Raw genomic sequence first — 57,671 nt, forward strand, 5'->3', positions numbered from 1 at the left:
CCGGGGCATCGGGATCGGCCGAGGCCGCCTCGAGTCCGCTCTGGAGGTTGCGCTTGCCGATGTAGCACCACGGGCAGGCGATGTCGCTCCACACGTCGATCTTGATGGCGTCCGTCATGCCGGGTGCAACCGAGGGAAGTCGACGGTCATTCCCGCGGGCCGACGTCAGAGCGCGGGCGGCTCGGGGGTGTCCACCGCGCCGCCGAACCGACGATCGCGATCGAGGTACATGCCGATCGCGCGCCAGAGGTCCTCGCGGGAGAAATCCGGCCAGAGCGTATCGAGGAACACGAACTCCGCGTACGCGGACTCCCAGAGCAGGAAGTTCGAGGTGCGCTGCTCGCCGCTCGAGCGGATGAACAGATCCACGTCGGGCATGTCCGGCTGGTAGAGCCGCTTCTGGATCAGCTTCTCGGTCACCGCCGACGGCTTCAGCCGCCCCGAGGCGATGTCGTCCCCGATCGAACGCATCGCGTCCACGAGCTCGACCCGCCCGCCGTAGTTGACGCACATCGTGAGCGTCAACACGTCGTTGTCGGCGGTCAAGCGCTCGGCGAACTGCAGCTCTTTGATCACCGAACCCCAGAGCCGGGGCTTGCGCCCCGCCCACCGCACCCGTACGCCCCACTCGTTCAACTGATCCCGACGACGGTGCAGGACATCGCGATTGAAGCCCATCAGGAAGCGGACCTCGTCCGGCGAACGGCTCCAGTTCTCGGTGGAGAACGCGTACACGCTCAGATGTTTGACGCCCGCCTGGATGGCTCCCGCGACCACGTCAAGAAGCGCGGCCTCACCCGCCCGATGCCCCTCCACGCGGGTCTGACCGCGCCGGTTGGCCCACCGGCCGTTGCCGTCCATCACGATCGCGACATGCGACGGCACCGCGCCCCGGGGGAAAGCGGGCGGGTGGATGCCGGTCCAGTCCAGCGGCCGATAGGCGACGGCATCCCGGTGGGTGTACGGCTTCGGGCTCATGTGGCCGCCTCCACGTGCTGCAGAGAGCGGATGCCGCGCTCCAGGTGCCATTGCGCGTACGCGGCGATGAGGCCGGACGCCGACCCCCGGGTCGGGGCGCTTGCGGAGTCGGCGACGACCCAGTCGCCCTCCATGAGGGCGGTGAGGAACTCCGCGGTCGCGACGTCGACACGGGCGGCCCCCACCGGGGCGCAGTCGCGGCAGATCATCCCGCCGAGCTGCGCGACGAACGTGTCGTGGGGTCCGGGCGCGCCGCAGCGCGCGCACTCGGTCAGGCCGGGTGCCCAGCCGGAGAGCGCCATCGCCCGCAGCAGATACGAATCCAGGATGCTGCGCGGCACGTGCTCGCCGCGGGCGAGGGCGCGCAGTCCGCCGACGAGGAGCAGGTACTGCTGAGGGGTGGCCTCGGCCTCGTTCAGGCGGTCGGCGGCCTCCACCATCGCGTTGGCCGACGTGTACCGGTCGTAGTGGACGGCGATGTCGGCGCCGTACGAACCCAGCGACTCCGCCTGCTGGATGATGTCGAGCGACCGCCCCTGATACAGCAGCACGTCGGCGACCATGAACGGCTCGAGCCGCGAGCCGAAGCGCGAGGATGTGCGCCGCACCCCCTTCGCCACGGCACGGATCTTGCCGTGCCGACGGCTCAGCATCGTGACGATCCGGTCCGCTTCCCCCAGCTTGTGGGTGCGCAGGATCACGACCTCGTCGCGGTAGGTGGGCACCGTTCAATTATGGTCGCCGACGACCGTGCCGGGCGGGCGCCGAGCCGTGCGCGAGAATGGTCGCGTGGATGCGCCTCTCTTCACGATCCCGCTGTGGGCGGACCTCACCGCGGTGGGTCTCGGCGGTATCCAGGGAGCCCTGTTCGCCTCCGGCTTCCGCGGGCAGCGACGACTGGACCTCCTCGGCGTCGCGATCATCGGCATCGTGATGGGCATGGGCGGCGGCATCATCCGCGATCTGCTGCTCAACCAGCCGCTGAGCACGCTGCAGAGCAATTGGTACCTGCTCACCGCGACGCTCGCCGCCCTCGTGGGGATGCTGCTGGCGGGTCCGCTGCGGCGTCTGAACGGGTTGATCGTCGGGCTCGACGCGGTCGTGATCGGCCTGTTCGGCGCGTTCGGGACGAGCAAGGCGCTCGCGCTCGGACTGCCGCTCGTGCCCGCCGTGTTCGTCGGCGTGTGCTCGGCGGTGGGCGGCGGCATCCTGCGCGACGTCTTCATGGGTCTGCCGGTCGCGATCATGCACGTCGGCTCCCTGTACGCGGTCGCCGCGGGCGTGGGCTGCCTCGTCCTGGCGGTTTCGAACGCCGTGGGCGTGCCGCTCGTGATCGCGGCGATCGCCGGTGTGGTCGTCACCGCGATCATCCGCGTCCTCGCGGTGGTGTTCGACCTCTCGCTCCCCGAGCAGCGCATGCTGTATCGCCGCAAGGTCGCCGCCGAGACAGGCGCACTCCCGATCGTCAAGCGCTGACGGGGGCGGCGCGCGGCCTCAATGGGTGAATGACGTGACCAGGCCTTCGGTCGGCATCGGCGACTCCAGGGCGTCGAGGTAGGCGACGGCATCATGGATGTCGGCGACCAGACTCTCGGCGAGGTTCCGGCTCAGCCCGTTGCGCACCACGATCCGCTGGACGACGACGTCGGTGAGGTCGTCGGGCATCGGATAGGCCGGGATGAGCCAGCCCTTGAGTCTGAGCCGTTCGGAGAGGTGATAGAGGTTCCACTTGTCGGTGTAGCCCTTGCTCAGCTGCCACGCGAACACCGGGATGTCGGTGCCGTCGTTCCACAGCTCGAACGCGGGGATCTTCGCGATCTCGCCGGCGAGGTACACGGCGACGTCCTGCGAGGCCTTCTGGACCTTGTAATAGCCGTCCCACCCGAGTCGGAGGAACAGGTAGTACTGCAGGAGGACCTGGGCGCCGGGACGGGAGAAGTTCAGCGCGAAGCTCGGCATGTGGCCGCCGAGGTAGGTGACGTCGAACACGAGATCGGACGGCAGATCCTCGACCGTGCGCCACACCACCCACCCGAGACCGGGGTACACGAGTCCGTACTTGTGCGCGGAGGTGCTGATCGACGCGACGCGGGGAACCCGGAAGTCCCATTCCAGGTCGGGCTGGAGGAAGGGGGCGATCATCCCCCCGGAGGCGCCGTCGACGTGGATCGGGATGTCCAGGCCCGTCTCGGCCTGGATCCGATCGAGCGCCGCGGCGATCTCCGCGACCGGCTCGTACACCCCGGTGTAGGTCACGCCCATGATGGCGACGACGCCGATCGTGTTCTCGTCGACGTATTTCTCCAGCTCGAAGCCGTCGAGACACTTGTGCTCGTCGGTGATCGGCACGTAGCGGGGCTCGACGTCCCAGTAGTTGCAGAACTTCTCCCAGCAGACCTGCACCGCGCTGGAGAGGACGAGGTTGGGCTTCTCGGTCGAGCGGCCCGCGGCACGGCGGGCGTGCTGCCACCGTCGCTTGAGCGCGAGGCCGCCCAGCATGCAGGCCTCGGACGAGCCGATCGTCGACGTGCCGATCGCCTTCTCGGCATCCGGGGCGTTCCACAGTGTGGCGATCATCTTCCAGCAACGCGTCTCGATCGCCGCCGTCTGCGGATACTCGTCTTTGTCGACCATGTTCTTGTCGACCGTCTCGGAGTACAGCTTCGTCGCGTGCGGGTCCATCCAGGTGCCGACGAACGTCGCGAGATTCAGACGGGAATTGCCGTCGAGCATCGCCTCGTCGTGCACGACCTGGTAGGCCGTTTCGGGCAGGGACTCCCCCGCAGGCAGCGCGTCCAGCGGGAAGTCGGTCGCTTCGCCGGGGCGGGCGAACAGCGGGTTCAGCTGGTTCTGGTCCCCCAGCCCGATGAATCCGTGCGGATGGGCGGAGCCACGAGAGGTCGTCATGAGCCTCATGCTAGGGCGGCCCAGGGCCGCGGACGTCATGCTCGCGAGGTGAGGTCCGGCGCGCCTGCCGCCTCTATGCTCACCCCATGACGCCCGAACGCCGCGTGCGCCTGCGCCGTGAAGCATGGGGATTCGCCGTCGGATCGCTCCTGTTCGCGGTCGGCGCCGTGCCGCTCTATTCCGAGACGGTCGGCGCGGTCGCCACGAACGCGACGTTCTTCGCCGGAGCGTTCTTCTTCACGCTCGCCGCGCTGATCCAGCTGCTCCTCAGCGGGCGGCGCCCGCCGAAGACCGGGGCTTCGCGGCCCGACCGTGCGGACTGGTGGGCCGCGGCGATCCAATTCGCCGGCACGCTGTTGTTCAACCTCAGCACGACCGCCGCCCTGCTCACCGCCCTCAACCCGGACACGCGGATCGGCTCGGGATGGATCCCCGACGCGTGGGGGTCGGTGTGCTTCCTCGTCTCGAGCGCGTTCGCCGTCGTGGCGACGACGGAGCGCGACGGCCTGTGGGATCCGCGGGCGCGCACGTGGCGCTGCACATGGCTGAACATGGCCGGCTCGGTGTTCTTCGGGATCTCGGCGATCGGTGCCGCCGTGATTCCGGCCACCGGAGACCTCGTGAGCCTCCAGTGGGCGAATCTCGGCACGTTCCTGGGTGCGGTGTGCTTCCTCACGGCGGCGCTGCTGAGCAGGCGCGACATCCCGACGGATGCCGCGCCTGCCCGAACGGCAGTGTGATCAGACGCCGGCGAGCTCGGCGGTGCTCTGCCGGGTGCGGATCGCCCGGTTCACGCACGACACGATCGCCTTGAGGGATGCCGTGGAGATGTCCCCGTCGATCCCCACGCCCCACAGGCGCTCACCGTCGACCTGGAGCTCGACGTACGCCGCGGCTTGCGCGTCTCCGCCCGCGCTCAGCGTGTGCTCGACGTAGTCGTAGAGCGAGACGTCGAATCCGCGCTCGCGCATGATCGACAGGAATGCCGCGATCGGTCCGTTGCCGTGACCGGTGGCCTCGACCCGCTCGTCTCCGTCGCGCAGCGAAACCTCCAGCGACACGTCACCGGCCAGATCGCTCTGCGTGCGCGTCCCGTGCAGCTCGAAGCGGCCCCAGCGGTGCTCCTCGACGTTCGAGGGCAGGTACTCGTCCGTGAAGATACGCCAGATCTGCTCGCTGGTGACCTCGCCGCCCTCGGCGTCGGTCTTGGCCTGCACGACACCGGAGAATTCGATCTGCAATCGGCGGGGCAGGTCGAGTGCATGGTCGCTCTTGAGCAGGTAGGCCACGCCGCCCTTGCCGGACTGCGAATTCACGCGGATGACCGCTTCGTAGGAGCGACCCAGATCCTTCGGATCGATCGGCAGGTACGGCACCGCCCATTCGAGCTCGTCGACCGACACGCCCTCGGCGACGGCTCGCGCCTCCATCGCCTCGAACCCCTTCTTGATCGCGTCCTGGTGCGAACCGCTGAAGGCCGTGAAGACGAGGTCACCCGCCCACGGGCTGCGCTCGTGCACGGGGAGCTGATTGCAGTACTCCGCGGTGCGCTTGATCTGGTCCACGTCGCTGAAGTCGATCTGCGGATCGATCCCCTGCGTGAGGAGGTTGATGCCGAGCGCGACCAGATCGACGTTGCCCGTCCGCTCCCCGTTGCCGAACAGGCAGCCTTCGATGCGGTCGGCGCCGGCCATGTAGCCGAGCTCCGCCGCGGCGATCGCCGTGCCCCGGTCATTGTGCGGGTGCAGAGAGAGGATCACGTTCTCGCGGTGGGCCAGATGGCGACTCATCCACTCGATCGAGTCGGCGTAGACGTTCGGGGTCGCCATCTCTACGGTCGCCGGCAGATTGATGATGACCTTGCGGTCCGGGGTCGGCTCGAAGACCTCGATCACCTGATTGCAGACGTCCACCGCGAACTCGAGTTCGGTGCCCGTGTAGCTCTCCGGCGAATACTCGTAGAAGACCTTCGTCTCGGGGATCCGCTTCTCGAACTCGCGGCACAACCGCGCGCCCTCCAGAGCGATGTCGATGATGCCCTGCCGGTCGGTGCGGAAGACCACTTCGCGCTGCAGGACGCTCGTGGAGTTGTACAGGTGGACGATCGCCTGCTTCGCTCCAGCGATCGACTCGTACGTGCGCTCGATCAGGTGCTCGCGGGCCTGCGTCAGCACCTGGATCGTCACGTCGTCGGGGATGACGTCCTCTTCGATCAAGTGCCGGACGAAGTCGAAGTCCGTCTGGCTGGCGGACGGGAAGCCGACCTCGATCTCCTTGTAGCCCATGCTCACCAGCAGGTCGAACATGATGCGCTTGCGTTCGGGGCTCATCGGGTCGATGAGCGCCTGGTTGCCGTCGCGCAGATCGACAGCGCACCAGCGCGGTGCGGCGGTGATCCGCGCATCGGGCCAGGTGCGGTCCGGCAGCTCGACGGTCAGCTGCTGGTGATAGGGCCGATACTTGTGGATCGGCATGCCCGAAGGCTTCTGGGTGTTGTCCATGGTCTCGCGTGCTCTCTCGTCAGATGAAACGGGCCGACAACGAGCTCCGCGACGAGGTGGGCCCTAGATCGAGGACTCGTCGCGGCGACTAAGAAGGAGTCGGCGCAAGCGCATGGCGCCAGGCTACACCGCACACGGAGAGCGCGCGAATCCCCGGGCGGCGGCATCCGTGTATCACGGCGTGCACGACCGCACTCATCCTCTGCGAACCCACCACCCGATCAGGAGGTCCGCCGTGTCCGCTCCGTCTTCGCCCGTCTCCCGCCGCCGCATGCTCGGCGTCGCCTCGCTCACCGCCGGCGCACTCGCGCTCACCGGCTGCTTCGGCGGCCTCCTTCCTTCCGCCGGCCCCTCCGCCACGCCGGCGGTCGGCTTCGACGACCTCCAGACCGCCACGGTCTACATCAAGGGTCAGGGGACGTTCATCGAACCGGGAACGCTCGACCCGGCCGAGGGCGCGTGGATCGGTTCGGGATTCATCGTCACGCCCGAGGGGCTCGCCCTCACGAACAACCACGTCGTCACCGGCGCCGGAACGCTCGCCGTCTACGTCGGCGGCGATCAGTCCGCGCAAGTGCGCGGGACCGTGCTCGGCGCGTCGGAGTGCCTCGACCTCGCGGTCATCCAGCTCGACGGCGACGAGCTGCCGTACCTCGCGTGGCATGACGGCGAGATCAAGACCGGTCTGGACGTCTACTCCGCGGGCTATCCGGCCGGTGCCGCCGAGGAGTTCACCCTCACGCGCGGCATCGTCTCGAAGGACGACTTCCCGCTGGACACCCAGTGGGCGTCGCTGGACCACGTGATCGAGCACGATGCGCGCATCCGGGGTGGCAACTCCGGCGGACCGCTCGTCGACGAGGACGGGCGGCTCGTGGGCATCAACTACGCGGGTGACGACAGCCTCGACTACAACTTCGCGATCCACCGGGACGTGGCCCAGGATGCGATCGACCGCCTCGCGGCGGGCGAGAACGTGGACTCGATCGGCATCAACGCGCAGGGCTGGGTGAGCGAAGACGGCCAGATCGCGGGCGTCTGGGTCTCCTCCGTCGATGCGGGTGGTGCAGCGGATGACGCGGGCATCCAGCCCGGCGACCTCGTGTACAAGCTCGCCGGGGTGAGCGTCGGCACGGACGGCAGCCTCGCCGACTACTGCCAGGTCCTGCGCACTCAGGGCAGCGACGCAACGATCGATGTGCAGGTCTACCGGCCCGCCACCGACGAGCTCCTGGACGGTCAGATCAACGGCGACGAGCTCACGGTCACGGCCACCGGGGTCTTCGGCGGCGAAGCGACGGCCAACGGCGGATTCACCACCGTGACAGACGATGCCGGCGTCGTGAGTGTCGACGTTCCCGCGGACTGGGCGCAGACCGACGGCGCGGGGTTCACGGACGACGCGGGCAACACCTGGTACGCCGTCTCGGCGGCGCCGGATCTCGCCGCGTTCTGGGGCGGATTCGCCGCACCGGGCGTCCAGGTGATGGCGGCTTCCGCGGGGATGACCGCGGAGGCGGTCCTGCAGAATCTGTCGGGCACCTTCGACACGTCGTGCAGTGCGGTCGCGACCGGCGAGCCGTACGACGACGGCTACTACGCCGGCGTGTACTCCGAGTGGGACTGCGCCGGTACGGCAGCCGTCGTGATCTCCACGGTGGATGCGGGAGGCGGCAACGTGATCGTGCTCATGCAGGCGCAGTCGGACTACGAGAAGCAGGAAGCGCTGACGAGGGTGCTGGAGACCTTCCAGGCTTCGCTCTGACCGATCCTCCGCAGCTCGGCCGCCTCAGAATCCGAGGCGGCCGAGCTGCTTCGGATCGCGCTGCCACTCTTTCGCGACGCGGACGTGCAGGGACAGGTAGACCCTCGAGCCGATCAGCGGCTCGATGCCCGCGCGGGCGCGTCGGCCGACGTCCGCGAGGCGCGAGCCCTTGTGGCCGATGATGATCGCCTTCTGGCTGTCGCGCTCGACGACGATGTCGGCGTAGATATCGGTCAGATCGGAATCCTCGCGAGCCGCGATGTCCTGGACGACGACAGCGATCGAGTGCGGCAGCTCGTCGCGCACGCCTTCCAGGGCTGCTTCCCTGATGATCTCCGCGATCCGATCCTCGTCGGATTCGTCCGTCACGACTCCTTCCGGATACAGCGCCGGGCCCGGAGGCATGAGCGAGAGCACCTCACCGGTGAGCACGTCCAGCTGCTGGTCCGTGAGGGCGGAGAGCGGAATCACCGCGGCCCAGTCGTCGCGCAGCGCATCGACTTCGATCAGTCTCTCGGCGATCTGATCGCGCGTGGCGGCATCCGTCTTCGTCACGATCGCGACCTTCTTCGCCCGCCGGTAGCCGTCCAGGGATTCGGCGATGCGCCGATCGCCCGGACCCACCTTCTCGGTCGCGGGTACGCAGAACCCGATCACATCGACGTCGCCGAGCACCTGCTCGACGAGGTGGTTGAGCCGCTCACCCAAGAGCGTGCGAGGACGATGGATGCCGGGTGTGTCGACGATCACGAGCTGGCCGTCGACGCGGTTCAGGATGCCGCGGATCGCGCGTCGGGTCGTCTGGGGCTTGTCGCTCGTGATCGCGACCTTCTCTCCGACGAGCGCGTTCGTGAGCGTCGACTTGCCGACGTTCGGCCGCCCCACGAATGTCACGAATCCGGAGCGGAAGTCCGCTGCGCCGGAGCCGTCTGCTTCTGCGTTCATGACGGATTCCCTTCCTCTGTCGGCTCGGGCACAGCGCTGCGCTCGACGAAGACCGTCGCGAGCCCCCTGCCTCGGCCGCGGCTGGTGCCGCCGGTCATCACGAGTCCGTCGTAGTCGGCGGTGGCCCCGGGCTGGGGGATGCGGCCGAGCGCCTTGCCGAGGAGACCGCCCACCGAGTCGACGTCCTCGTCCTCGAGTTCGATCCCGAACAGCTCACCCACTTCGTCGAGCCCCAGGCGCGCACTCACGCGGTACCGACCGGGACCGAGCTCGACCACTTCGTCCGCACGCGGGTCGTACTCGTCGGCGATCTCTCCGACGAGCTCCTCGATCAGGTCCTCGAGGGTCACGAGCCCCGACACACCGCCGTACTCGTCGACGACCAGGCACACGTGCACGGCATCCCGCTTCATCTGCTGGAGCAGCGTCTCGGCCTTCATCGACTCGGGGACGAAGACGGCCGGGCGCACGATGCGATCCAGCGGCGCGTCCCTCCACCCCTGCTCGTCGCGGAATCCGAACTGGACGAGGTCCTTCAGGTAGAGCACGCCGACGACGTCATCGGCCTCGTCGTCGACGATCGGGATGCGCGAGACGCCCTTCTCGAGGAACAGGGTCATCGCCTCCCGCGTGGTGGCGGACGCGTCTACCGTGACCATGTCGGTGCGAGGAACCATCACCGCGCGGACGAAGGTGTCGGTGAAGTCGAACACCGAGTGGATGAGCTCTCGGTCGTCCTCCTCGATGAGCTCGTTCTCGGCCGCTTCGTCGATGATGCTGAGGAGCTGCTCCTCCGAGGCGAACGAGGAGCCGGGTTTCACGCCCGGTGTGACGCGGTTGCCGAGGGCGACGAGCCCGTGGGCGAGGGGGCCGAGGATCAGGCGGACGCCGCGGATGACGGGAGCCGCCGCGCGCAGAAGGCCCTTCGCGTGCTGGCGGCCCACGGAGCGCGGACTCGCGCCGACGACCACGAAGGAGATGCCCGTCATCAGGACCGCGGCGGCGAGCATGGCCCACCAGATGCTGTCGAAGAGGATCGTGAAGGCGACTGTGACGAGCACGGCGGCGGCGGTCTCGGCGAGGATGCGGATGAAGACGACGGCGTTCGCGTGCGCATCCGGGTCGATCGCGATCCGCTGCAGGGAGGTCGCGTTGCGTCCCTCCGAGCCGAGTTCGACGAGGTCGGCGCGGGAGGTCACCGACAGCGCGGCATCCAGGGCGGCCATGAGCCCCCCGAACGCGACGAGCAGGACGGCGGCGGTCAGCAGGAGCGCAGCGGTCATGCGCGAGGTCGTCGTCGCTCGGCGACGTGGAAGCTCATGATCAGGTCGTTCTGCAACCCGAACATCTCGCGCTTCTCCTCCGGCTCGGCGTGATCGAAGCCGAGCAGGTGCAGCAGGCCGTGGGTCGTGAGCAGGATTAGCTCGTCCATCGTGCTGTGCTTCGCGGCCGCTGCCTGCGTCTCGGCCACCTGCGGGCACAGGACGATGTCCCCGAGGAGCCCCGCCGGCGTCGGAGCGTCCTCCGTGCCGGGACGGAGTTCGTCCATCGGGAAGCTCAAGACGTCCGTCGGACCCGGCTCATCCATCCACTGGACGTGCAGCGCCTCCATCGCGCCCTCATCGACGAGGAGGATCGCGACGTCGGCGTCCGCGCTCACGTGCAGCTCGGCGAGGTTGTGCTCCATGAGCCGCAGAAGAACCGTCTCGTCGACGGTGAAGCCGGACTCGTTGCTGATCTCGATCGTCATGAGCGGCCTCGTTTGGGAAGGTGATCGCGGGGTCCTCCGGAGCGCGCTGCGCCGCTGCGTCGCTCGGCGCGGTTCGCGAACTCCGCGGCCTCGTCGCGTTCGCGACGACCCGCGAGCCGGCGCTCGTCGTATTCGGAGTACGCGTCGACGATACGACCCACCAGCGAGTGCCGGACGACGTCGTCGCTGGTCATGTACGCGAAGTGGATGTCATCGATCTGGCTCAGCACGCGCGTCACCAGGCGCAGCCCCGACGCGCCGACCGGAAGGTCGACCTGGGTGATGTCGCCGGTGACCACCATGCGGGTGCCGAACCCGAGGCGGGTGAGGAACATCTTCATCTGCTCGGGAGTCGTGTTCTGCGCTTCGTCGAGCACGACGAACGAGTCATTGAGCGTGCGTCCGCGCATGTACGCGAGCGGAGCGACTTCGATCGTGCCGCTCGCCATGAGCTTGGGGACGATCTCGGGGTCCATCATCTCGTTCAGCGCGTCGTAGAGCGGTCGCAGATACGGGTCGATCTTGTCGTTGAGCGTGCCGGGGAGGAATCCGAGGCGCTCGCCCGCTTCGACGGCGGGGCGGGTCAGGATGATGCGATTGACCTCTTTGCGCTGCAGCGCCTGGACGGCCTTCGCCATCGCGAGATAGGTCTTGCCGGTACCGGCCGGACCGATGCCGAAGACGATCGTGTTCTCCTCGATCGCGTCGACGTACGCCTTCTGGCCGAGCGTCTTCGGCCGGATGATCTTCCCGCGTGTGGAGAGGATCGCCTCGCCGAGCACCTCGGACGGGCGGGGGCCGCCCTCCGAGCGCAGGATCCGGTTGGAGGAGGCGACATCGGACGGTCCGAGTGCGTGTCCGGCCTTCGTCATGGTCAGAAGCTCATCGACCAATCCTCGAGCGGCCTCCACTGCGGCCGTGTCGCCGCTCAGGGTGATCTCGTTGCCCCGGACGTGGACGTCGACGTCGGGGTGCTCGCGCTCGATCACGCGCAGAAGTCGATCCTGGGGACCGAGCAGCTGGACCATGGCCACGCCGTCCGCGTAGACCCGCTGGGTGGTTTCCGCGGAACTCTTCTCGCTGTCAGGCATGCGTGCTCGATTCGCTCAGGCCGCCGGCGAGAACGTGCGCGTGGACGTGGAAGACGGTCTGGCCGGCGCCGGCACCGGTGTTGAAGACGAGACGGAAGTCGCCGTCTGTCTGGTCGGCGGCGACGGCGTTCGCGAGGCCGACGAGCTCAGCGAGCAGCGCCGGATCCCCGGTCGCGAGTTCGACCACGTTGCGATACTGCGCCGTCTTCGGAATGACGAGCATGTGCACGGGAGCCTGCGGGGCGATGTCACGGATCGCGAACACGTTCTCGGTCTCGGCGACGATGTCGGCGGGGATCTCGCCGTTCAGGATGCGCGTGAAGACCGAGGATTCGCTCATGAGTCCAGTCTATCGGCGGGCCGGACGGCGTCGTCGGGCGAGCGGCGTGCTCACCAGCGTCGCAGTGCGACGTTGAGCACCGCGAGCGCGGCGGGACCCGCCGTCGACGTGCGCAGCACCGTCTCGCCGAGCCGCATCGCTCTGGCCCCGCCTGCCTCCAGCACCGCGAGCTCCTCCGTGGCGATGCCGCCCTCGGGGCCGACCACGAGGACGAGATCCCGACGATCGGGCGTCACGTCCCCGCCCGGCGCAGAAAGGCCCGAGAGGGACTCGACCGCCGTGGGCTCGAGGACGAGCACGAGCGCGTCCCGTGCCCGCGCCGCGAGCGCCGCCGTGGTCTCCAGAGGCTGGACGGTGGGGATCCACGCCCGGTGCGCCTGCTTGGCGGCCTCACGGACGATACACTCCCACCGCATCCGTCCCTTCTCGGCTTTCGCGGCATCCCAGCGCGAGACGCTGCGTGACGCCTGCCACGGCACGATGCCGTCGACACCGAGCTCCGTCGCCGCCTGCACGGCGAGTTCGTCGCGATCGCCCTTCGCGAGCGCCTGGACCAGGATGATCCGACGCTCCGGGGGCGCGACGCTCCTCCTGCTCCTCACGCGCACGAGGACCTCCCGGGGTGCGGATGCCGAGACCTCGCCCGTGAGCCACGTTCCGCGACCGTCGCCGAGCGTGACCTCCTCGCCGATCCGGACGCGGCGGACGGCAGCCGCGTGATGGGCCTCGGGGCCGGTCAGGGCGACGGTGTCGCCGACGGCGGCATCCGCTCCCGCGTCGAGGAGGAAGTGCAGCGCCACGGATCAGCCGTTGCGGAAGCGGTCGCGCAGCTTCGCGAACAGTCCCTGGTGGAACTCCGCCAGGCGCGGTGCCGGCGACTTCGTGCGCTTGGCGAACTCCTCGATCAGCGCGCGCTCCTTGGCGTCGAGCCGCGTCGGGGTGACCACGTGCACGCCGACGCGCAGATCGCCGCGCTGGCTCCCGCGCAGCGGCGTGATCCCCCGGCCCTTGATCGTGAGCACGTCCCCACCCTGGACGCCCGGGCGCAGTTCGAGGTCGACCGGGCCGTCGAGCGACTCGATCGTCGTGGTGGCCCCGAGGATCGCGTCGGGCATCGACACTTCCAGCGTCGCGAGCAGGTCGTCGCCGTCGCGGCTGAACTCGTCGTGCGGGGTGACGGTGACCTCGAGGTAGAGGTCGCCGTTCGGGCCCCCGGCGGGGCCGACTTCGCCCGAGCCGGGCAGCTGCAGCCGCAGCCCCGTCTCGACGCCGGCGGGGATGTCGATCGACACGGTGCGGCGGGCACGCACGCGGCCCTGTCCCTGACACGTCGCGCACGGATACGGGATCGTGGTGCCGTAGCCCTGGCAGACGTTGCACGGCTGGTTCGTGACGACGTTGCCGAGGAGGCTCCGGACCGTGCGCTGCACGTGGCCCGAGCCGTGACAGATGTCGCACGCGACCGGAGCGGTGCCGGGTTGGCAGCACGAGCCCTGACAGGTGTCGCACAGCACGGCCGTGTCGACCTCGAGGTCGCGGTGAACGCCGAAGACGACGTCCTTCAGGTCGAGGGTGACGCGGACGAGCGCGTCCTGTCCGCGCTCGCGCCGGGAGCGCGGACGCCCGGCACGCTGTCCGCCGCCCGAGCCGAAGAACGTCTCGAAGATGTCACCGAACCCGCCGAACCCGGCCTGGCCGCCGCCGAACGGCGAGTCGCTGCCGCCCATGTCGTAGCGGGCGCGCTGGTCGGCGTCGCTGAGCACGTCGTACGCGTGCGTGACGAGCTTGAAGCGCTCGGACGCATCCGCGCCGGGGTTCACATCAGGGTGGAGCTCTCTCGCGAGGCGTCGGTACGCCTTCTTGATCTCGTCCGGTGTCGCGTCGCGCGAGACACCCAGGACCTCGTAGTGGTCAGCCACTGTCGCCTTCCCGCCCGCGCACCGCGCGGGATCGTTCGTTCACGGATGCCGCTTCAGCGGTTCTCGTCCTCGTCGAGCATCCGGGTGAGGTAGCGTGCGACGGCACGGACCGCCGCGAGATTGGTCGGGTAGTCCATCCGCGTGGGGCCGAGGACCCCCACTCGGGCGCGGACGCCCGTCGTGTCGTATTCGCTGGCGAGCACGGAGGCCTCGCCGAGGCCGAACGGCTCGTTCTCGCGGCCGATGCTCGCGGCGAGTCCCTGCTCGTCGGCGACCATCTCGCTCATGAGCTTCACGAGCGTCACCTGCTCCTCGATCGCTTCCAGGAGCGGGTAGATGCTGCCGCGGAAGTCCGCCTCGCTGCGCGCGAGGTTGGCTGCTCCCGCCATGACGAGACGGTCGTGCCGGAACTCTTCGAGCTCCTCCGCGACGACCCGCAGGATCGCGGTCGTCGCTGCGCTGGTCGGCGTCGGCACGGGATCGACGGCGGCGAGGCGTTCATCGACGCTCTGCGCGCCCTCACGGACGAGCCGGCCCACGAGCACTCCCGCCACGTCAGCGCGGATGCGCGCGAGATCCTCTTCGGCGAACTCGTCGCGGACGATCGCGAGACGCTGCGAGACCCGACCAGTATCGGTGACGAGGATCACCAGCATCCGCCCACCGCCGAGCTGGACGAGTTCGACGTGCGACACGTTCGCGCGCGCGAACGACGGATACTGGACGATCGCGACCTGGCCCGTGAGCTGGGTGAGGGCCCGCACGGTGCGCGCGAGCACGTCGTCCAGATCGCCGGGTCCCTCGAGGAAGGTCGTGATCGCCGTGCGCTGTGCGGGAGACAGGGGCCGAAGCTCGGAGAGGTGGTCGACGAAGACCCGGTAGCCCTTGTCCGTCGGCACCCGGCCCGAGGACGTGTGCGGGGCGGCGATGAGCTCTTCGTCCTCGAGGAGCGCCATGTCGTTGCGGATCGTGGCGGCCGAGACGCCGAAGGCGTGCCGCTCGACGATCGCCTTGCTGCCCACGGGCTCGCGGGTGTCGACGAAGTCCTGCACGATCGCCCGCAGCACCTGCAGTCCCCGATCGGTGACCATCTCGCCTCCTCACCCGCTGTTCGGCGGAACGGATGTGATCGCCCGTCCGCGCTGTTGGCACTCGCCCGTTCTGAGTGCCAATTCTAGCGGATCCGCCCGGATACGGATCGCGCTCAGTCGGTGAGCGCGCGCACGACGGCGTCCGCGAGGAGTCTCCCGCGCACCGTCAGGACGACGTGGCCGCGCACGGCTGCGGCTCCGTCGATCAGGCCGTCGGCGATGAGTCCCGCGACCGCGTGCCGACCCTCGCCGATCAGTTCGGCCACCGGCATCCCCTCGCGGATGCGCGTCTGGAGCAGCGTGCGCTCGAGCGTACGCGCGGCGGCGTCGGGCCGCTCCCGGCCGGCCGCAGGCGATTCGCCCATCGCCAGGCGCTGCGCGTATGCCGCGGGGTGCTTCACGTTCCAGAAGCGGACACCCCCGATGTGGCTGTGTGCGCCGGGGCCGAAACCCCACCAGTCGCTCCCCCGCCAATATGCGAGATTGTGGCGCGAGCGATACTCGCGCGCCCGCGCCCAGTTCGACACTTCGTACCAGGAGTAGCCGGCTTCTTCGAGCAGACGATCGGCGAGCTCGTACATGTCCGCTTCGAGGTCGTCGTCGGGCGAGGCCACCTCGCCGCGCGCGATCTGGCGTGCGAGCTTCGTCCCGTCCTCCACGATGAGGGCGTAGGCGGAGATGTGGTCGGGTCGGAGCGCGATCGCCGCCTCGAGCGACGAGCGCCAGTCGTCCAGCGACTCCCCCGGCGCCCCGTAGATCAGGTCCAGGCTGACCTGGAGGCCGGCCGCGCGCGCCGCGCGCACCGCGGTTGCGACGTTCTCGGGCCGATGCGTGCGATCCAGGACTGCGAGGACATGCGCGACGGCGGACTGCATGCCGATCGACAGTCGGGTCACGCCGGCCCGAGCGAGCTCGTGGGCGACGGCATCCGTCACCGTGTCGGGGTTGGCCTCGACCGTGATCTCGGCTCCCGGAGCGATGCCGAAGGCATCGCGGACCCCGTCCAGCATGCGCGCCAGGTCGCCCGACGGAAGCAGCGTCGGTGTGCCGCCGCCGAAGAACACCGTCTCCGCCGGCCGGACCGCTCCCGCGTCCTCGAGCACCGTCGCGGCCAGCCGCACCTCGTGCAGCAGGGTGTCGGCGTACTCGTCCTGCCGCGCACCCCGCAGTTCGGAGGACGTGTACGTGTTGAAGTCGCAGTATCCGCACCGCACGCGACAGAACGGAACGTGGAGGTACACGCCGAACGCCGTCGCCGGATCCACCGTCACCGGCAGGGCACCGTCGCGCGGCGCGGGCTCGCCGATGGGCAGCGACGCGCCCATCAGGCGGGAGTCGTGTACAGCGGAGAGATCGCGCGCAGGTACCGCGTGAAGAGCTCGCGACGCCGGCGGCGGGTGAGGGCCGGCAGGAAGCGGTAGAGAAGCGCGGCGGGTGCATCGAAGGCGCGCACCGTGAACCAGACCTCGTCGTTGTCGTACCACTCGATCATGAACGACTCTTCACCGCTGACCACCGAGCCGCCGACGGTTCCGAGCGCGAATCCGATGCGCCGGGGCTCCTCGACCGCGAAGATCACCCGCAGCTCGCCGTCGGCCCGCTGACCCCGCACGCGTCCCTCGAGCCGGACGGTCGTCCCCGGTCCGACGTACGGCGTGCCGTCGCTGTCGAACCGCTGATCCGCCTCGAGGCGGCTCGGGGTGACGGGCGTGCCCTCGGCGTCGAAGCTGACGCCGGAGTACATCGGTCCCGCCGCGGGGCGCACATCCGTCAGCGTGAGTCCGGCGCCGCGTTGCGCGGTCCACGACAGCAGTGCGTCGCCGGCGGTCTGGAACCGCGCCTGCCCGCTGCCGATGCGCCACGACTCCTGCGCCGGGATGCTCCGCTCGGGCGGGTACTGCATGAGATCGGGTGCCTGGGTCGCCCCGACGGCGGCGTAGTCCACCGTCTCGTCCTTGAAAGTCCCGCGTCGCATGCTCACCTGCCTTATCCGCCTACTTCTTGTCCTTGCCTTCGACATCCCCGGACAGCGCGGCGATGAACGCCTCCTGGGGGACTTCCACGCGACCGACCATCTTCATGCGCTTCTTGCCCTCCTTCTGCTTCTCCAGGAGCTTGCGCTTGCGCGTGATGTCTCCGCCGTAGCACTTCGCCAGGACATCCTTGCGGATAGCCCTGATGTTTTCGCGTGCGATGATGCGCGCGCCGATCGCCGCCTGGATCGGCACCTCGAACTGCTGCCGCGGAATGAGCTTGCGCAGCCGCTCGGTCATGAGCGTGCCGTACGCGTACGCCTTGTCCCGGTGCACGATCGAGCTGAACGCGTCGACCTTCTCCCCTTGCAGGAGGATGTCGACCTTGACCAGGTCGGCTGTCTGAGACCCCGCGGGTTCGTAGTCCAGGCTCGCGTAGCCCTGTGTCTTGGACTTGAGCTGGTCGAAGAAGTCGAACACGATCTCGCCGAGCGGCATGTTGTAGCGGAGCTCGACGCGATCCTCGCTGAGGTAGTCCATTCCGAGGAGCGACCCGCGGCGGGCCTGGCAGAGCTCCATGACGGTGCCGACATAGTCCTTCGGCAGCAGGATGCCGACCTTCACGACCGGCTCGTACACCTCGGCGACGCGCCCGTCGGGGTACTCGCTCGGGTTCGTGACCACCACGGTCTCGCCCGTGTCGGTGTGCACTTCGTACGTCACAGAAGGAGCCGTCGTGATGAGGTCGAGGTCGAACTCGCGCGCGAGACGCTCGGTGATGATCTCGAGGTGCAGCAGACCCAGGAATCCGCAGCGGAAGCCGAAGCCGAGCGCGACGGAGGTCTCGGGTTCGTACTGGAGGGACGCGTCGGACAGCTTGAGCTTGTCCAGCGCCTCTCGCAGGAGGGCGTAGTCGGAGCCGTCGATGGGGTAGATCCCCGAGAAGACCATCGGCTTCGGGTCGGTGTACCCGGCGAGCGCTGTCGTCGCGGGCTTGCGCTGGTTCGTGATCGTGTCGCCGACCTTGGACTGGCGGACGTCCTTCACACCGGTGATCAGGTACCCCACCTCGCCCACGCCGAGCCCCTTCGTCGGGACCGGCTCGGGGCTGGACACCCCGATCTCGAGGAGCTCGTGCGTCGCGCGGGTCGACATCATCTGAATCCGCTCACGCGGCTCGAGCTTGCCGTCGACCATCCGGACGTACGTGACGACGCCGCGGTAGGAGTCGTACACGGAGTCGAAGATCATGGCCCGCGCCGGGGCGTCCGCGTCACCCTTCGGCGCGGGGATCTGCCCGACGATGAGGTCGAGCAGGCTCTCGACGCCCATGCCCGTCTTGCCGCTGACGCGAAGGACGTCCTCGGGATCGCCTCCGATCAGGCCCGCGAGTTCGGCCGCGTACTTCTCCGGATCGGCGGCCGGGAGATCGATCTTGTTGAGCACCGGGATGATGTGCAGATCGTTCTCGAGCGCCAGGTAGAGGTTCGCGAGCGTCTGAGCCTCGATGCCCTGCGCGGCGTCCACGAGCAGGATCGCCCCCTCGCACGCCGCGAGCGAGCGGCTCACCTCGTACGTGAAGTCGACGTGACCCGGGGTGTCGATCATGTTGAGCGCGTACGTCTCACCGTCGAGCTGCCACGGCATGCGCACCGCCTGGCTCTTGATCGTGATGCCGCGCTCGCGCTCGATGTCCATCCGGTCGAGGTACTGCGCGCGCATGTCGCGATCGGCGACCACGCCGGTGATCTGCAGCATCCGATCGGCGAGCGTGGACTTGCCGTGGTCGATGTGGGCGATGATGCAGAAGTTGCGGATCAGCTCGGGCGGGGTCGCCGACGGCTGGAGGGGCTTCAGGGCGCGCGGTGACATATCCGGTCGATTCTACCGGCCCGTATCCTGGACCGATGGCTGTGCAGGTCGTGCTCGTGCACGGAATCCGCACGTCCGCCACCATGTGGCGTTCCCAGGTCGTCTCTCTGCAGGAACGCGGGGTCTGCGCCGTCGCTGTCGATCTGCCGGGCCACGGAGCGCGCATGGCCGAGCGGTTCACCCTCGCCGGGGCGTTCGCGACGATCGACGACGCGGTGCGGGATGCCGCCTCCCGCGGCCCCGTCCTCCTGGTCGGGCACTCGATGGGCGGGCTGCTGTGCACCGAGTACGTCGGGGCCGAGGAGCCGCCGCCGGTCGCGGGGTTCGTCGCCGCATCGTGCACGTCGCTGCCGCGCGGGGTCGCGCTGAGCGCCTACCGCGCGCTGGCGCGCGGATTCGACGCGCTGCCCGATCGCGGGATGTGGCTCACGAACCGCATGCTCGACCGCATCCTTCCCGCGCACACGCGCGACGATTTCGGCGCTGGAGGCTACGCGCTGGACACGCAGGATGTCGCCCTGAGCAGTCTCTCGGCACTGGACCTCCTGGCTGCTGTGCAGCGCATCCGCGTCCCGCTGTGGTTCGTGAACGGCCAGTACGATCAGCTGCGGGTGCACGAACGACTCTTCCTGCGGCTGGCGCCGCACGCCGAACTCGTGGTCGTCCCGCGCACGACCCATCACGTCACCGTGATGCGGCCGGAGGTCTTCACCGCCGTGTTGAACCTCGCCGTCCGGACGCTCGAGCGGCGCGAGTCAGAGGTGGCTTCCCCGACCTGATAGACTCGGTGATTGGCTTGCGTGTGGGGCGACCCTCACGACCGCCGAACGACAGCCCTCTTCTGTCGGCCGGCACTCACCGAATCCTTCGAAACGAAAGACCGACGACAAACGTGGCAAACATCAAGTCGCAGATCAAGCGCAACAAGACCAACGAGAAGGCGCACGAGCGCAACAAGGCCGTGAAGAGCGAGCTGCGCACGGAGGTGCGTCGCACTCGCGAGGCCGTCGCTGCCGGCGACAAGGCCGCCGCTGAGAAGGCACTCGTCCGCGCGACGAAGAAGCTGGACAAGGCCGCGAGCAAGGGCGTCATCCACGCCAACCAGGCCGCGAACCGCAAGTCGGCGATCGCCAAGCAGGTCGCGGCGCTCTGAGCGCCCGACCGACACCGGTCATCACACGAAGGCCCGTCCCCCCGGGGACGGGCCTTCGTCGTCTGTCGGGCTCGGCCGAGCGTGGGTCAGGCGCTGCCGAACGGCGCCCGGGTCGCGATGATCGTGATGAGACGCTCGATCGCGAAGACGCTGTCCCGTGAACCGCCCTTGACATCGACGTCCGCCTGCGCGGCGGCCTGGATCGCCATGCCGAGCGTCGCATCGCTCCAGCCGGAAAGATCGCGTCGCGCCCGATCGACCTGCCAGTCCTTCAGGCCGAGCCGGGCGGCCAGCGCGGCAGCGGGTTCACGGTGACCGGCCACCCGCGCCATCGTGCGGAGCTTGGAAGCGATCGCGGCGACCAGAGGAACGGGATCGGCCCCCGAGGCGAGGGCGTGGCGCAGTGCCACGAGCGCTTCGCCGTAGCGACCGGCGATCGCGGTGTCGGCGACCGCGAACGCCGATGTCTCGACCCGTCCGCCGTAGTAGCGCTCGACGATGTCTTCGGTCACGTCGCCGGGCACGTCGGCGATCAGCTGCTGGCACGCGGCGGCGAGCTCGGTGAGGTCGTCGGCGAACGCGGAGACGAGCGTGCGCAGAGCCATCGGTGCGATGCGCTTGCGCGCCGAGGTGAACTCGCCCGCGGCGAAGTCGAAGCGGTCGGAGTCGCGCTTGATGGCGGGGCACGCGATCTCGATGCCGCCGCCTTCGCCGGCACGGATCGCATCGAGCAGCTTCTTGCCGCGGACGGTGGCACCCGTGTGTCGGAGGACGACGGTCGCCCCCTCCTGAGGCAGGGCGAGGTACGACAGCGCTTCGGACAGGAAGGAGTCGGAGCACTTCTCCACCCCGCTCACCCGGACCAGACGCGGCTCGCCGAACAAGGACGGTGAGCTCACGGCGAGCAGAGTCCCGGCGGCATAGTCGTCGGCGCGGACGTCGGTGACCTCGAGGCTGGGGTCTTCCGCACGCAGATACTCGCGGATGCCCGAGGTCGCCCGCTCTGCGCACACGTCTTCGGGGCCGCTCACGAGCACGATCGGCGCCGGTTGCGGAGCACGCCACGAGATCTGCGGGATGACGCTCTTCGCGCGCGTTGCCGGTGCCCGTCGCGCGCTGGTGGCCATGACTCCAGCCTAGCGAGCGGGTGCGACGTCCTCGGCGCGCTCGCGCCACAGCACCACCCCGCTCCCCTCCCTCCAGAGCGCCACGATGCCCGCGCGATCCGTCCGGGCGATCCGTGTGCCGAGGCCGCGCAGGATCGTGAGGATCTCGGCACGCGGGTGCCCGTACGTGTTGTCCGCGCCCACCGAGATCACCGCGACGCGGGGCCGGAGGAGTTCGTACAGCTCGGGGTCCTGATCGGCGCTGCCGTGGTGGGCGACCTTCACGAGGTCGTACGGCGGCGCGAGCGCGCCGGAGTGCACCAGTGCGGTCTGCGGCGCGCGCGAGAGATCTCCGAGGAAGACGGATGCCGGCATCCCGCCGCCCGTGACCTCGACCACGACGCTCACGTCGTTCCCCGGAGGAAAGGCCCGCGTTCCGGCCGGCGGCCACAGGATCCGCCACCGCGCCGCACCCAGGATGCCGCTCTGACCCGCGTGGCCCGCCACGATCCGTGAGCCGGCGCGTTCGAGATCGCGAAGGGCACGAGCGGCGTCCGGCGTGCCGACGACCCCGTGCAGGGTCGTGTCGACGCGATCGACGACGGCGGCGACACCGCCGGCGTGATCGAGGTCGAAATGAGTGAGGACGAGCAGATCGATCCGGCCGATCCCGGCGCGCGCGAGGCACTCCTCCAGCAGCGCCGGATCCGGCCCGGTGTCGATGAGCGCCACCGCACCCGCCGAGCGCACCATGACCGCATCTCCCTGGCCGATGTCGCACGCCAGGACGCTCCAGCCGGCAGGGAGGGTGAATCGACCGGCGACGCCGTCGAGCGCGGCACCGCCGGCCACGATGCCGACGGTGAGCGCGAGGACGATCGCCGCAGCGCCGCGGGCGATCCGGACACGCGGCAGCCGGCGACAGCGGGGCGGGCGTGACGCGCGCGGCGCCACCACGACGAGAAGTCCGATCGACACGCTCACCGCGGCGAGGGTCAGGACGCCCAGTGGCCCGTCGAGCCAGGGCAGCTGTCCGCCGGGTAGGCGGCTGAAGACCTCGGCTGTGGCGGCGATCCACGCGGCGGGGAGCCAGGCGATCGCGGTCAGCCCCGCCTGGAGGATCGGGATCGGAGCCGCAAGGCACGCAGCGAGACCGATGATCGTCGCCACGGGCGCTGCCGGTGCGGCGAGGAGGTTCGCGGCGACGCCGTACATCGGCACGGTAGGCGTGATGACCACGAGCAGGGGGCCGCAGGCCAGCTGTGCCGCCAGCGGGACCGACAGCGCGAGAGCGAGCGATCGCGGCAGGAGCCTGCTCATCCCGTGAGCCAGTGGTCGTGCCCACAGCAGCAGCGACGCCGTGGCGACGGTGGACAGTGCGAAACCGAGCGACGACGCCAGCCACGGATCCGCCGCCAGCAGCACGGTCACCGCCACGCTCAGCACCGCGATCCCTGCGGACGTGCGCCCGAGCATCAGGGCGAGCATCGCGATCAACGCCATCGCCCCCGCGCGGACGACGCTCGGCTCGGGGGTGACCAGCAGGACGAATCCCGTGAGCGCGAGGGTGCCGCCGATCACCCGCGCGCGCCGCGAACCGCCGAGCATCGCGACGAGGAGGAAGGCGATGCCGACGACGATCGCGCAGTTGGCCCCGGAGACCGCGGTCAGGTGGGAGAGCGAGGACGCCTTCATCGCCGCGTCCAGATCGGGCCCGACCGCCGATGTGTCCCCCACCGCGAGGCCGGCGATGAGTCCCGCGCCGGGTTCGGGGAGACCTGCGGACGCGTGTGCGAGCCCGCGTCGCAGGTCTCCGGCGACCGCGAGCGGGCCCGCCGGGCCGTCGCGCACCACCACGCCGCGGGTCGCGCTCACGAGAAGGACCGCCCGGGACCCGACCGGCGCGCGGCGGGCGGTGCCGCTCGCCTCGACGACGGCACCGACATCGAGTCGCTCCGCGGTATCGACGAGGTCCGGCCGCACGCGGATCGAGACATCGATGCGGACGGGCTTGCTGTCCCGCCCCGTGGAGAGCCGCGTGGCGACCGCATCGAACTCCCACTCCCCCGATGCGCGCCGTTCGATCTTCCCTGTGACCTCGGCCCGCATCACCAGCGCGCGGCCGCCCTCGAGGCCGAACCGCTCCGCCGCCACGCGCGGGGGCTGTGCGATCGCGACGTGGGAGGCGACGACGGCAGCCCCGACAAGACTCAGGATCAGGATCGTCCACAGCCTCGCTCGTCCCACCCGCGGCGAACGGCGCGCGTACCGCCGGGCCGTGTGGACGCCGAGCGCACCGATCGCGGACGCCCACAGGACGAGTGCCACGACCGGGGACGCCGACGGCAGCAGGGTCACCAGCAGCGCCACCGCCCATGCGCCAGCGGCGACCGGGACCAGGCGCAGGCCCACCGGTCTGCTCACACCGTCACCGCGTCGCGCAACGCGTCGAGCATCTTCTCGCCGATGCCGGGAACCGCCAGCAGATCCTCCACGCTTGTGAACCGCCCGTTGGATTCGCGCCATTCGATAATCCGCTCGGCCAGGGCGGGCCCGATGCGCGGGAGGGTGTCCAGCGCCGCCGCGTCGGCGGTGTTCAGGTTGACCCTCCCGTCCCCTGCGGGTCCGGCCGTGGTCGAGGGCGGTGCGCCTCCCACGACCGCGACGACGACCTGCTCGCCGTCGCTGAGCGGGCGGGCGAGGTTCACCGCGGACTCATCCGCCTCGGCGGTGAACCCGCCGGCGGCGGCGATCGCGTCGACCACGCGGGCGCCGTCGTCGAGGACGTACAGCCCGGGTGCGGCGACCGCGCCGGAGACATGGACGAAGACGGATGCCGGCCGACCGGCATCCGCGGGGGCGTCGCCGTCGATCGTGACCGACCCGCTGCCGCTCTCGACCGGAACGGCTTCGATCGGCGCCAGGGCGCCGCGGACGACACCGATCCCGACGGTCACCGTGAGCGCGACGAGCACGACGACGACCGCCGCACCCAGGCCCAGCCGGGCACGGGGACTTCGGGCGTCGCCGCGTGCACTCTCGTCCGCCGACACCCTGCCGAAGCTAGGTCACCGCCGGACCGGTGGGGTGCCCGCGGGTCGAGTCGGTGGACAGCTGTGATCGACCGCGCCCTGGGGAGGAGCGCCGCGTCAGTTCGTGCTGAAGCTCACGACCTTGGGCGGACGGACGACCGCGCGCATGATCTCCCGTCCGGCCAATGCCCGCTGCACGCGCGCGTCGGCGCGGGCGAGAGCCTCGAGATCCTTCGCATCGATGCGGGCGGAGACCTCGAGCGTCGCCCGCACCTTGCCGTCGATCTGCACGACCGCGGTCACGGTGTCCTCGACGAGCAGGGTCGGGTCGGGTGCGCGCCATGGCACGAGGCCGACGAACGGCTCGTACCCGAGCGTCTCCCACATCTCCTCCGCGGTGTGCGGCGCGAACAGGTCCAGGACCATCGCCGTCACCTCGGCCGCCTCGCGCACCGCCGGGTCGGCCTTGCCCGGACCGCTGTCGATCGCCTTCCGGGTCGCGTTGACGAGTTCCATGAGGCGGGCGACCACGACGTTGAACTTCGTCTGCTCGACGAGGGACGGAGCATCGGCGAGGAGGCGGTGCGTGACCCGCCGCAGGGACTCGTCTCCCTCGGCCCACACGACGTCGGGGTCGCTCTGCACGTCGTGGGCTACCCGCCACGCCCGCGCGAGGAACTTCTGCGCGCCGGTGGTGGAGACGTCCTCCCAGTTGATGTCGTCCTCGACGGGTCCGGCGAACGCGATCGCCGTGCGGACGGCGTCCGCGCCCGGCTCGCGCATGCTCGCCGAGAACTCGACGAGGTTCCCCTTGCTCTTGGACATCTTCGACCCGCCGAGCAGCACCATGCCCTGGTTGACCAGGCTGGAGAAGGGCTCGGTGAAATCGACCAGCCCGGCGTCGAAGAGGACCTTCGTGATGAAGCGCGCATACAGCAGGTGCAGGATCGCGTGCTCCACGCCGCCGATGTAGGAATCCACCGGTGCCCACTTCGCGGCCTCCGCGGTCGAGAACGCCTCGTCCGCGTCATTCGGCGTCAGGAAGCGCAGGAAGTACCACGAGCTGTCCACGAAGGTGTCCATCGTGTCCGCGTCGCGCAGCGCCGGCTCACCCGTCTCGGGATCCGTCGTGGTCATCCACTCCGTCGCGCCGCCGAGCGGCGACGTCCCCTTCGGCGTCAGATCCAGCCCCTCGGCATCCGGCAGCGTCAGCGGCAGCTGATCGGCGGGGACGGGCACGATCCGCCCGTCCTGCGTGTGGATCATCGGGATGGGCGTGCCCCAGAATCGCTGGCGCGAGATGAGCCAGTCCCGGAGGCGGTAGGACTTCGACGCGCGTCCGGTTCCCGCGGCGGCGAGCTCTTCGGTGATGCGCGCGATCGCGTGGCGCTTGGAGAGCCCGTCCAGCGACCCGGAGTTGATCATGCGACCGTCGCCGGTCAGCGCGATGCCGGTGCGGGCCGGATCGATATCGGCCAGCGACTCCTCCAGAGCGCTCTCGGACGGCTCCCCGTTCTCGTCGAGCTCGATCACGGGGATCGCGCCGGTGATCGGAGCGGTCGTGTCGACCACGACCTTGATGGGCAGATCGAAGGCGCGCGCGAAATCGAGATCGCGCTGATCGTGCGCGGGCACGGCCATCACGGCGCCGTGGCCGTAGTCGGCCAAGACGTAGTCGGCGGCCCAGATGGGCAGCCGCTCGCCGTTGATCGGGTTGATCGCCCACCGCTCCAGGAACACCCCGGTCTTCGGTCGGTCGGTGCTCTGTCGCTCGATCTCGCTCGAGCGCCCCACGTTGGTGAGGTAGTCCTGGAAGCGCATGCGCACCTCGGCCGACGAGCCGGAGGCCAACTCCGCAGCGAGATCGCTGTCCGGCGCGACGACCATGAAGGTCGCCCCGTGCAGGGTGTCCGGCCGCGTGGAGAAGACCGTGACCTTCTCGGGGTGCCCTTCGATCTCGAAGTCGATGTCGGCGCCGACCGAACGGCCGATCCAGTTGCGCTGCATCCGGATGACCTTCTGCGGCCAGAAGCCTTCCAGCTGGTTCAGGTCGTCCAGCAGACGGTCGGCGTAATCGGTGATCTTGAAGTACCACTGCGTGAGCTTCTTCTTCACGACCTCCGCGCCGCACCGCTCGCAGTGACCGTCCACGACCTGCTCGTTCGCGAGCACCGTCTGGTCGTTCGGGCACCAGTTGACCGGGCTCTCCTTGCGGTATGCCAGCCCCCGTTCGTACAGCAGCTGGAACAGCCACTGGTTCCACCGGTAGTACTCGGGGTCGCTCGTGTGCAGGATCCGCGACCAGTCGTAGGACGAGCCGTACTCGCGGAAGCTCTTCTTGTGCTGCTCGATGTTCGCGTACGTCCACTCGCGCGGGTCCGCACCGCGCTGGATCGCGGCGTTCTCGGCCGGAAGGCCGAACGAGTCCCATCCGATCGGGTTCAGGACGTTGTAGCCGCGGTGGCGCCAGAAGCGGGCCACGACGTCGACGTACGCGTAGTTCTCGGCGTGCCCCATGTGCAGGTCGCCCGAAGGGTAGGGGAACATGCCGAGCACGTACTTGCGCGGCCGTGAGTCCCCGGTGCCGCCGGCGCGGAACGGGTCGGACTCCGCCCAGCGCGCCTGCCACTTCTGCTGGATCGCGTACGCATCGTATCCGCCCCCGTCTGCGGGCGCGGTGGTGTCGGGCGGAGGGGTCTGGGACACGGAGCGGAAACCAATCGTGGAAAGGAAGATCTGGCGCGGAGCGCGTCTTCCAGGCTACCGGACCGTCGCCTCACCAGCCGTGGGGCAGGTCCGCCCCGACCGCAGCCAGCGGCCCGCGGGCCTTCACACCGACCTCGGCGACCTCGGCGGCGGCATCCGAACGCCACGTGATCCCTCCCCCGGCACCGACGTACGCACCCCCGGGGCGGATCACGATCGAGCGGATCACCATCGCCAGATCGAGCGCGCCGTCGTGGCCCACCCATCCGAAGCACCCCGCGAAAACCCCCCGCGGTCCCCGCTCGAGGTCGTGCAGGATCGTCATCGCGGAGAGTTTCGGTGCGCCGGTCATGCTCCCGGCGGGAAAGCCCGCCTCCAGGAGTGCACCGAGCGTCGTGCCCGCCCGGAGTGTCCCCGAGACCGTGCTGACGAGCTGGTGGACCGCGGGATAGGACTCCACGACGAGGAGGTCGTCGACCGCGACGCTGCCCGGCTCGCACACGCGGGAGAGATCGTTGCGCATGAGGTCGACGATCATGATGTTCTCGGCGCGCTCCTTCTCGCTCGCCCGGAGCTCGGCCGCGAGAGCGGCGTCTTCGCCGGGATCGGCGCTGCGTGGGCGCGTCCCCTTGATCGGACTCGTGCGCACGACCGCACCGCGCACCTCGAGGAAGCGCTCGGGGCTGGCGCTGACCAGAGCCACGGTATCCGCGCGGATGACCCCCCCGTGATGCGCGGGTGTCCGGGCACGCAGCCGTCGGAAGGCCGCGACGGGATCCACGACACCGGCGATCTCGAACCGCGTCGTGAGGCACAGCTGATACGCGTCTCCACGTCGGATGGCCTCGCGGCATCGGCCGATGAGCACGGCGTATTCGTCGGGGGTGTCGCGCGCCGTCGCGACCGTGGGGGGCGCATCGGCGACCGTCGGCGCCGCAGTCGCGGCGCGAACCCGTTCCGCGAGCGCGGTCGCCACCTCGGCGGGACCGATCGCCCACACCCGGCGCGCGGAGTGATCGAACGCGACGAAGGACTCGACGGCCAGCCACGTCTCCTCCTCGGACGCGGAACCGGATGCCGACCCCGGCGCACCGGCTCGGCGCGCGCCCTCGTCGTACCCGACCCAGCCGACCCAACCACCCCGGAACGGGCCCGCCGCCCACTCATCGGGCGTCCGGGATGCGAGCGGCACCGCGCGCACCCGGGACGGATCCGTCTCCGGGATCCCGGTGCCGACCCAGCTCCATCCCTCGACCGCGTCGGGACCGGCATCCAGCCAGAACGAGTGCGGATCGTTCCCGCAGATCGCAGCGTGCACGGATGCCGGCTCCCGCCAGTCGCCGACGGGCACGGCGGTCGGAGAGGCGGGCATCCTCTCAGAGTAGAGGCGCACCGACCGCTCTAAGCTTCCGGTGTGAACGAGTTCCTCACGTGGCTGCTCGACGCCGTGCAGAGTGTCGATCCCGTGCTGAGGACGGTTCTGGCCGGGGTCGCGATCATGCTGGAGACCAGCGTGCTGATCGGGCTGGTCGTCCCCGGGGACACGATCGTGATCGTCGCCGGGACGGCGGTCGCCTCCCCTCTCGAAGGCGTCGTCCTGATCGTCGCGGTCGTGATCGGGGCTCTGCTCGGTGAGAGCGTCGGGTTCTGGCTGGGACGCGTGCTCGGGCCCGCGATCCGGCACTCGCGTCTCGGGAAGCGCATCGGGGACGCGAACTGGGAGCGCTCGGAGCGATACCTGCGTCGCCGTGGCGGTCCCGCGATCTTCATCTCCCGCTTCCTCCCGGTGCTCCATTCGCTCGTGCCGCTCACCGTGGGGATGAGCGGCTACTCCTATCGGCGCTTCCTCGCCTGGACCGTTCCGGCGTGCGTGATCTGGGCGAGCCTGTACGTGTCCGTCGCCGCCGTCGCCGCCGGGACCTATCGCGAGCTCGCCGACCAGCTGCACTTCGCGGGCTACATCTTCGTCGGCATCATCGTCGTGTTCCTGCTGCTCGTGTTCGCGAGCAAGAAAGTCATCGAGCGGGCCGAGCGCAAGCATCTCGGTGCCGACGACGGAGCTCCCGGATCGCAGCCGGATGCCCTGCCCCGGACAGGCGACATGGAAGACTGAGGGGATGCCTTCCCCGGAGCCCGTCCCCGTCCGGCGCAAAGTGCTGTGGCTCGCCCGCCTGGAGTATCGCTTCCACGCGTGGCGCGAACGGCGTGCGCGCGCCCGCGGACTCACACCGTCTGCGACCCCGTTCCCCGGCTACGGCGGGCCGGACTGGGTGCGCGTACTCGGTCGTGTGCTCATCGTGCCGCCGGTGCCCCTCCTCGAGGGAGGAGAGTACGCGAGCGTCCGCGGCTGGCGGAGTTTCGCCTCGGTTCCGGTCGGGTACGCGCAGGTGCGGATCACGATCGGGGGCGCCGTGCACGAGGTCGTGGCCGATCGCGGCGGGGTGATCGACGCGGAGATCCCGGCGAAGCTGCCGGCAGGCTGGCAGACGCTGGAGATGTCGGTGGAAGGTGGCGAGCCCGTCGAGACGCGGGTGTTCGTCGTGGGACCGGACGTGACGTTCGGCATCGTGTCCGACGTGGATGACACCGTCATGGTGACCGCGCTCCCTCGGCCACTGCTGGCGGCGTGGAACTCGTTCGTGGTGAACGAGCACGCGCGGCAGCCGGTTCCGGGCATGGCGGTCCTCATGGAGCGTCTCGTCCGCGACGAGCCCGGCTCCCCCGTGATCTACCTCTCCACCGGAGCATGGAACGTCGCGCCGACGCTCATCCGGTTTCTGCGGCGTCACCTCTTCCCGTCCGGGTCGGTCCTCCTCACGGACTGGGGGCCGACGCACGACCGGTGGTTCCGCAGCGGCAAGGCGCACAAGCTCTCCAACCTCCGCCGCCTTGCGGCGGAATTCCCGCACGTGAAGTGGCTGCTCATCGGCGACGACGGCCAGCACGACGACGCGATCTACACGACGTTCGCGGGCGAGTTCCCGGACAACGTCGCCGCGGTCGCGATCCGGCGGCTTTCGCCCGCGGAAGCCGTGCTGGCCGGTGGACGCACCGCGGTCGACGATCACACCGCGGCCTCGGTGCCCTGGGTCACCGAGTCCGACGGTGCCGGCCTCGCCGACCGCCTGACCGACATCGGCATCCTGGAGCGCTGAGCGGCGCGTCGGAGGCCGCGCGTAGGCTCTGACGCATGTGCGGACGTTTCGTGGTGGCGAACGTGGGCTCCGAGCTCGTCGGGGTGCTGCGGGCCGACCTGGTCTCCGAGCACCTGCCGGAGCCCTCTTACAACATCGCGCCGACCTCGCCGGTGGCGATCGTCCTCGATTCGGCGAAGACCGAGCCCCCCACGCGTCGGTTGGAGACCGCGCGCTGGGGACTCGTTCCGGCGTGGGCCAAGGATCCCGCGATCGGGGCGCGCGCCTTCAACGCACGCTCGGAGGAGCTCGAGGACAAGCCGATGTTCCGCAAGGCTCTCGAGAAGCGTCGCGCCGTCGTGCCGGCATCCGGGTACTACGAGTGGAAGAGCGTCGACGGCACGAAGATCCCGCACTACATCCACCCGTCCGACGACTCGCCGCTGTTCTTCGCCGGCCTTTACGAATGGTGGAAGAACCCGGCTCTGGCTGACGATGATCCCGATCGGTGGATGCTGAGCTTCACGATCCTGACACGTGATTCGATCGGTCGGCTGGGCTCGATTCACGATCGGATGCCGCTCTTCCTCGATCCGGATCACGCCGACGCGTGGCTGGATCCCACGACCGAGAACGTGCGGGACGTCCTGGACGCCGCGATCGACGCCGCCCCGGCCGTCGCCAAGACCCTCGATGACCATGTGGTCGGCAAGGCCGTCGGGAACGTCCGCAACAACACGCCCGACCTCATCGAACCCGTCGCGTCCTAGCTCGCTGACGGCTCAGTGCCGCGCGAGGATCCCCGCGGCGTCCGTCCCGCGGGGAAGGACGCCGTACTGCCAACCGCGATCCTCGCCGAGCCGCGCGCCGATGAAGGCCTCTGCATCGACGGACGGCGCGTACCGGAGCATGAGCGAGGCCTGCAGGGCGAGTGCGAGTGCTTCGCACATCCGACGGGCGTCGCGCTCGGCGTTGTCGTTCGTCGCACCGGTGACGGCGCGCAGGAGTGATTCGGTGCGGGCGAGGTGGGCGTCCAGAAGTGGGGATGCCCCTGCGGTGATCTGCAGTTCGGCGATCAGCGCGTCACCGGACTCCGGCTCGCGGCCGAGCGCCCGCAGGGCGTCGAGGGCGACGACGTTCCCCGAGCCCTCCCAGATCGACAGCACCGGCTGCTCGCGGTAGCGGCGCGCGAGCGGGAAGTCCTCGGTGTAGCCGTTGCCGCCGAGGACCTCCATCGCCTCGTAGGCATGGTGCGGCCCGCGCTTGGTCACCCAGTACTTCGCCACGGGCGTCGCAAGGCGCCGGAATGCCGCGTCCTCGTCCGAGGCGTCCGCGTCGAACGCGTCAGCGAGCCTCAGCCCTGTGAGCATGGCCGCCTCGGACTCGAGCGCGAGGTCGGCGAGCACGGTCGTCATCGCGGGCTGATCGACCAGCATCCGCCCGAATGCCGCACGTCCGCGCGCATGCCACACGGCTTCGGCCACGCTCTGGCGCATGCCGGCGGCTGTGCCCAGGACGCAGTCCATCCGCGTGCGCTGCACCATCTCGCTGATGGCTCGCACACCGCGTCCCGGTTCGCCGATGAGGAAGCCGACGGTGCCGTCGAATTCGATCGAGGCCGAGGCATTGGATCGATTGCCGAGCTTGTCCTTCAGATGCTGGATGCGGAAGACGTTGCGCATGCCGCGCGGCAGGAGCCGCGGCACGAAGATGCAGGAGAGGCCCTCATCCACGTTCCCGCGCCGCGTCCGGGTCAGCACGAGGAACGCGTCCGACATGGGCGCGGAGCAGAACCACTTGTGGCCAGTGAGCTGATAGCTGTGTCCGCCCATGAACGTGCCGACCGTCGTGGACGCGCGGACGTCCGATCCACCCTGCTTCTCGGTCATCGCCATGCCGATCAACGCGCTGCGTTTCTCCTCATTGGGCAGCAGACGCGGCTCGTATTCCCGAGACGACATGCGCGGCATCCAGTCGGCGGCGATCGATTCCGACAGAGCGATCGTGGATGCCGCGGCGTGGGTCATCGACACCGGACATGCGTGGCCGGCCTCGCCCTGCGCGAACAGCAGGAACGTCGCGGCGCGCGCGACGGCGGCGCCCGCACGGTCCTCCACGGGGCTGTGGGCGCCGTGCGCGATCGCCTGGCCCAGGATCCGGTGGTAGGCGGGGTCGTAGTCGACCTCGTCCAGGCGGAAGCCCCAGCGATCATGCGGATGCGCGACGGGCGAGTGCGTGTTCGCAAGTGTCGCGTCGCGCTGGAAGTCCGCTGACCCGACCAGCCGACCGACGTCGTGGAGCTCGTCGTGCGCCCACGCGGCGCCGAAGGTGGTCACGGCGTCACGGAGAGCCGTGTTCGCGCCGTACTCGTCGATCTCTGTTCGTACGGGCGGCTGGTTCTCGACGTAGTGCGTCGCCGGTCCGATGACGCGCTGGCCGCGGGCGACGGATGTCATGTCAGCTCCTGGGTCCACGGGGTCGCGAGCGCCTCTTGCTGCTCGGGTGTGAGCGGCGCGCGGGTCACGATGTCGTGCATGAACGCGAGCTTCTCGCGCACGGGCCGGACGATCTCGAACGGGTAGAGGTCACCGAATCCCATCGCCCGGTTGATGCGGTTGAACGCCTGCGACATCCACTCCCAGTCGGTCAGCAGTCGCTGCACCGGTTCGTCCTCGTAGGACTCGCGGGGTACGACGTCGACGTCGCGCATGCTCGTCACTGCGGCGTCGAGGCGGATGCCGATCGCCGCCGCCGTCTGCAGGGTCCCCGTGATGTGCAGGTAGTGAGCGAAGGTCTCGGCGAAGTCCTCCCACGGGTGCATCGTGGCGTACTCGGAGATGAACGACTCGTGCCAGTCCTCCGGTGCGCCGTACCGGTAATGCCGGGTGATCGCGTCCTGATAGCTCGCGCGCTCGTCGCCGAAGAGCGCGCGGCAGCGCGCCCACGCCTCGTCGTCGGTGAGCAGCACGTTCTGGAAGTAGTGCCCGACCTCGTGTCGCAAGTGGCCGAGGATCGTGCGGTAGGGCTCGCCCAGGCGCACCCGCATGGCCTCCCGACGGTCGTCGAGGCTCTCGGCGAGATCGATCGTGATGATGCCGTTCGCGTGCCCGATCATGACCGGTCGGCCTTCGGACAGGCTCGAGATGAGGTCGAAGCCGAGGCCGCCCTCCCGCAGATCCCACCCGACGATCGGGAGCCCGAGATCACCGAGCTGCAGCAGCAGGCGGCGTTTGGCCTCTTCGACCTTCGACAGCTTCTCCAGGGCGACGGTGTCGTCGGAAGCAGGACGTGTGCGCGTCAATCGGCACGAGAAACATCGGCCGGCCGGTGCGTCCTCTCGTACGAGCCAGTTGCACGACCACTCCCGGTTCGAGCACGTGTACCACGTGCGTCCGTCGATCACGGTCTGATTGCCCCGCAGACCGTGGAACTGCCGCGTGAGCATCGAGTAGCCGAGGTCGGCCCCGCACTCGGGGCACGTGAGCCGGTCGAGGTAGAGGAAGTGGCGACAATGCGGACACCGCGGCTGTGAGGTCACGTCCTCACCGTAGCGCGCGGGTGCGGGGCGGACGCCTCGTTGTGGCCAGACCGGTCCCGTCGTCCCGAACCGGACGCGAGACCACGCCCGGCCGCCAGTCTCTGGAGGTCAGCCCATCGTCGAGTGTCCAGGACACGCCGCAGCGCGTGGCCTGACGACGGCGCGTCGTGGACACTCGACCCGCGGAGCGAGATGCAGAACGCCCTCATCCGCATGACGTGCTCGGGGTCACCGCCCGAAGTGGCTGCGGCCGCAGGGGATGCTGAGGCCGGGCGGTGACGTGGAGCGCGCTGTGCGCGGGAGCCGGTGTCGAGGTGGCACGTATGCTTCGGTGATGACCAGATCCCTCACCCCCATGAAGCCTCTTGTCCTCACCGCCGGCGTGCTCGCGATGGCGTTCTCCGTCGTCGGATGCTCCGCGCCGGCGGCCCCCGATGAGACGGCGGAGCCCGTCATCGTCGATGTGCCTGCCGCTTCGCCGACGGCGGAACCGTCCGACGCGGATGCCGCTTCGTGCGTCGCGTTCGCGGATGTGCTCACCATTATCACGACCGCTGAGAACGGCCTGCAGTCCGGGCGGATGCTGCAGCAGGAGTACGACGGGTGGTACCGCTTGGCGACGCGTGTGCTGGATCGGGTGCCCACCACCGGGCAGGGTGCGGTCAGCGACGCCCTGACCGCCCTCAAAGGGATCGCCCCGCCGATCCCTTCCGGGACGATGGACACCTCCGGGATCAACACGGAAGAGTGGTACGCGGCGATGGCACCGCTCGGTGAAGCGTGCACCGCGGCCGGGGGCGCGCTGACTGTCGAGAGCTACATCGGCGGCTGAACCCCGCTCAGGGCAGCAGCGAGGACATTGTGCGCCGCGTCGGAGAAGATGACAGGGCGCGCACCTCCCCGCCGAGCTCATCTACTGATCCGGGGGATGTCGGGTCGGGGCAATAGCCTGCGCACATGAAACACCGCCTTGCATCACTCGCTGTCCTCGCACTCATCCTCACCGGCTGCTCCGCCACCGCAGGAGGTGACACGGACGGGACCGCCACGTCTGGTGCAACCTCTTCTGCGCCCGTGGAGGAGGTTCAGGAGGCTCCCGCAGAGCCGCTGGACATGACCGGCGAATGGAAGCAGACGAACTCCAACAGCGCCGACAGCTATCAGGCCGCGACCATCTCCGGTGAGCAGATCACGATCAACTGGGTCAACGACGCAGAGTCCACCACAGCTCTCTACTGGGCCGGAACCTACGTCCCGCCCGCCGATGGCGCGCAGACCCACACCTGGGATTCGGCGAACGACACCACCCAGACCGACAGCGCCATGCTCGCCTCCGGCGACCCGACGAAGACGTTCACGTACGAGAACGGCGTGCTCAAGTACGAGCTGACCGCGATGGGCGTGACCATGACGGTGGAGATGAGCAAGCAGTAACCGCGTCACAGAGCGCGAAGGGCTCCACCTCGAGCCACGCACACGAAGCGCGGCGCCAGTTCCGAGAACTGGCGCCGCGCTGTTGTCTGCTCACTCCTTATCAGGCACCAGCCTCGAACGACTGTCCTGCTTGTCGTTGCGATGTAGGACGAGCGCGACAGCACCGAGCAGCACCGCGGGGAGGATGGCTGACAGTGCCAGCACAGCCCACCCTGTTGCCGGTCCCTGGTCCGCGAATACCGGGGCGACGCAGATGCCCAGTACTACGGTGACCAGCGCGGTGGCAGTAAGCAGGCGGTTTCGGTGCTTAAGGGTCATGGCTTATCCACCTCCGGGGTAGGAAACGGGGCGGCAGATGATGTTCTGGTAGGACGGGTTGCCGTCAATGCCCTGCGAGAAGTAGACCCACAGTTAGTCAATGCCTGGGCATGCGCCTTGGTTATCACCGTACGTGGCCGCAACGGCGACAGCCACCCCGGTAACGAGGCCCATCAGGCGGTTCAGGATTGCAATCGCCCCGACGAGCGCAGCGGCCGCGCCATTGCGGATCGCGATTTGGTCGGTGTTGTTCAACGAGATGTAGGTCTCGGCACCGTCCCCGCCCGTCGCCAAGTTGGGTGTCATCGTGCCCGGCGAAACCGTGAACGGCTACACAAGGCGATCATTCGGCCCCGCGATCTCTCCTCGATAGCGCGATGGCTCGGCACACCGCTGGCGCCGAGGTAGGCCCGCAGTTGCGATGTAGACCCGCACGAATATGCGACCCTCGGGTCTTGTCGTGCTGCCGAACGAGCTGTCGGCATCAATGTGGCCAGTGGGACCAGGTCGCTGATCGGAGACCAACTGCGAAGACAACTCTCCTAAAGCCAGAAAACCCCCGGCGAACCGGGGGTTTACGTGGTGGACCTGAGGGGACTCGAACCCCTGACCCCCTGCATGCCATGCAGGTGCGCTACCAGCTGCGCCACAGGCCCGGATGGTCTCGCGGATGCCCAAAAACCCCCGGAATCTTGCCCTTCGGCTTCACTCCGGTGGTGGTGACTGCCAGCATACGCGACTGGACTTCGAGAAATCTGGACGCCTCTGGAGCGAGCTCGAGGTACCTGAACCGTCGAGTTTGTGTCTACATCTCAAGTCCTCGAACGAAACGCCACTCCCAGCGAGACTACCGAGCAAGGCGATCCACCCGACCGCTGAACGATTCGTACCACGGCCCCGGCGACCACGACCCCTCAGCCGAGGCCATCGCCTTCGCAACGATTGCCCAGTCCCGCGGCGACGGATGCCGCGGCGACGGCCGTTCGAGGTTGGCGAGCTCGCAGAGCGCCTCGAGCGCGAGATCAAGGTCTCCCAACGGCGAATTGAATCGTCGGACGGATTCCCAAAGCCTGTCGAAGGCGCCATCCACCTCGCCCAAGGCTGCCAGAATGCGGCCGTCCGTGAGCGCGTCGAGTTGGAGGACCCAGCCGGACGCTTCTTTGTACCCGTTGAAGGCGCGAGCATACGCGGCATCGGCCGCGTCGGGCCTCCCCAGTGCGACAAATGCACGTGCGAGAAGCGCTTCAAGCTCCGTCTGGGCGAGCATATCGCGCCAGTAGGGCTGCTCGGTGTTGCCGCCGTACAGGTCGCTCTCGTCCAACTCTTGCGGTCGGTAGGCGTCCAGCAGGAGGTCACTCACGTCGGCGGCTGTGCGGGCTGGGTCGCCTTCGGACCAAAGTTCTGCGATCTCGTCGGCGTAGGGACGGCGAAGCCCGGAGTCGTTGAACTCCGACATGGTGACAGTCGCGACGAGTGATTCCTCGAGCCCCATGAGCTCGTCCTGCCAATGCTCGAGACTTCGGATCTCGTGATCAGGGTCTGCGATGTAGTGCTGCCAGGATGCCTTCGGGTTGTGATCGACGAGCGTGGGACGCGGATCGGCTGCGTCGATGATTGCGCGGAGTCTCTGCTGCTTCGGCTCATCCCACCACGGCACGAAGGACCACCAGGTCACGCTGTCGACGACCTCAAACGCGATGGTCGCCCACTCCGCGCGCCTCAGAGCCGAGTCGATCTGGGGATTATGAGCTTCGATCGTGGCGAGCTCATAGAGCGCCTGTACGTACAGGTCCGGGTCCCAGTGGTCATTTGCCGGCGGTTGAACGGCCATACAGAGTCGATCGATCGCCGCTTCCGGATGCCCGAGGGAGCCCTCGAGACGCGCTTCGGCGAGAAATCTCGCCTGCATCAGATACCACGGGCAACCCATATCGATCTCTGTCCACAGCGCGCGGAGGGCTTCCTCGTTCTTTCCTACGTCGAGCAGCTTTCGCCCTACCCAGGCGGAGCGAGCCCAATCCGGAAGATCGGTGAGCACTGAACGCATTTCTCGGGCGCGCGCGAGCTCTGCCCGCGCGTCATGGAGCGCTTCGCTAACCTGCTCGATGATCACGTCGGGGTCTCCTTGGGGATAGAGAAACATCGGGAACTCTCTGGGATAGCGGCCAGGCGTGATGACATCCGCCTGCCGGCGCGCCGCACGTGTTGACGATCAGCTGTCGCCGGTTCGATCCGAAGGGACTTCTGAGTTCCTGAATCTGCTGTCTCCGGCTATGAGGGCCATCCACTCGGCTTCAAGCGCGCTACCAATGCGTTGCTCGCGAGCAATCGACTCTTTGAGCCAGGCGATCGTTGCGGGCACCATCGCGAGCAGCTGCGGGTAGTTGAGCGCGGCCGGATTCATTCCGAAGACGAGACCCGTCTTGACCAGCGTTCCGGACGTCGCGACAGTGTGGCCGAGCAGAAGCATCGAGCGGAGCTTAGCGATCTCCAGATTTCGCTGGTCGGCGGTCTTCCCAGTCGAGAGAGCGTCGAGCATCCAGTACGCCCGGATGATCACTTCGACAGCCGCGGGGACGATGCCCATCGTCAGAAAGTGTCGGAGGTCGTAGCCGTTTCGGTACATGTCGCGGGCGACGTCCGTCCAGGGCACCTGTGGCCCGTCCTTCCACAGCGCGAACGGGGACTCCGTCTTCACGAGTTGAAGGAGGCTGAACAACGGGGCGGGCAAACCGGCCGGCGTGAAGACATCAGAGAGGAGGTGAGCCACCTGCTTGAGCAACGCGGTCGTAAGGTCGGCCGGCGCCATGTTGGTAGCCACCTGCACAATGTTTCCGAGGTGATCGACGTATGTCCCGGTCCCGCGCATGAGGTCGGCAATGCCCACGAGGAAACCGAGAATGGGATCGTGCCCCGGGCTCATCAGCCTGTGCACCTTCGGGAACATGCCACGTACCGCATCGTTGGTGGCTTTCGTGGTTGGCGCATCGAAGGGGACCTTGGCGAACCCTTCGAACGGCTTGCCGAATCGCTCGTGGAGGGACTTGCTGTTCTCGTTGAGCCAATCCGTCAGCGGTGAGCCCTCGTACTTCTTGCCCATGAACTTGCGGTCGGCGGGGATTCGCACCAGCACAACGTCGAGGATCGTCGCGATGACGCCTGCACCGAGGACGACGGCCCAGTCCGTCTTGGTCCAGCTCACGTCTCCAAACTGAGCGTCGTACTGCTGGAGGCTCGCTCTGATCTGCCCCTCCGGTAGTACCTGGAGAAGCGGGTCGCGGCTCAGGTCAACCTCGAGCATGGCGAGACGGGCTTCTGCCAGAGCGGTGAGGTCGGAGAAGTCGAGTCCTGTCGGCGCGACTGGAAGTCCATGGCCAGGCTGATGAATTGCCCCATTTGAGGGTGCCTCGCTCGCCGGCCCGGTGTCGTGTGGGATGTCCGCAACCTCGATGCCTAGCGCCATCAACTGGTTTCTGACGGAACCGATCTCGTCCTCAATGCTCAAGACCAAGTCATTTACTCGAGCCTCTCGCTCAAGTGCCTCCCGCAGGTCGAAGTCGACGCGATCGAAGGCGCTACGGAGTTCGGTCAACGTCACGTCTTGGTATGCCGCAACCGTCGAAACTGCGGCGAGGGGCTCAGACACCGACAGGCTCACCCTGCTCGAACGCGTCGCGATTGGCTTGCAGGCTTGCGAGTGCGAGTTTGAACGCGGCTAGGTCGGCGCGCAACGCTGCGAGCCGGTGTTCGTTCTGTGTCGTTTGTGCGAGGTAGTCCTCCATGCGGCCTGCCAGCTGGGCGATGTCTTGAGTGAGGTCACCGATTGCCTGCTGGTGGTCCTTGAGAACCTGCTGGATCAGGTGTTCGCGACGATGCCCCCGTTCGCGCTCGTTGATGCCGAGCACCCATCGGGTACCTGCGTACACGCCCACACCGAGGAGCACTGCGACACCGATGCCGGTCGTCATCGGGTTCAGGCCGAGCAGCCCACCGAAGCCGAGCGCTGCGAGCCCAGACGTAATCCCCGCGGCGCCGAGGCCGCTCACGCTTCCCGCGAGACTGACAGCCGCGATCGGTGCGCTAAACGCCGCGGCCTTCGCGAGAACGTCCTTGGTGACTGTCTCTAGCTGGCTGGTCGAGATCTTCCCCGCAAGGAAGTCCTCTTCTGCTGTGACGAGCGTCTTGGTGGCTGCGATCACTGTGTCAGCATCCGCGCCGAACTGCACCTCTGCGATCTTCGCGATCAGCCGATCCTCTTCGTCGGACTGATGCTTGTCAGCGCGAGCGATGCGAAGAAGATCCCTTACAAGCGCAGCGAACACGGCTTCGACGTCCTCGGCGAGGAGTTGACCCTGCAAGGCGACCGCATATCCAACAGCCGAATCCGCGAGTGCTTCTTCGGTATTGCCACCAAGGCTGTGGGCCGTTAGTTCGCTGCGAAGAACTGTGCGCGCTTCGGGCTCGAGCTGAATCGTGGTGGCGAAGAGATAGAGGTTCGCGATCTCGCGGGGGTCAATCGCGGCGTCCGCCAGAGTGAGACGCGCGAGAATGCGGCAGTATGCGAGCTTGGCCTCGGTGTTGAGCGCCGATAGGTCGACACCGTTCTTGTGCTTGCCCTGGAGGCGACCTGCGACGCTCTGCCCAAAGGCAGTGAGCGTCGCGGCCGTCTGACCGGCGGACTTCTTCACGCCCTGCCCAACACCGTCTGCGACCTCTACGGTTTTGACCCAGCCGGAACTCGCAGCGTCCGCGACCTTGCGACCCGCGTTATCAGCGACGTCCATGAGCCGGCCCAAATCCAGTCGTCTTGATTCCGCCATCGCATTCTGCCCTTCCCCATGCGGAAACGATGACTCCTCGGATCCGTCATCCAGAGGCTATCGTGCCCCTCCGACGCTCCCGGTGGACTTTCATCAGAGTCGGTCGAGATGCGCTCGCGGGTCTTCGTCGGGAGGTTGTCGCCGCGCGACGGATTCGGCAGGACCCTGCCATTCAGTCGCGGGGCAAGTGCCTCATCGAGGGAGTGGTGGGGGCGCTTCGATGAACACTCCGCTCCCCCAGCCGACTTCCCACCCCTGTCGGGTGTCGTAGTAGTCCGCGAAGGCGATAGGCACGGCATCCTGCGCCCTGATCAACTGCATGAGCCGGGCATACCAGTCCGCATAGGCGCGGTCCGGCACGTGTTCTTGCACCCAGGGCATAGAAGCGAGGATCAGGTCGGCAACATCGTCCGGGGTGGTAGATCGGTCGACGATTGCGCCCGCGAACTCGGGTCCGCTTCCGGTGCTGTATCTGAGCACCATGTTCTCGTTTCGGTATACGACGTAGCCAGCGGAGTCGTCCGTGGTCGCTGCCTCTGCGATCTCCACGCGCCAGTGCATGCCCGACGGGCTCATGTACGGGAGGAGGCGGAGTTGTTCGTATCCGCGTTCGTGGAGTTGCTCAACGCCGTCGAGGATCCGGAGCGGAGTGACCTCGCCCTGCTTGGCGCGCATCCGCTCGTAGATTTCGTGATCAAAGGCGACAAGCGTGACTGAGGCAACGGCAGTGCGCGCGGCCCAGATCGACTCGAACGCTACGTCGACCGCGTCGCCAATTGGCCATCCGTAGATTCCCGCGCTTACGAGTGGAAACGCGACCGTCTGGGCGCCGATCTCGTCGGCGACCTCGAGGCTCCTCCGGTAGCACGACTCGAGCAATTGTTGATCGATCTGACCTGCGAGGTAGTTCGGCCCGACGGTGTGGACGACCCACTTCGCAGGCAGGCGGCCCGCGGTGGTCCAACCGGCATCTCCGACTGACAAACCTCGCGGGTAGCGGTCCATGCAGTCCTGCAGGATGGCGGGCCCTCCTGCCCTGTGGATAGCCCCATCGACGCCGCCTCCACCGCGCAGCGCACGATTAGCTGCGTTGACGATCACGTCGACCCGCTGCTGGGTGATGTCGCCGTGGAAGACGGTGATCTTTGGCAATGCTGGCTCCTTCGGCGCCACAGGTGGTGTTCGGTCCAGTGTCCAGCATCCCGCCGATTCACTACGGGCATGGACCGCCCGCAGCTATGTCCGGCACCGTTTCGTTCTCGGAGAAAGGGCTCTCACTATTCTGGGAGGGTTGCCGCCTGCCGCTCTGCATCTGGCCTGCGTCAGGAAGCAGGATTTGCGGGCGCCAGGCACGAGCGCCACGAGCTGGGGAGTGAGAAGGCATGCGTCGAACATCAGCAACGGGATCGGCGGCTGGGTGAAGGCCGACGAACTCCGGCGCGTCAAAGCGCTCGCCGGCGAGATCAGCAGTTGGTCGGCGCTGGCGCAGGCGATCGCGGATCACCGCCAGCGCACCGCGCAAGCCGCCGACGCTGTCGTCAATGCGCTGCCAAGCGAGACCCTGAGCATCACCATCCGGGAGTGGAATCTCAGTCAGAGCCGTCAGCAATCTATGCAGCGCAGCCGAATCCTCGCCACCCCTCGCTGGCGCGACAGTGGTTCTCGAGGCCAGCGGTCGATCCGGCTCGCTGGAATTCCCGGTACGAGCCCACGAACTCGGCCGATCGGTCGGCGCAGTGCCGCCCAGATCACCCGCGCCGCGAGCACGGGATGCAACAGACTCCTGCGCGAACACATCGCAACCGTGGTCATCACCGCGGAGGACGTCCGAGAGCTGCCCGATTCGCGAGAGTCGACTCTTCAGCGAGCTTTCCATCGCTCGCCGTCGTCCTGGACCCGTCGACGCGCGACCGGCTTTGCGCGCTGAGTCCTCCCCCCCTCGGCGAAAGGGAGCCTGAAACGGTCACTGCCCGGAGCGGAGGCGGCTTCGAACTATGTCGCGAGATCCATGATCGAGGTCGGAGGAGTCAGGCCCGCGCTACCGCCATTAGCCTGACGAGCCATGAACCGTGTCATTCGTCGAGGGCCTTCACCAAAGCATCCTGGGCATCGCTGTAGAAGATGAACGAGACCTTCGTGGCGACCTCGTCGCTGACGTCGAGGAGTTGACGGCGGGCAGACACCGGCAGGAGCAAAGCGGTCGCCCCCTTCTCCATCGCGTGCTCGGCGAGCTGCGCGGCGTTGAGGACCGTCTCGACACCGCCGCCAAGCGACAGATTGCCGACTGCGATCAGCCCCCCTCGCACCGAACGCTGGAGCATCGCTGAGGCCATCGCGAGCAGAATTGGGAGGCCGAGCCCAGCGCCGGTCTTCGCGGCGTCGAGTGCGCGGACCTGGGCGGTGAGGTTGTGCTCGCGCGGGTCACGGTCCCCGACGAGCTGTCGCGCCTGGGAGATGAGGTTCTGCTCGGCGACCTTGAAGCTCTCGCGAAGCGTGGCGGGCGCGGCCTGGTTGAGCAGCCCACGCGCCCCCGAGCCCGGAGTATCGGCCGCCTCAATCCGGTAGAGTCCCGGCCCGACGTCGCCACTGCCTTCAGAGATCGCCCACACCTGCCCTGGGGGCAAAGGATCGAGGCTGATCGAGTCGGGGCTCGCCAGCTCGGGCGTCGAGACAAACTGCTCGATGCCCTCGCCGAGACGGTAGCCGAACTGCGTATTGCGGAACTCGGCTGCGCCGATGCGGCGCTGCTGTTCCTTGACGCGACGACGACACTCCAGGGCGATGCGGACCGCCCACTCGAGATCCTCGTCGGAGATCGCAGCCTCGGCGTCGGGATACAGGAGTTTGAGCAAACCATCCACCGTCTTGTTGACAGCCGAAAGGTCTCGGCCCGACAGCGCATCGGAGTAGTTGACCCGCCCCTGGATCGACGCGAGGCGTGAATGGTCGCGAAGGCGCGACCAGCACTCCGAGAGGAAGTCGCTGACGAGCCCGAAGTGATGAGTGAAGTACGTCGGGTTGAGCTTCGGAACATCCCAGCCGGGCAAATAGGCGTGGATGCGGTCCATGAACGCAGTGTCATCGCGCATCTCTGGCGGCAGGGGCGACAGCAAGTGCCCAATGCGCTGCTGATGGGCGACGTCCACATCGAAGTTGCCGACGAGGACGATGGAGCCGTCGGCGCGGATGGACTCACGGCCTCGGGAGAACTCGCCCGACTCCATGTAACCCTTCATGATGTTGACGCCGTCCTTCTGGTCGAACGAGACGCCGGACACTTCGTCGAAGCACACGACGTCGTACTGGGCGACGAGGCCGCGTTGACCGGTGGCGTTGTTGACGAACATCCGGGCCACCGTGGCCTTGCCACCCGAGATCAGATGCGCGTACGGCGAGACCTGCTGGAAGAGGTGGGACTTGCCCGTGCCGCGTGGCCCCAGCTCGACCATATTGAAGTTGCGCTGCACAAACGGGACCATGCGCAGGAGCAGGACATCCTGCTCGCGTTCGCTGAGTTGTGCGGGCTCGAAACCCGTCGACCGGAGAAGGAGGTGCTTCCACTGCTCGGTTGTGAACCGCCCGCGGCCTTCGGCGAGCCGCGATAGCGAGTCGCGTGTGGAGAGCTGAATGGGCCGCAGCGAGCCGATGGCGAACGGCTTGCCGTTGTTCTCCTCGGCGATAGCGGCGTCGTAGAACAGGTCGACCTCAGCGTAGAATCCGCCAGTGAGCATGCGTTCGTTGTCACGCACGACGGCGTCGTCGATGCGGACGTCCCGAAGCGCAAGGCTGGGGAGTTCAGCGAGGTAGGCGTTGGACTTCGCATCAAGGCGGGCCTTGACGAGGTCAATGAGCTTGATGGTCATTCGCTCGCGGGCACGAGACTTGAACAGCTCTTCCTCGCCTGCACGCACTGTGCGGTCAGCGAGGAGTCGTCGGACGACCTGAAGCCCCTCTTCGATCTCCTCGGGATCGGTAGTGGCGCAGTAGCGACCGATGAGGAACTCGCCCACGTACGTCGGGACAGGGTACGCGCCCTTGAACTGAAGGGCCAGATCCTTGCGGACGACGTACCCCTCGAACGCCGAGGCCGCCGTCTCGTCGATTTCGTCGAGCGTGATCGCCTCGGTCATTCGATACCTCCCACCGTGGTTTGCGTTTGGGCGAGAACCCCGCCGTTCGGGTCGAGCAACACGACCCACGCCGTCGCACCCGCAGGGGCTTGCTCCTCATCAACGAGCACCTTGACCTCACCCGGCTCGACCGCAGACTTCGGGCCACCGACGGCGCTCGACGCGTCGGCGGGGCGGAGCCGAACCTCCGCGACGATCTCCGCCTCGGCAGGTCCGTAGTCAACTCGGCATCGCTGCCCGGTCCACCGGACGGCCTCGATTTGAACCGGAGCCGCGACGGAGTTACCACGCGTCACGGTGACGACGGGAAGGACGCACTCCTGATGGCTCAGACCACCGTGCTCGTAGAGCCGTCCCGCCTCGAACGCCGCGCTACCCGGAGCACTCACCATGTCTACAGTCGAGTCCCAGGTCCACAGCAGTATCGGGAAGTCGGGGCGCGCCGCCGAAGCCTTCAACCGCGCCACCCGGGGCTTGCGGGACGCGTCGCCCTCGGTGACCTGCAATGGCAAAGTGACCTTCTGTGCTGGCAGGCCGGGCAGGAGGAATCCGTGGTCGGTGACGATGACGACCTTCCCCCAGCCCGCGTCGAGTAGCCCGCGCACCCGCTCCGCGACAAGGTCGAGTTGCTGATCGACGAGGTCAGCGAGAGCGTGCCCGTGGGAGTGGCCGAGCGAGTCGATCGAGTTCGTCTGCGTCCATGCCTTGCCGCTCGGATCTCCGACCTCGGCGGCGTCCCACTCGAGGAACTGAACGTTCGCGCGTGCGAGCGCCGAGCGCAGGACTGGGCCTTTGAGGGAACGGCCCTGATCATCGGCCGCGTCGAAGGCCGCGCCGCCTCCTATTGCAATCGCAATAGGAGCGACCGCCGGCTGCCCGGTCGGCGTGACACTGGGGAATGCGGCCAGTCGCGTGGCGACGGTGGCGACGAGCGGTGATAGTCGACGAGCCACGCGTGTGGCGAGGTCGAAGCGCAGCGCATCGACGTAGACGACGACGGTTCCCGCGTCGATGTCGAGGCCCGATTCTCCGGCATAGCCAGCTACCGCGGCCGCCTGAAAGGCTCGCGCGGAAGCGTCGACCCACGAGTCATAGAGCGCCCCGAGCGCCGTTGCGACCGCGGCTCGATCTTGAGCGGTCTTCGCCGACGCAATGGCCCGCAATGCGAGGTCGTCGATCAGGTGTCCGTCATCCCCGTACCACCTGACCTGAGCCATGAGGTCTGACGCGGACGACGCCGTCGCAACGCGATCAGCCAGTTCGGCAAGGTGTCCGACGGCCCGCGCGAGCGGAGCCTGCCCAAGCACGGCCCAGACGCTCTCCTCGCGCGCAGAGTGCGCCGTGGCGAGTTCGACGATCCGGTTGCGCGGGTCTTGATGTGTCGCAAGCGCACCGAGGGCAGCCCGCAGCGCTACTTCCTGGTCCCGGTTCCAGGAGGGCCAGGAGTCGGGGTGTGGGTCGGTGTCTCCGAAGAGCGGCACTACGGAGGGACGCGCTTCGTCGAGGAGGCTCGGGAGGTTCGGATAGCGCCCAGGATTGTCGGCGAACCGCTGCCAAACCGCTTTCCACTCCCCCGCTCGGCTTCCGAGCTTGCTCGCCGCGGTGAGTGGGCCGTCCTTCTCGGGATTGAACCCATAGGTGTCCTTGCAGGACGCTACGAGGGCCTTCCACCGCACGCCGGTATGCGAGGCGCGTGTGGCTTCGGGATCGTCCAGCCACTCGAGGAGGGTGCGAACGTGGTCGTCAAGGACGAGGTGCCGTAGACGGGCGGAGTCGAGCCTCCCCTTGCGCCGGAGGTCATCGACGTCTTCGAGGAGGAGCTTGTCGAGCACTTCCCCAAGGGCGTCCCTCGTTGCGGTGTCGCCGGCGAGGTCGAGTCCGACACCCTGCTTGGAGGCGAGGAACGAGTGCGGCGTCCACGGGGTCTGTCCGATGGCGGAGGGCCACCAGTTGGAGCGGATCGCGACCTCGGCGAGTGGCGCGAGCGAGTCGTCGAGTGCTGACGCCTCGACGACGGCGCCTCGGCTGATGCCGGGGAGGTAGATCACCCATGGGTTGCGCTCATCGCGCTCGGCAAGATGCGTCGGCAATTGAGCTGCATCTGGTGAGGCGAGCACAGCCCGGAGCCAGAGCGCCGGGCCTTGCGCGATTGCGGGGGTGTACTCGCCGAGGACGAGGATGGGCACCGCCTCCTGCAGGCTGCGGATTGCCGATTCCCAGGCGCGGTCGGGGTCGACCCACAGCACGGCGGCGGGCGCGCAGTTCACGCCCGCGTTGAAGGTGGCGGCGTCACGGAGCGCTTTGGCGACGACGGCACGGACGAGCGTCATTCGGCAGCCTCCGCCTCGCGCCGGGCCGCACGGCGCTCCTCAAGGGGCACGTGCAAATCGTTGTGCCGTTCTGAGCCGTCGGGATTCGTCCCGCGGTCCTTCCTCCAGTGGACGTTGACCTTCGACCGGAGAACGCCGGCAGTCACGAACGGGCGGATGTTGAGCCGGACGCCGTCATCGATGTCCGGTTCCCAGCCGTTCGGCTGTTGGGACACCGGCTTCCAACGCACGTAAATGTCGTGGGGCGGTGCACCTTCGAGGATGAGCTGGAGCCTGCGCTGGAGGTCTTCGGCGGCGGCGAGGCGAGCATCGGCACCAGGCCTTTCGGCGCGGGTCTCGTGCTTCTGGCGGTCGATCCAGGAGCCGAGGGAAGTGAAGGTCAGCTTCTCCAGCGTCCGCCGATCGAGCTTGTGATAGTTGACGATTGCGGAGAATCCGTCCTTGCGGCCGTCCCAGATGTGCCACAGAAACGGCCTGTTGTCGAAGATCTTCACATGCTGCCCAAAGAAAGCGTCGCGGAGCCAGTCCTCCAGCCGCCCATTCTTTCCGCCGGCCTCGATCACCAGCTTCCGTTCAAGCGCACCAGTCCACTCACTGCCATGTGCGGCTGCAAGCACCTCGCGGAGGCGTGTAGCTAGATCCGGCTCACCGGGTAGCGACATCAAAGCTGCGATGCCGTCATCGTCGGCAAAGGACTCAAGATTCTCCGAAGTCTGCTCGGGCCAGTGATAGCCAAGCACGTGAGCAACGGCCACCTGGAGCGGCTCGCTCGAACCGGGTACTGCCCCCGAGAACCCCCACTGAGTGGGGTCACTTGTCACGGCTGATGGCAGTGGCCCCAAATCGTCGGCAACTGACCGCCATCGATCGATGTCGAACGGCACCTTCACCAGGGTTGAGTTCGTTACCTTCAACGCTGGCTCAATGCGCCGTACGTCGCGGCAATATTCCTCGGAGGACAAGTACGCGTAGATGGCAGGGAGGTCCTCTGGGTTCTTCGGCACGACAGGCGAAGCATTCGTATCGAACAGTTCGCCGAAGTAGAGCGTCACCGGAAGCGCCCTCATCTGGCTCACAAGTACGCCGCGCTTACCCCAAGCGGACCTGCCGACAATGCGCGAACCTGGGCTGTCGACCATCGGCCCTTTGCCGCCGCGCCAGTCGACGACATATGACCGTCCGCCATAGGGCACGACGTCATCGACCGAGCTCGCAAAGACTGTCCACCTCTGCCGGTTAAGAACCTCCCAGAAGCTCCGTCGATACCGGCCATCGTCCCCAGTCTTGATCCCTTGGTACGCATCTGCGTAGTTGCCGAGCAGGGCTCCGTTGAAAACCGTCGTCGAGATCCGGTGGTCCGGTGCGGCCAGGGCATCTTCCGCACTGACGGCAGAGAAGGCACCTTCACGGAGCACAATGGATTTCTCATCTGGCCGCCGGGGTTCAGCGGCATCGAGGAACTGGATCCTCTCGCCTGCAGTACTTGAGATCAGGTACAACGCAACGAAAGCACCTGCGGCGGCCGAACTGGTGAATGCTCCCTCACCAAGACGCGCTACAACACCGATCGACCGCTCTGTCAGGAGCCGCTCCCGAAAGTCTGTGTAGGTCGTCTGACTAAGCCAGTTCTGTGGCGCGACAACGGCGAGCGTTCCCCCCGCCTCAAGCAAGGCCAAGCATCGCTCGATCATCGCCGTTGCGATATCAGAACGCGCGAGCGGGTAGAACATGTCGATGTGGGCCATTAGAGGCCCGTCCATACGATTGCGCTGCAAATACGGCGGGTTGGTTGCGGTAAGCGTGTATGACCCGCCGAGTAGCTCGGCGGCTTGAAGGACGTCTTCAGCGGTATGACCCAAGACGGTCTCTTCCTGGGCCTCAGCTCTTACCGCTTGGGCCAGGAGCTCTCGCAGTTGATGCCAATCGACGCTAATGCCGCCATCAACTCCCAACAACGCTCCACGTGCCCGGGCCGGCCGAGGGTCGATCAGCGATCCCAAGTACTCAGCCGAGCGGAATGTGCCGTGTAGGCGACCCATCGCATCACGAAGCACCTCACTGTCCGCGGCTATGGACTCCCATTCCTGTCGCGGGCTTCGCACCGGCACACCCGAGCACGCGATTTGCGGAGCAGGGAGTTCTCGGAATCCACCCTGCTTCCACGCTTCGAGGGCGACGTTGAATGTGGCGATCTGGGTACAGCGGGGGTCGAGTTCGAGTCCGTGGAGGTTGTCGCGGAGGACGGCGTCCTGCGCGTCTGCCGGCGTAAGGCCCTCCTCCTCTGCGCGCATGCGCCAGAGCATCCCGAACATGGCCACGAGGAAGTGACCGGAGCCGCAGCAGGGGTCCATCACCGTCACATTGGCGACGCGCTCGGGCCACTCGCTGAATGTGCCCGCGGCCGGTGTGCCGTCCTCATCGAGGCGCAGGTACTCCCAGCCCGAGATGAGCGGCGAGCTCGGGTGGCGGGCGGCCCACCACGCTCCGAGTGAGTTCTCCAGCAGGAACCGCACCATGTAGTTCTCGGTGAACAGCTGTGTGACGGGAGACAGGTCGGCCCCGCCGATCTTCACGCCCGAGTCGTTGACCCGCTTCTTCTCGGCCGTCTGCCAGAACTGATACACCCAGCCGAGCGCATCCTCGGTCGTGAACACCTCCGAGGGAATGTCGAGGAGGAGGCGCTCCAGCGCGTTGCGGTGTTCGGCTGCGAACCGCACTTGTACCGCAGGGTCGGTGAGGCGGAACACGCCGGGCAGAATCTCAGACGCGAACCGCGCCGCAACGGACCACGCGTCCGGCTCGCCAAGGTCGGACGCGATATCGCCGCAGTCCTCCAATGACAGCGGGATGTCACGGTACTCCGGATGCCGGAGCAGGCCATTGACTTCCAGGAAACGCGCGAACAGCAAGCGGTGCCATTGCTCGTAGGCGACGTCGTGCACCAGGTTGGTGAGCGGTGATCCAGCGCGCGCGGTGTCGTCGCCGAGCTGTCGCGCCTTGTCGCGGAGCGCTAGGCGGAGCTTGTTCTGCTCCTCGTTGAGGTAGCCCGGGCGACTCAGCTCGGCCACCGCGAGTGCGCGCAAGGAATCCTCGGCCGCACGCTGCGCAGCCGCACGGGCGCGTTGAGTCTGGGTATCGAGGAAGCGCCGCTGATCAGAGTTCAGGAACGTGGTCGTCGCCGCGGTCATGTTCAGCCCCTCACCACAACGGTGTCGTTGCCGCTGTTCAGGGCATCAAGAAGCTGATCGCGCAGGTCATCGATGTACCGCTCAACATCGTCCGCGTTGCTCAGGCTCGCCGTCGACACCCGCACCGTGGTCGTTTTGGCCGCGGGCGTCGTGAGCTGAATAGCCGACTCCAGCACCCGTGAGGCCCGCTGCGGGATCGCATCGAGTTCGGCGGTCCATCCCTGGAGCGGCCGAGCCTGCGCGGCCGCGAGCACAGCCGATGGGTCGGCAAGGTTCGGCTCCGCCTCGGTGCCCAGGTGGTGTTCCGTGAAGAGAGACTCGCGCTGCGCCTCGTTGAGAACCATCCACGCGGGCTGCTGTTGGAGGCTCGCCACAGCCCTCGCCCGAGCGTCGCTTAGGGCCACCGCTGCGTCGTGGATCGCGTCACGAAGGGCGTCGGCGAGGTCCTTGACAATTGGGGCGACGGGGTCTGCGTCGGCGAGGAGATCACGGCTCGCGGCCAGTGCATCGAGCCGGTCGCGGGCCACCGATGCGGGGGCCAGCCCAGCTGTCGACGTCGCAAGCGAACGCGCCAACTCGAGCGAGGGCGTCCGGCTCTTGAGTCTCCGCTCGAGGTCTTCGAGCCGGTCGTTGAAGCTCATGAGGTCACTCTTCGCCGCGAGCAGGGCGTGCACGCGATCGTTGCCCGACGCGGTCACGATCACTTGGATGTTGCCGGGCACAGTAATGTCCGGAAGCGGAGCCGGTCCGCTCACACCCTTCGCGCGATAGACGAGCGACTTGACGGCCTGTTCGACCGCCGAGACGAGCCCCTCGTTGTCGGTCGGGAACCCGAGGTCGCTAAGCATCTGCCGCGCCTGAATCTTCTCTGCCGGCTTGAGCACCGTGACTTCGCGGCGGAGCTGCACATTGCCGAGGCGGGTCTGCTTGAGCACGTCGGCCGTGGTCGCGTCGCTTCCGTTGAGCGTCGCACGGATCACGCCGGTATCGAGGAGCACGCCGAGTGAAGCCATGAGCGCGTCGCGCGGCCAGCCGAGCGGCTTCGACGTGACGGCCTTCTCGACGTCACTCGCGGACGTGCCTGCCGGGCCGACGCGGTTGAGGACTTCCTTGACGACACTATGCTGCTCGGGGTCGGCGTCGTGCTGGACGGCCTTGAGCGCGTCGGCCGCCGATCCACTCCGCACGCGCGCGATGACCTGCGGCCACCGGTTGTCGTCGGCTTCGGAAAACCGCGGGAACATGCGGGTCGCGGCGGACTGCGCGCCGGCCTCGATGCGCTCGCGCAGCGAGAGCCCGCTTGGGGCCGTGCCGCCGCCGAGGAGCACGTTCGCCTTGGAGATCACGTCACGGACGTGGGCGTTCACCTGGTCCGTCGCGCGGTTGAGGCGGGTCTGCATCGCGCTCCGGGCCTGCTTGCCCTCGTCGTCCTGCGGGATTCCCTGCTGATCGATCACACGCTGCGCCGCGATCTTGCTGCGAACCGCTGCCGCGAACGCCGGAGCCTGAATGCGGGGAATGTGGACGAGGACGATTGGCGACTCGACGCCGAGGCTGCGGGCTGCCTCGTCGAACTGCTTCGCTGTGATGCCCTCGTCCCACTCGGAGCGGAGCCACACCGGGATCGCCTCCGAGTCCGGCGGGAGCGAGGCGTCAGCGTGCAGTGCGAGCTTGCGCGATTCCTTGGCGCGACCCTGCTGGATCGTCGCGGGCAGAGCCCGGTTGACCTCCACGATCAGCAGCGAGTCGCGCTCGGTGCTCACTTCGCTGTCGGTCACCTGTGCGTGGTGCCTACGCAAGGCCTCGTCCCACTCCCTGCCCGCCTTGGTCTGAAGGCGGTACTCCTCGCCGTCCTGCTGGAGCACGCCCTCGTCGGCGAGAGCCTCGAGCACGACGGGTACGAGCTGCCGGAGCCGGTCGCCATCATTGGCAAGGTCCTCGATGAGGAGGTCGACGACATGGTCCACCGTCGCGCGTACGCCGATGTCGCCGTGACCCGATGTCGGGAGCAGACCGATGAGGTGGATGAGGCCGAGGATGCGGCCGCGCAGCGGGTCCTTCTGCCCCTGCTGGTGGATGAGCGTCTGCGTCTCCTTCAGAAGCAAACCCGCGCCGTTTAGGTCTTCGTTCTTCTGGGAGTAGAGGAAGTCCGCTCCCACAACGGTGCCCACCGACTCGAGGGCAACTTTGCGGTTCGCCTCGTGCACGATGCGGAGCTGGGAACGCAACTGACCAGCGCGGCCGGCGTCGGCCTGGCGGAGCACGCTCTCCCAGAACCGACGGCGCACTGGAAGCAGCGGGTAGTCCTCGGCGAGGTCCTTGTCGTCCGCCGCGGTGTGCTGGATCTTGCTGCCGATGAGCTGGCGGGAAATCTGCCCAGATACCGAGGAGAGTGCACGGTCAAGCCCCGCCTTCTTGGCGGGCTCCTTGCTCAGCAGCACGCGGCGGACGACCGCGTCGACGTCCTGGTTCTTGAGCACGACCTTTACTGTGAAGCGATCCTGGATCTTCTGGAGCGTGGAATCGGCCGTTAACTCCTGCTGGCCCGTGGCAACGATCAGCACTTGACCGTTGAGTTCGCGCGACACCGACTCGACGAGGTTCTGCACCTCCATCGCTCGGCCGCCGTCGCCGCTGATGTACTGCTGCACCTCGTCGAGGACGATCAGCGACGGCGGGATCTGGCCATCGCCGAGGTACTGAAGGATCTTCTTCAGCAGCGCGATCGTCTCGTCCGTCGAGAATGAGCGGGTGTCCGGCGGGAACTGGTTGCGCAACGCGGCGCGCACCTCCCGGGCGGACGACGCGAACTGCGGGTCAGCGGCGATGATCGCGTTCGCTAGCAGCGTGCTGAGGTTGTATTCGCCCAACTCCTCGACGAGGTCGCCTCCATTCGCCATGACGTGGTCGCGCACGGCATCCAGGTGACCGTTACCCGCGAGCCACAGCGCGACCTGGGCAGGCGCGACGCGCGTGGGCAGACCTGCGGCCCCGAGGACGATGGAGAGGAACACCGAGTTGAGGGTGTCGCCGCTGCGGTCGAGCGCGCCTGCTGCCGCCCACGGTGCGGCACCGTCGCGTCGACCGAGCGTTGTCAGCTCAGTCAACTGGTCCTGGATGCCCTGCGGGATGTTCGTCAGACCGCGCGCCGTCGCGCCGTTCGGGAACTTCGTGTTGGCCCAGAGGTGCTGGAGGACGCGGACGAGGTGGGACTTACCGCTGCCGTAGAAGCCCGACACCCACACGGCAGGCTGCGTCGTCTGATTCCGATGCCCTGTGTAGGAGTCGAGAATTCGCTGGAGGCCGTGTTCGTACTCGCCCTCGCAGACGAAGCTCTCGAGCTCGTACTTGAGGACGTCCCACTGGTTCGAGTCCTCGGGCCGGTCCACGTTGGTGACACCGTCGTTCGGAATCTCGAAGCTCAGCGGCGGCCGGACGAAGAGGCTGTTGTTGGTCGTCACGCGATGTCCTTCTGCGGATCGATGACACGAGCGCGGTAGTTGAACCCGTCGCGCGCGTCGAGCAAACGAAATGAATGAGTCTCCGGGTCGTGAAGTCCGGGAAAGAGCACGAGGAGGCGTCCGTTCACCGCGGAGTCGACGGACTTGATCACGCTCGACGCTCGCAGGAACGGGAAGATCGAGCCGATACCGAGGAGCGCCACGACGGCGTTCGCGGGAGCCGCTTCGAGGGCTTCGCGGATGCGGGTGACCAGTCTGGTCTCGAACTGGTCGAGGATCGATTGCGTGAGGTCGCTCGGCACCTCGTAGAACGCCTCAGCGTGACGGTGCGACGACACCCAGTGGCCGAAGTCGTCGGTGACGTCGACGACGACCCACCCGCGACCCGCCTGGGTTGTCGCCAGCTCCATGCTCGGGAGCGCGTGGCGGATCTGGCGTTCGAGGTCCGGCTGGTAGACGAGCATCCAGACCCGCTCGCCACCTGAGACGTTGTCCTTCCAGGTCAGGGACAACTCGGCCTTGTAGGCATCGACGAGATCGGAGACGCGGCTCATGCGTCACCGCCGAGGGCCGGGAAGGACACGTCGACTACGTTGCCCGCGACGAGCAGGTCAAGGAGGCCCTGTGTATGTGCGTCGCGCAGCGCCTCCAGGGTGCGTCCGGGAACGAGCCCCAGAATCTTCGACCACGGGTTGTCGAGGACACCGAGACCACGCCCGCCGGCGAGGTGACCGAGGTAGGCGGCATACCCGATGGCGGCCGGTCGGGCTTCCACCAAGGTCCGCACCTTCTTGGAGCGACCGGCGAGATGACCTGTCTGGGTCCAGCAGGCACCGGTGTTGCGGCCAGTCTTTCCGAGGGTTGACTCGGACATCTCATTGCCGAACTGCGCGGCGACCGCGGCGGTGAGGTCTGCCGATGTAACGGCCGATCCCACCGGGAGGTCCGCGATCGCGGCGAACGAGGCGCGGAGCACCTCGTCGCGGGTGAACGCCAGCAGCCCCGCCAGGAGCGGGTGCGACGACGGATCGATGTCCCAGAAGTGCCGCAGCGCGGCAAACTCAGGACGGGCCGGGTCCAAGAAGTACAACTCGCGCAGGTGGCGGAATGAACGTTGCCGACCGGCGTGGGTCGGACGTCCGAGGGCGTTGCCCTCGACGACGGCGTCGCGGTAGTGCTCGGCGGCAGCAGCGGCAGGTACCTCGCGGAGCAGCTCGATGAGGTGGGGGATGCCGATGGTGTGGCTTGCGGTCGTCCGCAGCTTGCCGAGGGCGAAGTCGCGGCCGACCGCATTGGAACTCATCATTGGCGAGCGCTCTCCCAGGTCCGGCGGGTGCGGAGCATGCCGCCGTGACATCCGCGCCACTCTGATTACGTGTATCCCTAAGGCTACCGAGAAGCGCCGACAATCCTGCGTTCTACGGCTGCGGCGTGGTCGCGGCCAGGGCCTGCGATCCGCATAGCGCGTCCGCAAGGCCGACGAGTGTCAACTGCGAAGGGTGACTGCGTATAGGCGGCCAATGCCACCCGGGAGCCGGCTCCTGCGCGCGAGCGATGTGCCCTGATTGTGTTCGTCGTGCGCAACCTTGTGCGGATTGTATGGCTGGCAATCTTGGCTAGCGGTGACGGGATGGCCACGATGCCGCAACAGCGGGCTGATGCGCGTTCGCGCGTCGCGGTCAGCCGACTGACATCGTCTCGGTCGAAGCCACTTCCGCATCGCGGTACCGCCGCTCAAGTGCCCGCACGCGCACCAGTCGCATGAGCGTGATTGGCCCGTTCACCACGAACTTGAGCGCGTTCCACAGGCACAGCAGCACGAGCAGGTTGATCCATCCCGGTGCGCCGCCGGCCACCCACTGTGCGAGCGCGGCGGCGATCACGATGTAGACGACGGCAATGAGCATCGCGGGCACGCCCCACTTCAGTCCGCGGCGAGTGTGCGTGGCGCGGATCAGGAGGTTCGTCGGCATGCTCCGCTGGAAGAACGCGTAGATGCGACTCACGAATGCAGTCAGCAGTTGGAACATGGTCCAGGCCTCTCCTTCAGGCGTGGGCTGGTGTTGCGCCCAGGGTACGCCCGCGTCTCGGCTCGCTGATAGAACCTCGACTACAGGCTGTGGACGGGCCGCAAGCGGGCTGGCGTCGGCCGAGGCTGTGCAGGAGAGGCACCACGCGATAGCCCGATCGCGCGATCCCGCGCCACGGCGGCGGCCGCAGCATCCATACGTTGGTTCGGCGAGGAGGCTGGAGCGCCGAGTGCGTCATCCTCGAAAACGCCGTACCGGTCACGATACGCCGCGACGATGCTCGCTTGCCGACGCCAAGCACCCGCCTGCGCCGCGTCGACGGGAATGCGCCCGAGCGACGCGATCCAGTTCTCTCGCGACGTAAGTGCGGCATCGACCAGCACCGACGCGCGCTCCTCGATCAGATGTGCTCGTTCGTCGAGGGCACGCCGCATGTCGACATCCATCTCCCCCATCGCCGCAGGGATGAGGCCGGCGATCAACCGGCGTCCGCTCCCCCGCGAGCTGCCACTCGACGGCTGAGACAGAACTCGCTCGAGGCGTTCGTGGAGCACGGCCGCGGCATCCTGCGCATCTTCGAATCCACGCGCAGACGCGATGCGTGGGAGCAGCGCGTCGATGTTGTGGCCGAGCGCTTCGGCGCGTCGAAGGCCGGCAGTCAGTGCACCGAACGCGTCCGAAGCGATCATGGCCTCGGCCAAAGCGGCTGGCAGTCCACACGCATGGACGAGGTTCGTCCACCGCGCCCGCTGCGCGGACGAGGCGATCGTCTCGTACTCGGCGGCGAGCTGCGCGATCGACCCCCAACTCTCTTGCTCGACGACGAGCGTCTCGTGGGCCGACTGTTCGGCTCCCACATGGCCAAGTACGCCCACGAGGACGTCGCGGGCCGTCGCATCCGGACGATTGCCGGGATGGCGGGCGGAGTGATTGTCGTCGGGACGAGATGTGACCACGTAGGCAGTGTTCGATGCTCTCCCCCGCGTCATCGCGACGTACAGGTTCTCGCGCGTCGTTCCAGTCTCGATGACTGCGTGCGCCGTGTCGGTCGTGATGCCCTGTGCGCGGTAGGCGGTCACCGCGTAGCCGAGGTCGACGTTCTCAGCCACATACTCGGCAGGCAGCCAGAGCGGTCGAGCCCCGATGCGGTCTGTGTTTCGCACACGCAACGAGCCATCGCGACGAATCGCGATGACCCGCCATCGCGAACCGTTGCGCACCCAGTTGCCTCCAGATCGCAGGCGGCGGTCGTTCTTTCGGGTTATGACGACGTCGCCCACGGATGCTGCCGCGTCATCCCGCAGCGGGGCTTCGGCGCTGGCATCCACGACGCCGGAAAGGATCAGCTCGGCGCGCGCACGTCGGTTCAGTGCACCGACCGCTTCCCCCGTGTCGGCGACGAGCACCGACGACATGCCGGCGGCCATGTCTTGTAGCCACGCACTGTAGGCCGCGTCGGACATGGCATCGGCATCGCCGCCAATGATCCTGTCGTGCGCGCCGTACTCCTCCAGGGCCTGCAGTCGCCCGTTGCGGAGGTCGAGGGATGCGTCCTTCTCCCAGGCGTGCCGGAAGCGATGGACGTCTGCGAGCTCGGGAGCATCGGAACGTGCTTCGACCAGCATCCGGAACGCGCCGCCTGCATCGACCGACTGCAACTGCGCCCAGTCCCCCACCAGAAGGACCTTCGCACCCGCGTGCATTGCGACAGTGCAGATGCGATCAAGCGTCAGAGTGCCAGCGAGGGATGCTTCGTCGATGATGACGAGCTGGCCGGCGCGCATCGACGAGCGCCCTTGGCGATTGTCCTGCAACCACTTGGCCGTGTTCTCGGTGGCGATACCGAGGTCGTCGGCAAGTTCGCGAGCTGCGGCAGCGGAAGGCGCGAGCCCGATGACCGAGCCGCGCCCGTGCTCGTGCTCCCACGCAAGTCGAAGAGCATGCATCGCCGTCGTCTTGCCTGCACCGGCCGGGCCGATCAACACATCGAGCTTGCGCGACGAGGTTGCGATTGAATGCAGGGCGTTGCGCTGATCCTCTCCGAGGACGATCCCGTGATTGCGACGCGCTCGCTCGGCGTGCTCGAGGGTTGCAGCGCCGACGACCGGCCCGGCGGTTGATTGCGACGCGGCGAGCAGTCGCTCCTCCGCATCCAGGAG

The 57,671-nt window shown here is 67.9% G+C and carries 47 protein-coding genes and 1 tRNA gene (2 of these 48 cut by a window edge); 11 read left to right on the forward strand and 37 right to left on the reverse strand.

The window, feature by feature from the left end:
- The 3 genes in view from AB0P18_RS07230 to recO are tightly spaced (at most 47 nt apart) and all read right to left on the reverse strand, a layout consistent with a single transcriptional unit that may run on beyond the window.
- Positions 1-118, reverse strand: partial view of a DsbA family oxidoreductase gene (locus tag AB0P18_RS07230; RefSeq protein ID WP_363359493.1) — the beginning only. 560 nt of this gene lie to the left of the window's left edge; the window shows 118 of its 678 coding nt (coding positions 1-118); its start codon is at positions 116-118; the stop codon falls past the left edge of the window.
- Positions 119-165: 47 nt separating this feature from the next.
- On the reverse strand, positions 166-978 hold the full coding sequence (locus AB0P18_RS07235; RefSeq protein ID WP_363359494.1) for an isoprenyl transferase: 813 nt from the start codon (positions 976-978) through the stop codon (positions 166-168).
- Positions 975-1,703 (reverse strand): DNA repair protein RecO, encoded by a 729-nt coding sequence (gene recO, locus AB0P18_RS07240; RefSeq protein WP_344053749.1) that lies wholly within the window; start codon positions 1,701-1,703, stop codon positions 975-977. The genes AB0P18_RS07235 and recO overlap by 4 nt, the downstream gene beginning before the upstream one ends.
- 64 nt (positions 1,704-1,767) lie before the next feature.
- Here recO and AB0P18_RS07245 point away from each other — a divergent pair, with 64 nt between their 5' ends.
- Positions 1,768-2,454, forward strand: a complete 687-nt coding sequence (locus AB0P18_RS07245) for a TRIC cation channel family protein (RefSeq protein WP_344053751.1) — start codon at positions 1,768-1,770, stop codon at positions 2,452-2,454.
- Positions 2,455-2,472: 18 nt separating this feature from the next.
- Here the strand turns inward: AB0P18_RS07245 and AB0P18_RS07250 are convergent, their stop codons facing one another.
- Positions 2,473-3,885 (reverse strand): glutamate decarboxylase, encoded by a 1,413-nt coding sequence (locus AB0P18_RS07250; RefSeq protein ID WP_363359495.1) that lies wholly within the window; start codon positions 3,883-3,885, stop codon positions 2,473-2,475.
- Between the two features lie 86 nt (positions 3,886-3,971).
- On the opposite strand from AB0P18_RS07250, the gene AB0P18_RS07255 reads away from it, so the two are divergent.
- Positions 3,972-4,625 carry a hypothetical protein gene (locus AB0P18_RS07255; protein ID WP_344053754.1) on the forward strand — a complete coding sequence of 218 codons (654 nt, stop codon included), beginning with the start codon at positions 3,972-3,974 and terminating at the stop codon, positions 4,623-4,625.
- On the opposite strand, the gene leuA is transcribed toward AB0P18_RS07255, so the two are convergent.
- Positions 4,626-6,386 (reverse strand): 2-isopropylmalate synthase, encoded by a 1,761-nt coding sequence (leuA, locus tag AB0P18_RS07260; protein WP_363359496.1) that lies wholly within the window; start codon positions 6,384-6,386, stop codon positions 4,626-4,628. It abuts the gene before it with no gap.
- 235 nt (positions 6,387-6,621) lie between these two features.
- Between leuA and AB0P18_RS07265 the strand changes: the two genes are divergently transcribed.
- A complete protein-coding gene (locus AB0P18_RS07265; RefSeq protein ID WP_363359497.1) occupies positions 6,622-8,151 on the forward strand; it encodes a S1C family serine protease in 1,530 nt (509 codons plus the stop codon).
- A 24-nt stretch (positions 8,152-8,175) separates the two neighbouring features.
- Here the strand turns inward: AB0P18_RS07265 and era are convergent, their stop codons facing one another.
- From era to lepA, 11 genes are all read right to left on the reverse strand, one after another.
- Positions 8,176-9,096 (reverse strand): GTPase Era, encoded by a 921-nt coding sequence (gene era / locus AB0P18_RS07270; RefSeq protein WP_363359498.1) that lies wholly within the window; start codon positions 9,094-9,096, stop codon positions 8,176-8,178.
- The gene (locus tag AB0P18_RS07275) at positions 9,093-10,379 is read right to left on the reverse strand and encodes a hemolysin family protein (protein ID WP_344053762.1); all 1,287 of its coding nucleotides are present in this window, start codon (positions 10,377-10,379) and stop codon (positions 9,093-9,095) included. The genes era and AB0P18_RS07275 overlap by 4 nt, the downstream gene beginning before the upstream one ends.
- Entirely contained in the window at positions 10,376-10,846 is a 471-nt protein-coding gene (gene ybeY / locus AB0P18_RS07280) for an rRNA maturation RNase YbeY (protein WP_344053764.1), read from the reverse strand. The genes AB0P18_RS07275 and ybeY overlap by 4 nt, the downstream gene beginning before the upstream one ends.
- The gene (locus tag AB0P18_RS07285; RefSeq protein WP_363359499.1) at positions 10,843-11,937 is read right to left on the reverse strand and encodes a PhoH family protein; all 1,095 of its coding nucleotides are present in this window, start codon (positions 11,935-11,937) and stop codon (positions 10,843-10,845) included. Before AB0P18_RS07285 ends, ybeY begins: the two co-directional genes overlap by 4 nt.
- On the reverse strand, positions 11,930-12,277 hold the full coding sequence (locus tag AB0P18_RS07290) for a histidine triad nucleotide-binding protein (RefSeq protein ID WP_363359500.1): 348 nt from the start codon (positions 12,275-12,277) through the stop codon (positions 11,930-11,932). The genes AB0P18_RS07285 and AB0P18_RS07290 overlap by 8 nt, the downstream gene beginning before the upstream one ends.
- Positions 12,278-12,327: 50 nt before the next feature.
- Entirely contained in the window at positions 12,328-13,077 is a 750-nt protein-coding gene (locus tag AB0P18_RS07295; RefSeq protein ID WP_363359501.1) for a 16S rRNA (uracil(1498)-N(3))-methyltransferase, read from the reverse strand.
- A 3-nt stretch (positions 13,078-13,080) separates the two neighbouring features.
- Positions 13,081-14,196, reverse strand: coding sequence for a molecular chaperone DnaJ (dnaJ, locus tag AB0P18_RS07300; protein ID WP_344053773.1), 1,116 nt, complete (start codon positions 14,194-14,196; stop codon positions 13,081-13,083).
- Between the two features lie 53 nt (positions 14,197-14,249).
- Complete coding sequence (gene hrcA, locus AB0P18_RS07305; protein ID WP_363359502.1) at positions 14,250-15,287, reverse strand: heat-inducible transcriptional repressor HrcA; 1,038 nt, start codon at positions 15,285-15,287, stop codon at positions 14,250-14,252.
- Positions 15,288-15,400: 113 nt separating this feature from the next.
- Positions 15,401-16,612, reverse strand: coding sequence for a radical SAM family heme chaperone HemW (gene hemW / locus AB0P18_RS07310; RefSeq protein ID WP_363359503.1), 1,212 nt, complete (start codon positions 16,610-16,612; stop codon positions 15,401-15,403).
- On the reverse strand, positions 16,612-17,262 hold the full coding sequence (locus tag AB0P18_RS07315; protein ID WP_363359504.1) for a DUF1990 family protein: 651 nt from the start codon (positions 17,260-17,262) through the stop codon (positions 16,612-16,614). The genes hemW and AB0P18_RS07315 overlap by 1 nt, the downstream gene beginning before the upstream one ends.
- A 19-nt stretch (positions 17,263-17,281) precedes the next feature.
- Positions 17,282-19,132, reverse strand: coding sequence for a translation elongation factor 4 (lepA, locus tag AB0P18_RS07320; protein WP_344053781.1), 1,851 nt, complete (start codon positions 19,130-19,132; stop codon positions 17,282-17,284).
- A gap of 35 nt (positions 19,133-19,167) precedes the next feature.
- On the opposite strand from lepA, the gene AB0P18_RS07325 reads away from it, so the two are divergent.
- Together AB0P18_RS07325 and rpsT are read left to right on the forward strand one after the other, a co-directional pair.
- A complete protein-coding gene (locus AB0P18_RS07325) occupies positions 19,168-19,911 on the forward strand; it encodes an alpha/beta hydrolase (protein WP_363359505.1) in 744 nt (247 codons plus the stop codon).
- A gap of 113 nt (positions 19,912-20,024) precedes the next feature.
- A complete protein-coding gene (gene rpsT / locus AB0P18_RS07330) occupies positions 20,025-20,285 on the forward strand; it encodes a 30S ribosomal protein S20 (RefSeq protein WP_344053785.1) in 261 nt (86 codons plus the stop codon).
- Between the two features lie 86 nt (positions 20,286-20,371).
- Here the strand turns inward: rpsT and holA are convergent, their stop codons facing one another.
- The 5 genes from holA to pabB form a co-directional block, all read right to left on the reverse strand.
- Positions 20,372-21,412, reverse strand: a complete 1,041-nt coding sequence (gene holA / locus AB0P18_RS07335) for a DNA polymerase III subunit delta (protein WP_344053787.1) — start codon at positions 21,410-21,412, stop codon at positions 20,372-20,374.
- A gap of 9 nt (positions 21,413-21,421) precedes the next feature.
- Positions 21,422-23,815 (reverse strand): ComEC/Rec2 family competence protein, encoded by a 2,394-nt coding sequence (locus AB0P18_RS07340; RefSeq protein ID WP_363359506.1) that lies wholly within the window; start codon positions 23,813-23,815, stop codon positions 21,422-21,424.
- Positions 23,812-24,444 carry a ComEA family DNA-binding protein gene (locus AB0P18_RS07345; RefSeq protein ID WP_363359507.1) on the reverse strand — a complete coding sequence of 211 codons (633 nt, stop codon included), beginning with the start codon at positions 24,442-24,444 and terminating at the stop codon, positions 23,812-23,814. The genes AB0P18_RS07340 and AB0P18_RS07345 overlap by 4 nt, the downstream gene beginning before the upstream one ends.
- Positions 24,445-24,540: 96 nt before the next feature.
- Positions 24,541-27,129 carry a leucine--tRNA ligase gene (gene leuS / locus AB0P18_RS07350; protein ID WP_363359508.1) on the reverse strand — a complete coding sequence of 863 codons (2,589 nt, stop codon included), beginning with the start codon at positions 27,127-27,129 and terminating at the stop codon, positions 24,541-24,543.
- A gap of 70 nt (positions 27,130-27,199) precedes the next feature.
- Positions 27,200-28,501 carry an aminodeoxychorismate synthase component I gene (gene pabB / locus AB0P18_RS07355; protein ID WP_344053795.1) on the reverse strand — a complete coding sequence of 434 codons (1,302 nt, stop codon included), beginning with the start codon at positions 28,499-28,501 and terminating at the stop codon, positions 27,200-27,202.
- Positions 28,502-28,543: 42 nt separating this feature from the next.
- On the opposite strand from pabB, the gene AB0P18_RS07360 reads away from it, so the two are divergent.
- From AB0P18_RS07360 to AB0P18_RS07370, 3 genes are read left to right on the forward strand one after another with little or no spacing between them, the layout of a single operon-like run.
- Complete coding sequence (locus AB0P18_RS07360) at positions 28,544-29,242, forward strand: DedA family protein (protein WP_344053796.1); 699 nt, start codon at positions 28,544-28,546, stop codon at positions 29,240-29,242.
- A gap of 4 nt (positions 29,243-29,246) precedes the next feature.
- Positions 29,247-30,284, forward strand: a complete 1,038-nt coding sequence (locus tag AB0P18_RS07365; RefSeq protein ID WP_344053798.1) for a phosphatase domain-containing protein — start codon at positions 29,247-29,249, stop codon at positions 30,282-30,284.
- A 35-nt stretch (positions 30,285-30,319) separates the two neighbouring features.
- Positions 30,320-31,033: an SOS response-associated peptidase gene (locus AB0P18_RS07370; RefSeq protein ID WP_363359509.1), complete on the forward strand. Its 714-nt coding sequence runs from the start codon at positions 30,320-30,322 to the stop codon at positions 31,031-31,033.
- A gap of 12 nt (positions 31,034-31,045) precedes the next feature.
- Here the strand turns inward: AB0P18_RS07370 and AB0P18_RS07375 are convergent, their stop codons facing one another.
- Positions 31,046-32,719 (reverse strand): acyl-CoA dehydrogenase family protein, encoded by a 1,674-nt coding sequence (locus AB0P18_RS07375; protein ID WP_363359510.1) that lies wholly within the window; start codon positions 32,717-32,719, stop codon positions 31,046-31,048.
- Positions 32,716-33,801, reverse strand: coding sequence for a putative zinc-binding metallopeptidase (locus tag AB0P18_RS07380; RefSeq protein WP_363359511.1), 1,086 nt, complete (start codon positions 33,799-33,801; stop codon positions 32,716-32,718). Before AB0P18_RS07380 ends, AB0P18_RS07375 begins: the two co-directional genes overlap by 4 nt.
- 334 nt (positions 33,802-34,135) lie before the next feature.
- Here AB0P18_RS07380 and AB0P18_RS07385 point away from each other — a divergent pair, with 334 nt between their 5' ends.
- Together AB0P18_RS07385 and AB0P18_RS07390 are read left to right on the forward strand one after the other, a co-directional pair.
- Complete coding sequence (locus AB0P18_RS07385) at positions 34,136-34,633, forward strand: hypothetical protein (RefSeq protein ID WP_363359512.1); 498 nt, start codon at positions 34,136-34,138, stop codon at positions 34,631-34,633.
- 125 nt (positions 34,634-34,758) lie between these two features.
- Positions 34,759-35,235: a hypothetical protein gene (locus tag AB0P18_RS07390; RefSeq protein ID WP_363359513.1), complete on the forward strand. Its 477-nt coding sequence runs from the start codon at positions 34,759-34,761 to the stop codon at positions 35,233-35,235.
- Positions 35,236-35,325: 90 nt separating this feature from the next.
- Here the strand turns inward: AB0P18_RS07390 and AB0P18_RS07395 are convergent, their stop codons facing one another.
- From AB0P18_RS07395 to AB0P18_RS07420, 6 genes are all read right to left on the reverse strand, one after another.
- Positions 35,326-35,553: a hypothetical protein gene (locus tag AB0P18_RS07395; protein ID WP_363359514.1), complete on the reverse strand. Its 228-nt coding sequence runs from the start codon at positions 35,551-35,553 to the stop codon at positions 35,326-35,328.
- A 580-nt stretch (positions 35,554-36,133) separates the two neighbouring features.
- A tRNA-Ala gene (locus tag AB0P18_RS07400) sits at positions 36,134-36,209 on the reverse strand.
- A gap of 191 nt (positions 36,210-36,400) precedes the next feature.
- A complete protein-coding gene (locus tag AB0P18_RS07405) occupies positions 36,401-37,666 on the reverse strand; it encodes a hypothetical protein (protein WP_363359515.1) in 1,266 nt (421 codons plus the stop codon).
- 99 nt (positions 37,667-37,765) lie between these two features.
- Positions 37,766-39,199: a hypothetical protein gene (locus AB0P18_RS07410; RefSeq protein WP_363359516.1), complete on the reverse strand. Its 1,434-nt coding sequence runs from the start codon at positions 39,197-39,199 to the stop codon at positions 37,766-37,768.
- Positions 39,192-40,337 carry a TerB family tellurite resistance protein gene (locus AB0P18_RS07415; protein WP_363359517.1) on the reverse strand — a complete coding sequence of 382 codons (1,146 nt, stop codon included), beginning with the start codon at positions 40,335-40,337 and terminating at the stop codon, positions 39,192-39,194. Before AB0P18_RS07415 ends, AB0P18_RS07410 begins: the two co-directional genes overlap by 8 nt.
- A 228-nt stretch (positions 40,338-40,565) precedes the next feature.
- Positions 40,566-41,525, reverse strand: a complete 960-nt coding sequence (locus AB0P18_RS07420; protein WP_363359518.1) for an O-acetyl-ADP-ribose deacetylase — start codon at positions 41,523-41,525, stop codon at positions 40,566-40,568.
- 220 nt (positions 41,526-41,745) lie between these two features.
- Between AB0P18_RS07420 and AB0P18_RS07425 the strand changes: the two genes are divergently transcribed.
- A complete protein-coding gene (locus tag AB0P18_RS07425) occupies positions 41,746-42,300 on the forward strand; it encodes a hypothetical protein (protein WP_363359519.1) in 555 nt (184 codons plus the stop codon).
- Between the two features lie 145 nt (positions 42,301-42,445).
- On the opposite strand, the gene brxL is transcribed toward AB0P18_RS07425, so the two are convergent.
- From brxL to mobF, 8 genes are all read right to left on the reverse strand, one after another.
- Complete coding sequence (gene brxL, locus AB0P18_RS07430) at positions 42,446-44,503, reverse strand: protease Lon-related BREX system protein BrxL (protein WP_363359520.1); 2,058 nt, start codon at positions 44,501-44,503, stop codon at positions 42,446-42,448.
- Positions 44,500-46,833 carry a BREX-1 system phosphatase PglZ type B gene (gene pglZ, locus AB0P18_RS07435; protein ID WP_363359521.1) on the reverse strand — a complete coding sequence of 778 codons (2,334 nt, stop codon included), beginning with the start codon at positions 46,831-46,833 and terminating at the stop codon, positions 44,500-44,502. Before pglZ ends, brxL begins: the two co-directional genes overlap by 4 nt.
- Positions 46,830-50,021, reverse strand: coding sequence for an N-6 DNA methylase (locus tag AB0P18_RS07440; protein WP_363359522.1), 3,192 nt, complete (start codon positions 50,019-50,021; stop codon positions 46,830-46,832). Before AB0P18_RS07440 ends, pglZ begins: the two co-directional genes overlap by 4 nt.
- Before the next feature lie 2 nt (positions 50,022-50,023).
- Positions 50,024-53,482, reverse strand: coding sequence for a BREX system P-loop protein BrxC (gene brxC / locus AB0P18_RS07445; RefSeq protein ID WP_363359523.1), 3,459 nt, complete (start codon positions 53,480-53,482; stop codon positions 50,024-50,026).
- Positions 53,479-54,036 carry a BREX protein BrxB domain-containing protein gene (locus AB0P18_RS07450; RefSeq protein WP_363359524.1) on the reverse strand — a complete coding sequence of 186 codons (558 nt, stop codon included), beginning with the start codon at positions 54,034-54,036 and terminating at the stop codon, positions 53,479-53,481. The genes brxC and AB0P18_RS07450 overlap by 4 nt, the downstream gene beginning before the upstream one ends.
- Positions 54,033-54,785, reverse strand: a complete 753-nt coding sequence (locus AB0P18_RS07455; RefSeq protein WP_363359525.1) for a hypothetical protein — start codon at positions 54,783-54,785, stop codon at positions 54,033-54,035. The genes AB0P18_RS07450 and AB0P18_RS07455 overlap by 4 nt, the downstream gene beginning before the upstream one ends.
- Positions 54,786-55,161: 376 nt before the next feature.
- Positions 55,162-55,512 carry a sulfate permease gene (locus tag AB0P18_RS07460; protein ID WP_363359526.1) on the reverse strand — a complete coding sequence of 117 codons (351 nt, stop codon included), beginning with the start codon at positions 55,510-55,512 and terminating at the stop codon, positions 55,162-55,164.
- An 80-nt stretch (positions 55,513-55,592) separates the two neighbouring features.
- A protein-coding gene (gene mobF, locus AB0P18_RS07465; protein ID WP_363359527.1) for a MobF family relaxase crosses the window boundary here: on the reverse strand, positions 55,593-57,671 show its 3' portion. 1,407 nt of this gene lie beyond the right edge of the window; the window shows 2,079 of its 3,486 coding nt (coding positions 1,408-3,486); its start codon lies off the right edge, out of view; the stop codon is at positions 55,593-55,595.

The organism is Microbacterium sp. NPDC064584, assembly GCF_040687315.1.
Lineage (GTDB): Bacteria > Actinomycetota > Actinomycetes > Actinomycetales > Microbacteriaceae > Microbacterium > Microbacterium lacus.

Excerpts from the sequence above, each read along its gene's own strand:
- AB0P18_RS07455 (WP_363359525.1), bottom strand. The coding sequence starts at position 54,785 with ATGAGTTCCAATGCGGTCGGCCGCGACTTCGCCCTCGGCAAGCTGCGG.
- brxL (WP_363359520.1), bottom strand. The coding sequence starts at position 44,503 with ATGACCGAGGCGATCACGCTCGACGAAATCGACGAGACGGCGGCCTCG.
- AB0P18_RS07315 (WP_363359504.1), bottom strand. The coding sequence starts at position 17,262 with ATGCGACGCGGGACTTTCAAGGACGAGACGGTGGACTACGCCGCCGTC.
- AB0P18_RS07325 (WP_363359505.1), top strand. The coding sequence starts at position 19,168 with ATGGCTGTGCAGGTCGTGCTCGTGCACGGAATCCGCACGTCCGCCACC.
- AB0P18_RS07365 (WP_344053798.1), top strand. The coding sequence starts at position 29,247 with ATGCCTTCCCCGGAGCCCGTCCCCGTCCGGCGCAAAGTGCTGTGGCTC.
- AB0P18_RS07275 (WP_344053762.1), bottom strand. The coding sequence starts at position 10,379 with ATGACCGCTGCGCTCCTGCTGACCGCCGCCGTCCTGCTCGTCGCGTTC.
- AB0P18_RS07395 (WP_363359514.1), bottom strand. The coding sequence starts at position 35,553 with ATGACCCTTAAGCACCGAAACCGCCTGCTTACTGCCACCGCGCTGGTC.
- lepA (WP_344053781.1), bottom strand. The coding sequence starts at position 19,132 with ATGTCACCGCGCGCCCTGAAGCCCCTCCAGCCGTCGGCGACCCCGCCC.
- AB0P18_RS07450 (WP_363359524.1), bottom strand. The coding sequence starts at position 54,036 with ATGAGCCGCGTCTCCGATCTCGTCGATGCCTACAAGGCCGAGTTGTCC.
- AB0P18_RS07390 (WP_363359513.1), top strand. The coding sequence starts at position 34,759 with ATGAAACACCGCCTTGCATCACTCGCTGTCCTCGCACTCATCCTCACC.
- pglZ (WP_363359521.1), bottom strand. The coding sequence starts at position 46,833 with ATGACGCTCGTCCGTGCCGTCGTCGCCAAAGCGCTCCGTGACGCCGCC.
- holA (WP_344053787.1), bottom strand. The coding sequence starts at position 21,412 with ATGGCCACCAGCGCGCGACGGGCACCGGCAACGCGCGCGAAGAGCGTC.
- AB0P18_RS07290 (WP_363359500.1), bottom strand. The coding sequence starts at position 12,277 with ATGAGCGAATCCTCGGTCTTCACGCGCATCCTGAACGGCGAGATCCCC.
- pabB (WP_344053795.1), bottom strand. The coding sequence starts at position 28,501 with ATGCCCGCCTCTCCGACCGCCGTGCCCGTCGGCGACTGGCGGGAGCCG.
- leuA (WP_363359496.1), bottom strand. The coding sequence starts at position 6,386 with ATGGACAACACCCAGAAGCCTTCGGGCATGCCGATCCACAAGTATCGG.
- AB0P18_RS07415 (WP_363359517.1), bottom strand. The coding sequence starts at position 40,337 with ATGGACGTCGCTGATAACGCGGGTCGCAAGGTCGCGGACGCTGCGAGT.
- era (WP_363359498.1), bottom strand. The coding sequence starts at position 9,096 with ATGAACGCAGAAGCAGACGGCTCCGGCGCAGCGGACTTCCGCTCCGGA.
- AB0P18_RS07255 (WP_344053754.1), top strand. The coding sequence starts at position 3,972 with ATGACGCCCGAACGCCGCGTGCGCCTGCGCCGTGAAGCATGGGGATTC.
- AB0P18_RS07235 (WP_363359494.1), bottom strand. The coding sequence starts at position 978 with ATGAGCCCGAAGCCGTACACCCACCGGGATGCCGTCGCCTATCGGCCG.
- AB0P18_RS07370 (WP_363359509.1), top strand. The coding sequence starts at position 30,320 with ATGTGCGGACGTTTCGTGGTGGCGAACGTGGGCTCCGAGCTCGTCGGG.
- AB0P18_RS07385 (WP_363359512.1), top strand. The coding sequence starts at position 34,136 with ATGACCAGATCCCTCACCCCCATGAAGCCTCTTGTCCTCACCGCCGGC.
- AB0P18_RS07460 (WP_363359526.1), bottom strand. The coding sequence starts at position 55,512 with ATGTTCCAACTGCTGACTGCATTCGTGAGTCGCATCTACGCGTTCTTC.
- AB0P18_RS07250 (WP_363359495.1), bottom strand. The coding sequence starts at position 3,885 with ATGACGACCTCTCGTGGCTCCGCCCATCCGCACGGATTCATCGGGCTG.
- AB0P18_RS07375 (WP_363359510.1), bottom strand. The coding sequence starts at position 32,719 with ATGACATCCGTCGCCCGCGGCCAGCGCGTCATCGGACCGGCGACGCAC.
- hemW (WP_363359503.1), bottom strand. The coding sequence starts at position 16,612 with ATGGGCGCGTCGCTGCCCATCGGCGAGCCCGCGCCGCGCGACGGTGCC.
- AB0P18_RS07440 (WP_363359522.1), bottom strand. The coding sequence starts at position 50,021 with ATGACCGCGGCGACGACCACGTTCCTGAACTCTGATCAGCGGCGCTTC.
- AB0P18_RS07285 (WP_363359499.1), bottom strand. The coding sequence starts at position 11,937 with ATGCCTGACAGCGAGAAGAGTTCCGCGGAAACCACCCAGCGGGTCTAC.
- ybeY (WP_344053764.1), bottom strand. The coding sequence starts at position 10,846 with ATGACGATCGAGATCAGCAACGAGTCCGGCTTCACCGTCGACGAGACG.
- hrcA (WP_363359502.1), bottom strand. The coding sequence starts at position 15,287 with ATGGTCACCGATCGGGGACTGCAGGTGCTGCGGGCGATCGTGCAGGAC.